45 protein-coding genes, 1 tRNA gene and 2 pseudogenes (2 of these 48 cut by a window edge) are annotated in these 57494 nt (G+C 72.2%); 22 read left to right on the top strand and 26 right to left on the bottom strand.

The genetic code is table 11. The features are described from left to right. A protein-coding gene (locus IE145_RS11495) for a sigma-70 family RNA polymerase sigma factor (RefSeq protein WP_189520811.1) crosses the window boundary here: on the bottom strand, window positions 1-471 show its start. It extends 531 nt beyond the left edge of the window; only the first 471 of its 1002 coding nucleotides appear in the window; its start codon is at window positions 469-471; its stop codon lies beyond the left edge, outside the window. A 422-nt stretch (window positions 472-893) separates the two neighbouring features. Between IE145_RS11495 and IE145_RS11490 the strand changes: the two genes are divergently transcribed. Next, window positions 894-1046, top strand: a complete 153-nt coding sequence (locus tag IE145_RS11490) for a hypothetical protein (RefSeq protein WP_189520886.1) — start codon at window positions 894-896, stop codon at window positions 1044-1046. Window positions 1047-1161: 115 nt separating this feature from the next. On the opposite strand, the gene IE145_RS11485 is transcribed toward IE145_RS11490, so the two are convergent. Next, window positions 1162-1944, bottom strand: a complete 783-nt coding sequence (locus IE145_RS11485) for a dioxygenase family protein (RefSeq protein ID WP_189520810.1) — start codon at window positions 1942-1944, stop codon at window positions 1162-1164. Window positions 1945-2212: 268 nt separating this feature from the next. On the opposite strand from IE145_RS11485, the gene IE145_RS11480 reads away from it, so the two are divergent. Next, window positions 2213-2725, top strand: coding sequence for a MarR family winged helix-turn-helix transcriptional regulator (locus IE145_RS11480; protein ID WP_069737145.1), 513 nt, complete (start codon window positions 2213-2215; stop codon window positions 2723-2725). Window positions 2726-2800: 75 nt separating this feature from the next. On the opposite strand, the gene IE145_RS11475 is transcribed toward IE145_RS11480, so the two are convergent. Together IE145_RS11475 and IE145_RS11470 are read right to left on the bottom strand one after the other, a co-directional pair. After that, window positions 2801-4351, bottom strand: a complete 1551-nt coding sequence (locus tag IE145_RS11475) for an MFS transporter (RefSeq protein WP_189520809.1) — start codon at window positions 4349-4351, stop codon at window positions 2801-2803. Window positions 4352-4561: 210 nt separating this feature from the next. After that, the gene (locus IE145_RS11470; RefSeq protein ID WP_189520808.1) at window positions 4562-5248 is read right to left on the bottom strand and encodes a TetR/AcrR family transcriptional regulator; all 687 of its coding nucleotides are present in this window, start codon (window positions 5246-5248) and stop codon (window positions 4562-4564) included. 284 nt (window positions 5249-5532) lie between these two features. On the opposite strand from IE145_RS11470, the gene IE145_RS11465 reads away from it, so the two are divergent. Beyond that, window positions 5533-6810 (top strand): M6 family metalloprotease domain-containing protein, encoded by a 1278-nt coding sequence (locus IE145_RS11465; protein ID WP_189520807.1) that lies wholly within the window; start codon window positions 5533-5535, stop codon window positions 6808-6810. On the opposite strand, the gene IE145_RS11460 is transcribed toward IE145_RS11465, so the two are convergent. Continuing rightward, complete coding sequence (locus tag IE145_RS11460; RefSeq protein ID WP_189520806.1) at window positions 6797-8596, bottom strand: class I adenylate-forming enzyme family protein; 1800 nt, start codon at window positions 8594-8596, stop codon at window positions 6797-6799. The genes IE145_RS11465 and IE145_RS11460 overlap by 14 nt on opposite strands. A gap of 214 nt (window positions 8597-8810) precedes the next feature. On the opposite strand from IE145_RS11460, the gene IE145_RS11455 reads away from it, so the two are divergent. Continuing rightward, a complete protein-coding gene (locus IE145_RS11455; protein ID WP_189520805.1) occupies window positions 8811-9014 on the top strand; it encodes a hypothetical protein in 204 nt (67 codons plus the stop codon). Window positions 9015-9049: 35 nt separating this feature from the next. Here the strand turns inward: IE145_RS11455 and IE145_RS11450 are convergent, their stop codons facing one another. After that, window positions 9050-12496 carry an AAA family ATPase gene (locus tag IE145_RS11450; protein WP_189520804.1) on the bottom strand — a complete coding sequence of 1149 codons (3447 nt, stop codon included), beginning with the start codon at window positions 12494-12496 and terminating at the stop codon, window positions 9050-9052. Between the two features lie 919 nt (window positions 12497-13415). Here IE145_RS11450 and IE145_RS11445 point away from each other — a divergent pair. Next, the gene (locus IE145_RS11445) at window positions 13416-14864 is read left to right on the top strand and encodes an alanine/glycine:cation symporter family protein (protein ID WP_189520803.1); all 1449 of its coding nucleotides are present in this window, start codon (window positions 13416-13418) and stop codon (window positions 14862-14864) included. A gap of 333 nt (window positions 14865-15197) precedes the next feature. Further along, a tRNA-Arg gene (locus IE145_RS11440) sits at window positions 15198-15270 on the top strand. 317 nt (window positions 15271-15587) lie between these two features. On the opposite strand, the gene IE145_RS11435 is transcribed toward IE145_RS11440, so the two are convergent. Then, the gene (locus tag IE145_RS11435; RefSeq protein WP_229825507.1) at window positions 15588-17186 is read right to left on the bottom strand and encodes an SNIPE associated domain-containing protein; all 1599 of its coding nucleotides are present in this window, start codon (window positions 17184-17186) and stop codon (window positions 15588-15590) included. Between the two features lie 1231 nt (window positions 17187-18417). Here IE145_RS11435 and IE145_RS11430 point away from each other — a divergent pair. After that, on the top strand, window positions 18418-18885 hold the full coding sequence (locus IE145_RS11430; protein ID WP_189520802.1) for a DUF5959 family protein: 468 nt from the start codon (window positions 18418-18420) through the stop codon (window positions 18883-18885). An 88-nt stretch (window positions 18886-18973) separates the two neighbouring features. Here the strand turns inward: IE145_RS11430 and IE145_RS11425 are convergent, their stop codons facing one another. After that, the gene (locus IE145_RS11425) at window positions 18974-19840 is read right to left on the bottom strand and encodes an aminoglycoside phosphotransferase family protein (protein WP_189520801.1); all 867 of its coding nucleotides are present in this window, start codon (window positions 19838-19840) and stop codon (window positions 18974-18976) included. 149 nt (window positions 19841-19989) lie between these two features. Between IE145_RS11425 and IE145_RS11420 the strand changes: the two genes are divergently transcribed. Continuing rightward, window positions 19990-20787, top strand: a complete 798-nt coding sequence (locus tag IE145_RS11420; RefSeq protein WP_189520800.1) for an ATP-grasp domain-containing protein — start codon at window positions 19990-19992, stop codon at window positions 20785-20787. A gap of 103 nt (window positions 20788-20890) precedes the next feature. Here IE145_RS11420 and IE145_RS11415 read toward each other — a convergent pair whose 3' ends face one another. The 3 genes from IE145_RS11415 to IE145_RS11405 form a co-directional block, all read right to left on the bottom strand. After that, window positions 20891-21742: an adhesin gene (locus IE145_RS11415; RefSeq protein WP_189520879.1), complete on the bottom strand. Its 852-nt coding sequence runs from the start codon at window positions 21740-21742 to the stop codon at window positions 20891-20893. A 183-nt stretch (window positions 21743-21925) separates the two neighbouring features. Beyond that, entirely contained in the window at window positions 21926-23854 is a 1929-nt protein-coding gene (locus tag IE145_RS11410; RefSeq protein WP_189520799.1) for a DUF8823 domain-containing protein, read from the bottom strand. A 191-nt stretch (window positions 23855-24045) separates the two neighbouring features. Further along, entirely contained in the window at window positions 24046-26589 is a 2544-nt protein-coding gene (locus IE145_RS11405; protein ID WP_189520798.1) for a serine hydrolase, read from the bottom strand. A 192-nt stretch (window positions 26590-26781) separates the two neighbouring features. On the opposite strand from IE145_RS11405, the gene IE145_RS11400 reads away from it, so the two are divergent. The 3 genes from IE145_RS11400 to IE145_RS11390 all read left to right on the top strand — a co-directional run bounded on the left by IE145_RS11400 (window position 26782) and on the right by IE145_RS11390 (window position 28995). Further along, window positions 26782-27501: a GOLPH3/VPS74 family protein gene (locus IE145_RS11400; RefSeq protein WP_006125323.1), complete on the top strand. Its 720-nt coding sequence runs from the start codon at window positions 26782-26784 to the stop codon at window positions 27499-27501. A gap of 240 nt (window positions 27502-27741) precedes the next feature. After that, the gene (locus tag IE145_RS11395) at window positions 27742-28599 is read left to right on the top strand and encodes a helix-turn-helix domain-containing protein (protein ID WP_065487167.1); all 858 of its coding nucleotides are present in this window, start codon (window positions 27742-27744) and stop codon (window positions 28597-28599) included. Window positions 28600-28788: 189 nt separating this feature from the next. Further along, the gene (locus tag IE145_RS11390) at window positions 28789-28995 is read left to right on the top strand and encodes a DUF397 domain-containing protein (protein WP_006125325.1); all 207 of its coding nucleotides are present in this window, start codon (window positions 28789-28791) and stop codon (window positions 28993-28995) included. A 119-nt stretch (window positions 28996-29114) separates the two neighbouring features. Here IE145_RS11390 and IE145_RS11385 read toward each other — a convergent pair whose 3' ends face one another. Further along, window positions 29115-30002, bottom strand: a complete 888-nt coding sequence (locus IE145_RS11385; RefSeq protein WP_189520797.1) for a hypothetical protein — start codon at window positions 30000-30002, stop codon at window positions 29115-29117. An 85-nt stretch (window positions 30003-30087) separates the two neighbouring features. On the opposite strand from IE145_RS11385, the gene IE145_RS11380 reads away from it, so the two are divergent. Both IE145_RS11380 and IE145_RS11375 read left to right on the top strand, forming a co-directional pair. Continuing rightward, window positions 30088-30870, top strand: coding sequence for an SDR family oxidoreductase (locus tag IE145_RS11380; protein WP_189520796.1), 783 nt, complete (start codon window positions 30088-30090; stop codon window positions 30868-30870). A gap of 440 nt (window positions 30871-31310) precedes the next feature. Further along, the gene (locus IE145_RS11375) at window positions 31311-32927 is read left to right on the top strand and encodes a sodium:solute symporter family protein (protein ID WP_189520795.1); all 1617 of its coding nucleotides are present in this window, start codon (window positions 31311-31313) and stop codon (window positions 32925-32927) included. 47 nt (window positions 32928-32974) lie between these two features. Here the strand turns inward: IE145_RS11375 and IE145_RS11370 are convergent, their stop codons facing one another. From IE145_RS11370 to IE145_RS11355, 4 genes are all read right to left on the bottom strand, one after another. Then, window positions 32975-34090 carry an ADP-ribosylglycohydrolase family protein gene (locus IE145_RS11370; protein WP_189520794.1) on the bottom strand — a complete coding sequence of 372 codons (1116 nt, stop codon included), beginning with the start codon at window positions 34088-34090 and terminating at the stop codon, window positions 32975-32977. Between the two features lie 181 nt (window positions 34091-34271). Further along, window positions 34272-35009: an AAA family ATPase gene (locus tag IE145_RS11365; protein ID WP_189520793.1), complete on the bottom strand. Its 738-nt coding sequence runs from the start codon at window positions 35007-35009 to the stop codon at window positions 34272-34274. A gap of 41 nt (window positions 35010-35050) precedes the next feature. Continuing rightward, window positions 35051-37453, bottom strand: a complete 2403-nt coding sequence (locus IE145_RS11360) for a tetratricopeptide repeat protein (protein ID WP_189520792.1) — start codon at window positions 37451-37453, stop codon at window positions 35051-35053. A gap of 441 nt (window positions 37454-37894) precedes the next feature. Then, window positions 37895-38293: a hypothetical protein gene (locus IE145_RS11355; protein WP_189520791.1), complete on the bottom strand. Its 399-nt coding sequence runs from the start codon at window positions 38291-38293 to the stop codon at window positions 37895-37897. Between the two features lie 72 nt (window positions 38294-38365). On the opposite strand from IE145_RS11355, the gene IE145_RS11350 reads away from it, so the two are divergent. Further along, on the top strand, window positions 38366-38992 hold the full coding sequence (locus IE145_RS11350) for a TetR/AcrR family transcriptional regulator (protein ID WP_229825505.1): 627 nt from the start codon (window positions 38366-38368) through the stop codon (window positions 38990-38992). A 170-nt stretch (window positions 38993-39162) separates the two neighbouring features. Here the strand turns inward: IE145_RS11350 and IE145_RS11345 are convergent, their stop codons facing one another. After that, window positions 39163-40020 carry an NPP1 family protein gene (locus IE145_RS11345; protein ID WP_189520790.1) on the bottom strand — a complete coding sequence of 286 codons (858 nt, stop codon included), beginning with the start codon at window positions 40018-40020 and terminating at the stop codon, window positions 39163-39165. A gap of 282 nt (window positions 40021-40302) precedes the next feature. Between IE145_RS11345 and IE145_RS11340 the strand changes: the two genes are divergently transcribed. After that, complete coding sequence (locus IE145_RS11340; protein ID WP_189520789.1) at window positions 40303-41352, top strand: aldo/keto reductase; 1050 nt, start codon at window positions 40303-40305, stop codon at window positions 41350-41352. 12 nt (window positions 41353-41364) lie between these two features. Here the strand turns inward: IE145_RS11340 and IE145_RS11335 are convergent, their stop codons facing one another. Together IE145_RS11335 and IE145_RS11330 are read right to left on the bottom strand one after the other, a co-directional pair. Continuing rightward, window positions 41365-41754, bottom strand: a complete 390-nt coding sequence (locus tag IE145_RS11335) for a class I SAM-dependent methyltransferase (protein ID WP_268246814.1) — start codon at window positions 41752-41754, stop codon at window positions 41365-41367. Between the two features lie 68 nt (window positions 41755-41822). Then, window positions 41823-44417 carry a bifunctional FO biosynthesis protein CofGH gene (locus IE145_RS11330; RefSeq protein ID WP_189520788.1) on the bottom strand — a complete coding sequence of 865 codons (2595 nt, stop codon included), beginning with the start codon at window positions 44415-44417 and terminating at the stop codon, window positions 41823-41825. Window positions 44418-44567: 150 nt separating this feature from the next. Between IE145_RS11330 and IE145_RS11325 the strand changes: the two genes are divergently transcribed. The 3 genes and pseudogenes from IE145_RS11325 to IE145_RS11315 form a co-directional block, all read left to right on the top strand. After that, window positions 44568-45356 carry an HAD family hydrolase gene (locus IE145_RS11325; RefSeq protein ID WP_189520878.1) on the top strand — a complete coding sequence of 263 codons (789 nt, stop codon included), beginning with the start codon at window positions 44568-44570 and terminating at the stop codon, window positions 45354-45356. A gap of 107 nt (window positions 45357-45463) precedes the next feature. After that, entirely contained in the window at window positions 45464-45841 is a 378-nt protein-coding gene (locus IE145_RS11320) for a nuclear transport factor 2 family protein (protein WP_189520787.1), read from the top strand. Between the two features lie 123 nt (window positions 45842-45964). Continuing rightward, window positions 45965-46087: pseudogene (locus IE145_RS11315) on the top strand (DUF397 domain-containing protein); the annotation flags it as partial. A 79-nt stretch (window positions 46088-46166) separates the two neighbouring features. On the opposite strand, the gene IE145_RS11310 reads toward IE145_RS11315, so the two are convergent. Together IE145_RS11310 and IE145_RS11305 are read right to left on the bottom strand one after the other, a co-directional pair. Beyond that, window positions 46167-46628 carry an LIC_13387 family protein gene (locus tag IE145_RS11310; RefSeq protein ID WP_189520785.1) on the bottom strand — a complete coding sequence of 154 codons (462 nt, stop codon included), beginning with the start codon at window positions 46626-46628 and terminating at the stop codon, window positions 46167-46169. Then, window positions 46625-47860 carry an FAD-dependent monooxygenase gene (locus IE145_RS11305; protein ID WP_189520784.1) on the bottom strand — a complete coding sequence of 412 codons (1236 nt, stop codon included), beginning with the start codon at window positions 47858-47860 and terminating at the stop codon, window positions 46625-46627. The genes IE145_RS11310 and IE145_RS11305 overlap by 4 nt, the downstream gene beginning before the upstream one ends. A gap of 78 nt (window positions 47861-47938) precedes the next feature. On the opposite strand from IE145_RS11305, the gene IE145_RS11300 reads away from it, so the two are divergent. Continuing rightward, window positions 47939-48529, top strand: coding sequence for a TetR/AcrR family transcriptional regulator (locus IE145_RS11300; protein ID WP_229825501.1), 591 nt, complete (start codon window positions 47939-47941; stop codon window positions 48527-48529). A 299-nt stretch (window positions 48530-48828) separates the two neighbouring features. On the opposite strand, the gene IE145_RS11295 is transcribed toward IE145_RS11300, so the two are convergent. Both IE145_RS11295 and IE145_RS11290 read right to left on the bottom strand, forming a co-directional pair. Next, on the bottom strand, window positions 48829-50313 hold the full coding sequence (locus IE145_RS11295; RefSeq protein WP_189520782.1) for a peptidoglycan D,D-transpeptidase FtsI family protein: 1485 nt from the start codon (window positions 50311-50313) through the stop codon (window positions 48829-48831). Between the two features lie 115 nt (window positions 50314-50428). Next, window positions 50429-51274 carry an LLM class F420-dependent oxidoreductase gene (locus tag IE145_RS11290; protein ID WP_189520781.1) on the bottom strand — a complete coding sequence of 282 codons (846 nt, stop codon included), beginning with the start codon at window positions 51272-51274 and terminating at the stop codon, window positions 50429-50431. 249 nt (window positions 51275-51523) lie between these two features. Between IE145_RS11290 and IE145_RS11285 the strand changes: the two are divergent. Continuing rightward, window positions 51524-51730 (top strand): annotated as a pseudogene (locus IE145_RS11285) (CehA/McbA family metallohydrolase); the annotation flags it as partial. A 74-nt stretch (window positions 51731-51804) separates the two neighbouring features. Then, window positions 51805-52299, top strand: a complete 495-nt coding sequence (locus IE145_RS11280; protein ID WP_189520780.1) for an SEL1-like repeat protein — start codon at window positions 51805-51807, stop codon at window positions 52297-52299. Window positions 52300-52347: 48 nt separating this feature from the next. Here IE145_RS11280 and IE145_RS11275 read toward each other — a convergent pair whose 3' ends face one another. Next, window positions 52348-55254 (bottom strand): GNAT family N-acetyltransferase, encoded by a 2907-nt coding sequence (locus tag IE145_RS11275; RefSeq protein ID WP_189520779.1) that lies wholly within the window; start codon window positions 55252-55254, stop codon window positions 52348-52350. Between the two features lie 126 nt (window positions 55255-55380). On the opposite strand from IE145_RS11275, the gene IE145_RS11270 reads away from it, so the two are divergent. Continuing rightward, window positions 55381-56109, top strand: coding sequence for a siderophore-interacting protein (locus tag IE145_RS11270; RefSeq protein ID WP_189520778.1), 729 nt, complete (start codon window positions 55381-55383; stop codon window positions 56107-56109). Between the two features lie 93 nt (window positions 56110-56202). On the opposite strand, the gene IE145_RS11265 is transcribed toward IE145_RS11270, so the two are convergent. Beyond that, entirely contained in the window at window positions 56203-56571 is a 369-nt protein-coding gene (locus IE145_RS11265) for a DUF6463 family protein (protein WP_189520777.1), read from the bottom strand. An 82-nt stretch (window positions 56572-56653) separates the two neighbouring features. Beyond that, window positions 56654-57494 carry the 3' portion of an APC family permease gene (locus IE145_RS11260; RefSeq protein WP_189520776.1) on the bottom strand. 746 nt of this gene lie beyond the right edge of the window, so only the last 841 of its 1587 coding nucleotides appear in the window; its start codon lies beyond the right edge, outside the window; its stop codon occupies window positions 56654-56656.

Here is a 57494-nt window from a genome sequence, read left to right as displayed (position 1 = left end):
GATCCACCAGGTCGCGTACGTGGAGAACTTGAAGCCCTTGGCGTAGTCGAACTTCTCGACCGCGCGCACCAGGCCGGCGTTGCCCTCCTGGATCAGGTCGAGCAGAGGGAGTCCCGCGCGCGGGTAGCGGCGGGCCACGGCGACGACGAGCCGGAGGTTGGAACGGATGAATATGTCCTTCGCGCGCTCGCCCTCGGCGACCAGCGCCTCCAGCTCCTCACGCTTCGCGTCACCGGCATCGCTCTCCACCTCGCCGTCGAGGATCTGCTGGGCGTAGACGCCCGCCTCGATGGTCTGGGAGAGGTCGACTTCCTTGGCGGCGTCGAGCAGCGGTGTGCGGGCGATCTCGTCCAGGTACATGCCGACCAGGTCGCGATCGGCGATCTCCCCGCCCACGGCGCGAACACTGCTTGCCCGGTCGGTCTCACCGGAGGCGGCGGACGTACGACGGGCGACGGCACGGGTTGCCATGCGTGCTCCCTTGCTGAGTAGGTCGCGACACCCTTCCGGGTGCCCTGCATCCGATGGAAACAACGACTGGAATCCGGACAGAATTCCCATGCGGCACATTCATTTTCGTGATCATGCAGTACCCTGTCCGGCTCCGACCACCGGACACCGCTTGCGGATCCCGTCGGAATCGCAGGTCAGAGCCGGTGCGGAAGGTGTTCCGGCCCCCTTGCCGGCCCCTTCTCCGCCCCTTGTCGGCTCTCCGGCCGGGTACCCGGAATCGGCGCGTCCACCCGAAGCGCCGTACTCCCGCCCGAAACGCCGTGCTCCACCCCGAGAGACGGCTGCGGTGGCGTTCGGGTTGCTCACGACGTCCGCGACGGGCGTCGCACGGCAGACGGCAGCCTGACGCCAGGGCCCAGGCCCACCGGCCGATCCGGCCGGTGACCACGGACGCCGGGGAGCTGTTCGCGCGGGCGGCGGCGCACGGCGACGACCACACCCACAAGGTCACCGACACGGCCCTGGAGGTGGGCGACGCGCTCGCGTTCTTGACCGCCCGGCGCGCGATCGAGCCGACCCCGCCGACGTTCTGAACCTGCCGGTGTTCCGAACCCGCCGATCTCCTGGAGCTGCCGGTGCTCTGAACCCGCCGATCTCAGGGACCCGCCGGTGTTCTGAACCCGTCGGCGCAGCAGGCGGCTTCGCCCCTCAGCCGAACTGCACCGAGCGCTTCGCCAGCCCCATCCAGAAGCCGTCGATGACGCTCCGGCCCCGGTCCAGTTCGCCCTCGGCCGCGCCCAGCGTCACGAACAGCGGAGCGAAGTGCTCGGTGCGCGGGTGGGCGAGCTTTCCGGCCGGGGACGTGTGCTCGAAGTCGATCAGCGCGTCGATGTCCTGGGCCCGCAGCGCGCGGTCACCCCAGTCGTCGAACTCCGCCGACCAGCCGGGCACCCCGCCGCCCTGGTGCCGCAGAGCCGCCAGGTTGTGGGTGAAGAAGCCGCTGCCGACGATCAGCACGCCCTCGTCGCGCAGGGGCGCGAGCCTGCGCCCGACGTTCATCAGCTTCTGCGGATCGAGGGTCGGCAGGGAGATCTGGAGTACGGGAATGCCGGCGTCCGGGAACATCTCCACCAGCGGGACGTACGCCCCGTGATCCAGCCCCCGGTCCGGGATGTCCTGGACCGGCGTACCGGCGCCGCGCAGCAGCTTGCGGACGCTGTCGGCGAGAGCGGGCGCGCCCGGGGCCGCGTACCGCACCCCGTAGTAGTGCTCGGGAAAGCCCCAGAAGTCGTACACCAGCGGCACGGTCTCGGTGGCTCCCAGGGCGAGCGGGGCCTCTTCCCAGTGGGCGGAGACGATCAGGATCGCGCGGGGGCGGGGCAGGTCCGCGGACCAGGCGGCGAGTTCGCCGGGCCAGACGGGATCGTCGGCCAGGGGCGGCGCGCCGTGCGAGAGGTAGAGGGCGGGCATGCGCTCCGCGGTGGCTGTCATGGCACTCCCCATCCACTGGGCGCCGGATCCCGGGCGGCCGGGCGCCGTGCTGGGCGTCGGGTCACCGGATCCGGTCACGAGTTCGTCAGAGCGGTAGTTCCCCGAGGTCATCCGGGGGAACGTGGTCCAGGGGCCCTGCGGAATTCCGCGCGAGCCCCCCTCGGGTCCCCCGGCCGGGAGCCTCCCGGGAAGGCTTCTTGAAACTTCAAGGTCCTACCTGTGGAGACCTTAGCTCTATCTAGTTCAACTTTCAAGAAAAGGTCGTACAGTGGAGTCCATGACCACGGCATCCACCAGCGCACCGCGTTGGCTCTCCGACGAGGAGCAGCGCGTCTGGCGCGCCTATCTGCATGCCACCACGCTGCTGGAGGATCACTTCGACCGCCAGTTGCAGCGCGATGCCGGTATGCCGCACACCTATTACGGACTGCTCGTCCAGCTCTCGCAGGCCCCCCGCCGCCGGATGCGGATGACGGAGCTGGCCAGGAACGCGAAGATCACCCGTTCCCGGCTCTCGCACGCCATCGCCCGGCTGGAGAAGAACGGCTGGGTCCGCCGCGAGGACTGCCCCTCCGACAAGCGCGGCCAGAACGCGGTGCTCACCGACGACGGCCTCGACATGCTGCGCCGCTCGGCGCCGGGCCATGTCGAGGCCGTACGGCAGGCGATGTTCGACCGGCTCACGGACGAGCAGGTCAGAAGCCTCGGGGAGATCATGCGGACGCTCGCCACCGGTCTGGAACCGGAGGGCGCGGACGCGGATCTGCCCTGGCTCCGCTGAGCGGAGCCAGGGCAGATCCGGGGGCCGGCCCCCGTCAAGGGCCGGCCGCCGTCGAAGGACGGCCGGTGACGGCCGTCAGTGGGCGACCACCGGGATCTTGAACTCGGCCTCGGCGTCGTCGGCGCCTTCGCCGGAGGCGCCCTCCGCGCCGCCCGTCCCCGTTCCGGGGCGGCCGGTGTTGATGAGGCCGATCGCGATGACGGCCGCGGCGACGAGGATGCCGACCGCCCACCAGATCGCGGCGGCGAAACCACTGACCATGGCCTGGAGCTCCAGGAGCTTCGGGTCCGTGGCGCGGGCCGCGTGATCGGCGACGTACGCGGTGGTGGCGCTCGCGGCGATGGTGTTCAGCAGGGCGGTGCCGATGGCGCCGCCGACCTGCTGCGAGGTGTTGACCATCGCGGAGGCCACTCCCGCGTCACGCGGCTCGATGCCGTGCGTGGCCAGGGACATCGCCGGCATGAACGCCGTACCCATACCGAGGCCGAGCAGCAGCATGCCGGGCAGGATGACGGCCGCGTAACTGGTGTTCAGGTCCAGCTGGGTGAGCAGGAGCATGCCGACCGCGGCGACCAGGAAGCCGGGGCCCATCAGCAGACGCGGCGGGACCCGGGTCATCAGCCGGGTGCCGATCTGGGTGGAGCCGGTGATCATGCCCGCGATCATCGGGAGGAACGCGAAACCGGTCTTGACCGGGGAGTAGCCCTTCACGACCTGGAGGTAGTAGGTCAGGAAGAGGAACAGTCCGAACATCGCGATGATGGCGAGGCCCAGCGAGAGGTACACCCCGCCGCGGTTGCGTTCGGTGAGGACGCGCAGCGGCAGCAGCGGCGACTTCACGCGCGCCTCGGTCACGACGAAGGCCAGCAGCAGCACGGCGGCGGCGATGAACATCGAGACGGTCAGGCCGTCCGACCAGCCGGCCGACTCGGCGCGGGTGAAGCCGTAGACCAGGGCGACCAGGCCGAGCGTGGAGAGCACGACGCCGGGGATGTCCAGCGGTGCGCGGTTGCGGGTGCCGGAGGGCTCACGGATCACGAAGTACGCGCCCGCGGCGGCGACGACGGCGAACGGGATGTTGACGAAGAACGTCCAGCGCCAGTTCAGGTACTCGGTGAGGAAGCCGCCGAGGATCAGCCCGACCGCGCCACCGCCACCGGCGATGGCCCCGTAGATGCCGAAGGCCTTGGCGCGCTCCTTGGCGTCGGTGAACATCACGGCGAGCAGCGAGAGCGCGGCCGGGGCGAGCAGGGCGCCGAAGACACCCTGGAGGGCCCGGGAGCCGAACATCATCGCCTCGTTCTGGGCGGCCCCGCCGAGCGCGGAGGCCAGCGCGAAGCCGATCAGGCCGACGACGAAGGTGCGCTTACGGCCCCAGAGGTCGGCGATCCGGCCGCCGAAGAGGAGGAGGCCACCGAAGGCGAGGGCGTAGGCGGTGATGACCCACTGCTTGTTGCCGTCGGAGATGCCGAGGTCGGCCTGGGCGGAGGGCAGCGCGATGTTCACGATGGTCGCGTCGAGGACGACCATCAGCTGGGCGAGCGCGATGAAGGCGAGGGCTTTCCAGCGACTCGGATCGGGAAGGGCGGTGTCAGCCGTTCGGGACGGGCCGGCCGTTTTTGACATGGGTGTAGCCACCTAAGGACATATGAGGGCGCCGAGGCGTCGCCGAGTGGGCGTCGGCGGTACGCGGTGTGGCGTACGCGCGACGGTTACGTGGGCCCGCCCGCGTGTGCCCCCGTGGATGACAGGGGCGTACGGGCCGGTGTTCGGGTGGGGCGGGACTGTGAGGCCGGTGGGGTCGGCGGGTCCGGAAGGTTCAGGTCGGTGCGGCCGTCAGGAGCGCCGCAGATCCTCCAAGGTCGCCGCCGATCCGGGCAGTTCGGAGCGGGCCGGGGTCTCCAGGCCGTCCAGGAACAACTGCAGATGACGGTGGGTGAACCGGTCGATGCCCTGGCAGGCGATGCCGGGGAGCGGCCGGGTGAGTTGGGAGAGGGCGACGAGTACGTCACCGACGGCGATGTCGGTGCGCAGCCGCCCCGCGGACTGGGCGCGCGACACGAGCCCTGCGACGGCCTCTTCGAGGCGGTCGCGCTCGGCGAGCAGATCGGGGTGGTCCTTGTCGAAGACGCCGGAGATCATCGGGCACAGGGCGCCGATCCGTTCGTCGGCGGCCGCGTGCACGAAGCGGCTGAGCGCGGCGAACGGGTCGGACTCCGCGGCGACGGCCTCCTCGGCCCTCAGCGTGGTGCGGGAGGTGACGGCGAGGACGACCTCGTGGGTGAGGGCGGCGCGGTCGGGGAAGTTCCGGTAGAGCGTGGCGTTGCCGACGCCCGCGCGGCGGGCGACGTCGTCCAGAGCCACGTCCGGCCCCAGCTCGACGAACAGCTCGCGCGCGGCCGCGATGATCCGCTCGCGGTTGCGCAGCGCGTCGGCCCGCGGACGGGCGACGCGGCACGGCGGTGCCGGCGCGGCGCTCTTCCCGGCGACGGCCTGAACGGCGTCCTTGGCGACGGTCCTCACTGCGACCCTCCTCCCTTCCGTCTCTGCGGTCGGCTTTCGTTTGCGTAGCCGGCCGGACCCCCTCCGTAACCGGGGACCGTTTCCCCGTTTAGCGGGGACACGTATGCAAACGGGGAGAGGTTCCCCGCTTATTTCCCACCCACCGCGTGACCTGCATCACATCATTTCGCGGGAAACCCACCGATCGGCGCACCCAGCGAGCGGCCCCGCACCACCCGGCACAGGCTGATCGCCAGAGCGCAGTCAGGGGTCGGCCGACTGCCGCGGACCCCGAAGGCGCCTCTATGCAGCAGCCCCGCCACCGGATACGCAGACACCGCCGCCCGGTCGCCCTGGCCGGAGCGACCGCGCTGGTCATAGCCGCCATGGCCTCGGCCAGCACCACCCTCCCCTCGGCCGGCCGCGCCTCGGCGGGCCCGGCGGCCACCGCCCAGGACTCCGCGCTCGCCCCGTGCCGGATCACCGCGGCCATGGGCGTACAGATGTCCGAGGGCCTGCCGACCCCGCCCGGCTACGCCCGGTCGACCGGTGAGATCAGGGCGCTCAACCTGATGATCGACTTCCCGGACGCGGAGGGGACGGAACCCGCGACGGACCGGTTCGCGGAGTTCTTCCCGCAGACCTCCGACTGGTTCAGGACCAGCTCCTACGGCCGGCTCGTCTACCGGCCCGAGGCCCCCGTCAAGGACTGGCTGCGGATGCCGATGGCGTTCACGGAGTACGGGATAGAGCGCGGCTCACCGTTCGAGCCGGGCTACCGCCAGCTGGTGAAGGACATCGTCGCGGCCGCCGACCCCCGCGTCGACTTCTCGGAGTACGACCTGGTCAACATCCTGGTCAGCCCGAACGCCGGCCCCTCCGCGCTGGACACCGTGCTCTCGGTGACCTTCTCCGGCAACGACGAGGCCCCGGAGGCGGACGGGGCGCCGCTCGCCAACACCTCGTTCGTCTACAGCCGCCAGGACGACGGTTCGGGGTCGTACGCCGAAACCGGCTACCGCGTCCTGCCGCACGAGAACGGCCATGTCTTCGGACTGCCCGACCTCTACACGATGGAGGGCGGCGGCTCGGTCGGGCACTGGGACATCATGTCCGAGGACTGGGGCGCCAATAACGACTTCCTGGCCTGGCACAAGTGGAAGCTCGGCTGGCTCGACAACGAGCAGATCAGCTGCGCGTCGCAGCCCGGCGTCAGCGAGCACACGCTCGGCCCGCTGGCCACCGAGGGCGGCACCAAGCTCGCCTTCGTCCCGCTGAGCGCCCAGTCCGGCTACGCCGTGGAGGTCCGCACGGCGGCCGGCAACGACGAGGCGGTCTGCCGGCCCGGGGTGCTGATCTACAAGGTCAGCTCCGACGTGGACACCGGCCAGGGCCCGGTCTCCGTCGCCGACGCCACCGAGGACAGCGGCGGCTGCACCCGACGCCCCAACGTCCACGCGGAACTGTCCGACGCCCCCTTCCGGCCCGGCCAGACCTTCACCGACCGGGCCAACGGCGTACGGATATCCGTGCTGGACGAGGACGACGACGGCAACTACCGGGTGCGGGTCAGCCGCCCGTGACGGGGTGGGCCGGCGGCCCGGACCGCGTGCCCGTGAGCGGCGCGGCCGCCTCCGCCAGGGCTCGGATCCGTTGCTTGACGAGCTTCCCGGTGGCGTTGCGCGGGAGCGGCTCGTCGGTGAACAGCACCCGGGCGGGCACCTTGAACGCGGCGAGCCTCCCGCCGACGTGGTCCCGCAGCTCCCCGGCGGTGACCGTCGCCCCGGCGCGCAGCCGGACGACGGCCGCCACCTCCTCCCCCAGCACCGGATGCGGGACGCCGAGAACGGCGGCGTCGGACACGTCCGGGTGGTCGTGCAGGACGCCCTCGACCTCGACGCAGTACACGTTCTCGCCGCCCCGGATCACCATGTCCGTGCGCCGGCCGACCACGGAGACCTGCCCCTCGCGGCGTACGGCGAGGTCCCCCGTACGGAACCAGCCGCCGTCACCGAAGGCCTCCTCGGTCGCCGCCGGGTCGCGCCAGTAGCCGCGGAACAGCGACTGGCCGCGCAGCCACAGCTCACCCGTCTGCCCGTCGGGGAGCTCCTCGCCCGACGGCCCGGCGATCCGGACCTCGGTGACGGGGGTCGGGCGGCCCGAGCCGGCGGGGTCGGCGCGGTAGTCGTCCCCGAAGTGCGCGAGGACGCCGCCGCTGGTCTCGGTGAGGCCGTAGCCGTTGCGGGGCTCGACGCGCTTGCCGTACCGGGCGGTGAGACGGGACACCAGGGCCGGCGGGGGCGCGGCTCCCCCGGTGCTGAACAGGGTGAGGCTCGCCAGCCCGTCCCCGGTCTGCTCGGCGGCGTCCAGCAGTTGGAGGGCGGTCGTCGGCACCCCCGCGAAGTGCGTGACGCCATGGGCCCGGATCAGCCGCAGCGCCTCGTCCGCGTCCCACCTGCGCATGAGGACGAGGGTGCCGCCGGCCGCCATCGCACCGTAGAAGCCGGTGAACGCGGCGACGTGGAAGAACGGGAACGTCATCAGGGAGATCGGGGCGGGCCCCATCCCCGGCACGGCCCCCCGCCCCAGCGCGGAGGCCGCCGCGTGGTAGCGGGGATTGAGCGCGGCCCCGGCCTGGGCGAGATGGGTGGCCACCGCGCCCTTGGGGCGGCCGGTGGTGCCGGAGGTGTAGAGGATCGTGGCGTCGTCCTCGGGCCGGGGCTCGACGTCGGGCGGCGCGGCCAGCGGATCGGGGGCGGGGAAGTCGTCGTACCGGTCGAGGCGCAGCGCCTGCGCCCCGGACGCTTCCGCGTCGTCGGCGTGCTCGCCTCGCTCCTCGTGCTCCCCGTGGAAGAGGACGACGTACGCCCCGGTCCGCCGGGCCCAGCCGGCCACCCGGCCCAGCCGCTCCCCGTCCACGAGCAGCACGCCGGGCTCGCAGTCGTCAAGGGCGTGGACGAACTCGCCCTCGGTCCACCAGGCGTTGAGCGGTACGGCGACGAGACCGGCCAGCTGGGCCGCCCAGAAGGCGATCTGCCACTCGGGATGGTTCCGCATCGCGATCACAGCCCGGTCGCCGGAGCGCAGCCCGTACCGCTCCCGCAGGCGTACGGCGAGGGCGGCGGCCGCGGCGAAGAACTCCCCGTAGGAGTAGGTCCGTTCACCCGCGATCAGGAACGGCGTGTCCCCGTAGGCCCAGGTGGTCTCGACGAACTCGCGCAGCGTACGGGGCCCGTCGGCGTACTCCGGCGTCCCCCGCTCACCGAGGACCACGGCGAAGGGCGCGCCGGGGCCGGTGAGACGGGCGTGGATGCGCTCGGCGCGCTCGGAGTCCGGCTTCCCGCTCGGGGGCGGGTCGGTGTGCGGCACGGCGGCGGCCTTTCTTGCGCTGGCTGGGTGGGAGTGACGTTAACCGGTAGCGCGGCGCCCCGACGTTTCAGCGGCCGGCCGGGGGGCTTGGGCCAGGGCCCCCTGCGGCCGGGTCCGGGACGCAGGGGCCCTCTGCGGCCGGGTCCGGGACTCGCGCCGGGGAGGAGCCCCTTCTCCACGAGGGAGTCGCCCCCGGCGTGGCGATCCGATCCAGATGCTCCCCCGGCGCCTGCTCCCGGACACCGGCCACTACGCGCACGGTCACCTCGTGCGGCGCGTCGAGCGCGGTGGGGCGGCGGCCATCGCAGCGCTCTTGGAGGTGGCCGACTTCGCCGTCGCCGTCGCCGCGTGGGCGACACCCGTGCGCCGCCGCCTGCGCCTGCTTCGTCCGCTTCGGCAGGGTGCCGGAGCGGACTGACCGACAGCTAGGACCCCTTACCCGCCCTGCTCGCCCTACTCGCCCCCGGAGGAGCCGAATGCGGCGTCTGCGTTCTCGCCACCCCAGCCACCCGGGCTGCGCCACATGACCTTGACACCGAAGACGTCGCGAATCGTGTCAACAGACCAGTCCTCGGACGGCGGTTCGGAGAGAACGAGGTAGAGGCCGTCGGCAGGGGCGGGCAGCGTGTGGTTGATCTCCAGCAAGCGTGTCGCACCCGAGCGGAGGTCCGCGTAGGTGGAGCGTCCCGCGCCCAGGGCCTCGTAGAGGAAGAGGCCGTGTTCGGTGACGCAGCTGACGTCGACGACAGGCGAGTCGGCCGGCTGGAGGTCCGCCCAGAGGAGCGAGGACTTCAGCGCGTGGCGGACCGCCTCGTGCTTCTTGCACGTACGGTCGGCCCCGGCGGCCGCTTCCAGCGCGCGGAGGAAGCCGTCCTTCGTGGTGGCGGCCGGTGGTGCGGCGGTGGTGTCCGCGGTGGTCATCTGCACTTCTTCCTTCTGATCGGCCCCCGTCGGGGCGACGGGAACCGCGCCGTCGGGATCCGGCTTCGTCGCCGGGCCGAAGCGCGCCTGGATCTCTCTCTGCGCTTCGGACAGGGCCTCCGCCCAGCCGGAGGCCGCCAGCTCCTCCGCGAGCTGCGCCGCCTCGAGAGTGCCCTCCTTGAGCGCGCGGTTGGTCGTCGCGGCGAGGTCGCGGAGTACTCCGAGTCGCTCTCTGTCCGGATCTCCGAACAGGTGAAGCACATCGACCCAGTCGGCCTGGTCCCGCCGGAGGATGCGGTTGGCCATGCCCTGGAGTTCGGAGAGACGGCTGCGGGCGTCGGGAACTTCGCCGTCGCTCTCGGCCAGCTCTCCGAGAACATCCAGCGCCGCGACGTAGCGCCCTGCCATCCGCTCCGAAATGGGCGACCGGCCGCGCTGGTCGCCGGTGAGCACGGTCTGGGTCGTCTCGTTGGCGAAGACCCAGCAGTCCAGCTGCTCTCCCAGCAGCGGGGGAACCGATCCGTGGCGGACGGTCAGGACGAGCGGTCGGTCGATCACCGGCGACAACGACTTGACCTTGTAGCGACCACCCGGGACCCGGTCCACGACCTCGACCCGGACATCGGTGCCGATCCGGGGCAGCCTGCCGACGCCGCTGCCCTCCGGCCGGGGATCGGGCACCGCCGGCGCCTGGGCGTCCCCGGTGCCGGTGAGCGCCTCCGGCAGCGCGGCGGTGTGCAGGACGGTCAGGCTCTGGGTGCCGCGGGTGAGGGCCACGTACAACTGGCGCAGCCCGGCGGGACCGCGGTCGGCCATCGTGGCGGGCTCGACGACCAGGACGTGGTCGTACTCCATGCCCTTGACCTGGGCTGCGGCCAGCACGGAGACGGCCTCACGGTTCCGCTCGCCGATGGCGCCGTCCTCCACGATCCTGCGGCTGATGGCGTCCAGCCACTCCGAGTCGTCGGGGACGATGACGGCCACGGAGCGGGGGGTGCTGCCGTCCGTGGTGCCCGTCAGCCGGGCCACGTGGGCGACGGTGTCGTCGAGCAGCTTCGACGGCTCGGTCGCCACGGTCCGTACGGCGTCCGCTCCCGCTTCCCGGACCGCCTCCGGGTAGGGCAGGGCCGGAGCGATCGCCCGTGCGAGCGGGGCGACGAACTCCATGACCTCGGCGGGGACGCGGTAGCTGGTGGTGAGCTCGGCCACGCTCCAGTCGCCGTGGTCGGAGAGGAGGGCGCCCAGCAGGTCCCAGCTCGTCGGGGTGTGGGCGCCCGTCGCCTGCGCGAGGTCGCCCAGCACGGTCATCGAACCGCCCACGGCACAGCGCCGCCGCAGGGAGCGGGCCTGCATCGGCGTGAGGTCCTGGGCCTCGTCGACGACGATGTGGCCGTATCTCGGCGGGGTGTCGCCGCTGATCAGCATGCGGAGCTCTTCGAGGCAGACGTGGTCGTCGAGGGTCCACGGGTCGGCGTCGGCGCTGGCGGCGCGGGCTCGCATCAGGGCCGCCTGCTCGTCCCCGTCGAGGATGCCGTCGGCGCAGTCGCGCAGGAGGTCGGCCGAGTCGTAGAGGCTGCGCAGGGCCTCCCGGGGGCCGGGGGACGGCCAGACGCGTTCGACGAGGCGCTCGACCCGCCGGTTGCGCTCCAGGTCGCGGCGGATCGTGCCGGCCTGCCCGCGGCGCGGCGCGATGCCGGCGAGCTCCTGGAGGAGCCGGTCGACGAAGAGGCCCCGGAAACGGTCGCGTCGCTCCCGGAAAGGCCCGTCACCGGCATGGGCCTGGTCCAGGAGGGCGAGGACCTCGGACTTCGGAACACGAAGGGTCGTACTGCCGGCGTTGACGACGATCCCGGGTTCGTCGCCCTTGAACGAGGGAACGGCGGTGAGGGGGTCGAGCGCCTCGGGGCGGTAGTCGCTCTCGACGCGACGCCGCAGGACGGCCGCCATGCGGTCGTCCGACTTCACCAGGCGCGCCTTCGGGGGGTCGACGCCGAGGATCTCCCCCTCCCACAGGCGTTCCAGCTGGACGGCGTTGACGCCCCGGGTGCCGAGCGTGGGGAGGACCTGCCCCACATAGTCGAGGAACCGCTGGTGGGGGCCGATGACGAGGATGTCCGGGGCCTTGAAGTGCTCGTTGTTGACGAGCCAGGTCACCCGGTGCAGACCGACCGCCGACTTGCCGGTACCGGGACCGCCCTGCACGACGAGGATGTCCGACGGCGAACCGGTCACCAGCTGCATCTGGTCACGGCGGATGGTCTCGACGATGTCCCGCATCCGCCCGCCGCGCGACCGCTGGAGCTCCCGCAGCAGGAAGTCGTCCGGCTGGAGCGCCTTGCGCCGCTGCCGCCGTACGACATCGCCGGGAGTGGGGGCCGGGGTGCGCTCCGGGGCAGGGGTGCGCTCCGGGGCAGGGGTGCGCTCCAGGGCAGGGGGCGCGCCCGGCTCCTCCGGCGCGCTGTCGTCGGCGGCCTGGCGGGGCTCCGGTACGGCAACGGGTTCGGGCGCCGGCTCGACCGAGGGCGCAGGAGCGGCCTCCAGCGAGGAGATCTCGTCGAAGTAGCTCTCGACGACCTGCCGCACGCAGCGGAGCTGCCGGCGCAGGACCACCTCGCCCGGGCTCTCGCGCCGGGTCTCGATCCAGGTCTTCGCCAGGGGGCTGGTCCACAGCAGAACGACCGGGTCATTCGCGCTGTCCTTCACCCCGCGGCGCCCGATGTACCACGGCCGGGGCTCCCCTCCCGGGTCCTCCGGCGCATCGACGCGGGCGAAGACCAGCGCCTCGTCGCCCAGCCCTCCGTAGGCCTCGGCCCGCGCCTCCGCCTCGGCCCGGTTGGCGATCCCGTCCTTGCCGCTCGCCGAGGCGGTGGCGGCCGAAGTGCCGCTCATTTCGGCCAGTTTCATGGTGTAGCAGTGGTATGCGTGGTCCACCGCCCGCTGCTCGCCGGCGAGGATCTCGTCCCGAGTGGTGGTGCTCATGTGCGTCCTCCCTGCGGTGCCGGGCGACACCGCCACGGGCATGCGCCCGTACCCCACGGAAACAACTATCAGAAACCGGGTGGTGACGAACAGTCAGTGGATCAGTTCTCGGACGAGGCCGTCGGCCTCGGCCCGCCGGACCCGCACTTGGCCGTACGCGGGCCCGAGTTCGTACAGGCGGCAGCGACATCACGACCCCCGCTGACCGGGCCGTCCTGGACTCCGTCCACGCCGCCCGGCACCCTGGCCGCCGTGGCGCGGGCTCGCCCCCTCGCCCCGCAGCTTCCCGCGCAGCCGCCACGCCTCCAGGAACGTCAGCGACACGACGCCCTCGGCCGCACTCCGGTCCCCGCCGGTCCGGACGGCGCACCGGTAGGCGATCTGGGCATGATCGCGGAACACCTCCCGGAAGGCGTCGGGATCCCCCGCCCGGATTCGGGACCCCCGACCGGATTCGGGGCCCCCGCCCGGATACGCGTACGCGTCGAGTAGCTCACCCCCCGGCTCGTCCGCTCACCCGGACAGGCTCCCGTGACCTGCGTCACGGCGACCGCGCGTCGGCCGCCGCACGGTCGGCATGAGCCCCCGGGCGCGCGATCACCGGTCCGCGGAGCCGCTGCCGCGCCCAGCCCGTTCTCGTGGACAGAGCCGGCACCGGGCGACCGACGGCAGAGCGGGCGTCGGCGACCAGCCCTGACGACGGCCGCGGCCAGGGATTTCCCGCGCATATCGGTCCTCTATGAGATAGGCCACTTCGGGCGCCATAGGCAGGGGCCGTCACCCCGGCCTACAGTCCTTTCCGTTTGCGGAGTATTCGACTCCGCTCTGTCCGGCCCACCCCTCCGCTCCGTACACGACCTGTACGCGCACACGGAGACCGGGCCGATTCCCCGACTCACAAGGAACCGGGAACATCTGTATGGGCACGTTGGAAACCTGGGTCGTCGACCTTAACGACATCTTCTGGACCTATCTGCTGATTCCGCTGGTCGCCGTCGCCGGCGTCTGGTTCACGCTGCGCTCCAAGGGCGTGCAGATCCGCCTGATCCCGGAAATGTTCCGCGTCTTCAGGGACAAGCCGCAGTCCGGCGTCAGCCCCTTTGGCGCCTTCACCATCTCCGCCGCGGCGCGGATCGGCACCGGCAACATCGCCGGTGTGGCCACCGCGATCACCATGGGCGGCCCCGGCGCCGTCTTCTGGATGTGGATGATGGCCCTGATCGGCGGTGCCTCGGCGTTCGTCGAGTCGGTCCTGGCCCAGCTGTACAAGGTGCGCGACACGGAGCCCGGTACGTACCGGGGCGGCCCGGCCTACTACATGCAGAAGGCGCTCGGAATGCGCTGGCTCGGCGTGGTCTTCGCCGTTCTGATCACGCTGACGTTCGGGTTCGTGCTGACCGCGGTGCAGTCCAACACGATCACGGTGGCCACGAAGGGCTCCTTCGGCTCGGACGCCTCCTGGTTCAACCCCGTCCTGGGCGTCGCGCTCGCCGCGCTGCTCGCGCTCGCGGTGTTCTTCGGCGTGAAGCGCCTGACGGCCGTCACCAAGGTCATCATCCCGGTGATGGCCGCGCTCTACCTGCTGGTCGGCCTGGTCATCGTGCTCCTCAACCTCGGCAACGTGCCCGGCATGCTCGGCGACATCGTCGGCGGCGCCTTCGGCTTCCGCGAGGTCGCGGGCGGCGCCGTGGGTACGGCCATCCTGCAGGGCGTACGGCGCGGCATGTTCTCCAACGAGGCGGGCATGGGTTCCGCCCCGAACGCCGCCGCGGCCGCGGAGACCACGCACCCGGTCAAGCAGGGCCTGGTCCAGACCCTCGGCGTCTACTTCGACACCCTGGTCATCTGCACCATGACCGCCTTCGTGATCCTCTCCGCCAACCCGACCCTCGGTGAGCGCGGCGGCGCGGACGTCACCCAGGCCGCCTTCACCAGCGCGCTCGGCGACTGGGCCGGTCACCTGCTGACGCTGGTGGTCTTCATGGTCGCCTTCAGTTCCATGATCGGTAACTACTACTACGGCGAGTCCAACATCCAGTTCATCACCCGCAGCAAGCACGTGATGAGCACGTACCGCGTGGTGGTCATCGCCTGCGCCGTCCTCGGCGCGATCGGCTCCGTCCCCCTGGTCTGGAGCCTCGCGGACGTCACGATGGGTGCGATGGTGCTGGTCAACCTGATCGCGATCATCCCCCTCGGCGCGGTCGCCTTCCGCCTCCTCGACGACTACCTGGCCCAGCGCCGCCAGGGCCTCGACCCGGTCTTCCGCAAGGACCAGGTCCCGGGCCTGCGCGGCGAGGTGGAATGCTGGGACGCATCGGACCAGGACGCCACACCGCGGGAGCGCATTCCGGCCGGCTCGCTCTGACCCGGACGCGCCCCGTGCGACCGTACGCCCCGGCGGGCGGCATCCCGGGAGGGGTGCCGCCCGCCGGGCTTTTCGAGGCCGGGCCCGGATCCCGGGAACCGTGCCGAAGGGCGGCACGAAGGTATCGCGGCGCACAGCGGCAATGGGGGCGACCTCCGCGATCCCCATCCGCTACGCTGTCAGCGGTCAGTCGATCTACCCGTGCGCCTGCTCGTGGAAAGCGTCCTTCCGGATCTCTCCTGCGGCACCGCCACAGACTCGTATGACCAGGGCGTTTACCTCACTCCGCCTGGCATTCCCCACGGGGGTTTCCGGCAGGGTACGGCAAGCCCCGCCTTCGTAGCTCAGGGGATAGAGCACCGCTCTCCTAAAGCGGGTGTCGCAGGTTCGAATCCTGCCGGGGGCACAGTGCCTGACCAGGCACGGACCTTCGAACAGCCCCCTCGGATCGACAGAGGGGGCTGTTTTCGTGTCTGCGGGGGCGTAACGCCACGCGACGCCCTGGTTACGGAGTTTTCGACCGACCCCCCGCGGGGCGTAGGCGGCCTCCTGCTCGAACTGGGGCATCAGCGAGGTGTAGGTGGCCGTGTGGCTCGCGATCACCGAACCGGAGAAGTGACCGCTCACCTCGCGGGAGAAGTACCTCCAGGGTCACCTGGATCAGTCTGGGTGGCGCCGCCTGCCGTCTGGACGCATCCAACGAGTTTGCCCGAGTCGAGCCCGTCACCGCCCGGCAGCGGTCTGGCTGGCCCTCCACTCAGGAGCCTCGGGCGTGTCCTGGAACTCCAGGAGGTGCTGTCCGGCGAGCCGCTGCAGGGCGGCGCGTACGTCTGCCGGTGTGACGTAGAAGAACTCCCGGCGCAGGTTTACCCGGTTGACGCGGCGGGACTCGAACTCCTGGTGCAGGCGGCGTTCCAGGCCGACGGCGTCCTCACTGAAGATCAGGGCGTGCACGTCGAAGCGGAAGGGGACGGACGCGTCCCCGAGTTCGATGACGCGGTCCATGGGATCGAGGCGCCGGGTCATACCGATCTTGACCATGCGTTCGCCGAACGCTCCGACGTTGGAGATGACGTAGACGTATCCGGCCCGGATGTTGGCCTCGCGGGCCTCGACTGCATCCAGTTCGGCGCCCAAATCGGCGAGTTTTCCTTCGAGTTCCGCGATGCTGGCCTCATCGCCGGTGCCGGAGCGCAGGCGGCGCAGGGCGCCCTCGTAGTGGCTGCGTTCCTTCTCCAGCCGCTGCCGTTCGCGCTCGATCTCGCGCTGCAGGCGCTCCTCCTCGCGCTGCTGGGCTCGTAGCTCTCGCTGTTCCTCCCGCTCAGTCTCCTTCCTCACCAGGTAGTCCGCCGTGAGCTCCAACTCCTGGACCCGCAGCTGGTGGTAATCATCGCCGATGCGGATCTGCATGGTGGCGCCGAGCCGGGCGATCGACTCCCGCGTCTTGCCGAGCCGGTCGATCAGCGAGTCGAGCCTGTGCGGCTTCATGCCGCGCACCGCGTTGTCCGCCTCGGCGTTGTACGCGCGCAGCATCAGTTTGGAGAAGTCACGGACCATCTTGCGGCCCTTGGCAGCTGAGCCGTCCACCATCCAGTACTGGTTCCCGAGCACAGCCCGGTCGTCCTTCGCCAACTGCTTGTAGCGGGCCTTGAGACTGTCGAGCCGGTCCTTGTAGGCGAGCGCGTCGGCGAGCGGATGGCGGTACTCGTAGATGCCGGCCTCTTGCAGCATCCGCGTCTCATCAGTGAGCACCAGATCCCGGCGCGCGGCCGTGAGGCGCTGTTCGGCCTCCGCCGCCTGGTGAGCCATATCGTCGGCTTGGCGGCGCACGTCAACCAGGGACTGCGCGGCGCTCTCGGCAGCGTGCTCTATCTTCTCGTCGAGGAGAGCGTCGATCCGTCCGATCTCTTGGAGCTTCTCCTCATGCGCGCGGCGCAGTCGCTGCTGCTCGGCGGCTATCTGAGCGCTGTCGGATCCGATGAGACGACTCAATTGCTCCGTCAGGTGGCGGTTGTCTTCCTGCAGCCCGCGTACCTGTGTTTCCATCAGCGCCAGCTCGCCCGCCAGACGCGCCGCCTCGGACTCCGCTTGCTTACGGCGCCGGCCGAACAGACCCCCGCCTGTGGCCGGGATCGTCGCCTGGGGGCCGTAGGCCGACTGTTGAGGAACGGGTGCGCTCGGCTGCGGCACGGCCCCTTCCGGGATCCAGATCTGCCAGCCTGGGGGTGTGGGCCATGCGGGATCCGGTTCCCAGCCGGGTGGCGGGCTCCACCCCTCCGGCGGAGCGGGCCAGGTGGGCGGCGGGTTGAACCGGTAGGTCATGGGGCAACGACTCCTGTCGCGAGGGCTAGAGACGGCCGGTGTAACCCCGATGCCGTCCGGAAGCCAGCGGGCCGAGTCGAACGTACTCGGCCTTGTGGACCTTCGTCCTGCCATCTCCTGTTTTTGGCCCTCCTGGCAGCAGATCCGACGAGGCGGGTATGCCGCAGAGAGCCGTAGATTCCGGCCGCCGGCAGGACGGCCCTGCGCCGGCAGCGAAGTGCCCTTCGTCCTTGAGGGACCGGCCCGGCGCCACCGGGCACGGCCGACCGCCCCTGACGCACCGGGTGAAGGTGCAGCGAAGGGGGCCACACCTCTGTCCGCGGACAAGTTCCTGTCCGTTCTCAAGAACGCAAGACTTGGAGTTGTCGAACACGGAGCCTGGCGCACCCACAGCCGTGACCAGCACGGCAACTGAGGCCCAGTGAGCAGGGCGATGATCCACCAACACGGGCGCGTACTCCAGTGCGTCTTGTGCCTCCCCTGGCCACGCCACGCGCGCCCGCGACCGGTGGCACGAGGTCACCCCCTGCAGTCGGCCCGGAACGGATTCAGCACACATGAGGCCGGGAAACCCTGGGAACCTGCAAGAACCACCGAGACATGTTTCTCCGGGCCAAACGTGGTCATGGCGGAGTTTCCCCAGGTCACAACCTTGATCAGAGAAGACTCCATAAAGCGGGTGTCGCAGCGTCTGGCGTCAACGCGGGCGGTCGCTCACGGCCGGGCCGCCGCCTCTTGAGCGGCCGATCCGTGTGACTGGTCGCCTCCCGCTGCGCGTCCGACTATCTCGCCCGCCGCAGCCCCGGCCGCGCGCTCTTCTACGGGCTGTGACGAGCGGACGACGGTTGGAGGACGGTTGGAGGATTCCGAAGGATTCGGACGGGAGTGCGAAGCAGGCGTTAGGCTCCGGTCTCCGGCAAGATACGGGCCGCCCTTGAAGGAGACGTGAACCGTGAGTTCACGAAGTACGGTGTCGCCTTTCTGGGCATCACAGCTTGCGTGGGCCTCAGCGACACGACATCGGTACCTTCGTTGGTGATCGGCGGCCTGTGCCTCGCAGCACTCGCTTGCTGGTTCTCTCTCCGTATCCGGCAAGAGATCCGGACCATCAGGGGAGACAACAGACAAGCCCGGGAACGCCGGGAGGCACACAAGCGCGAGTCACGGGTGGGTGGCCGAGGGGCCACCTGACTTCCACGGCTGACCTCAACGGCGCCGGGCAAAGGCGCACATGAGCGCTGGACCGAACACCCAGGGGTGGGAGATGAAGGAGCCCGAGCGGTTCGTGCTGCTGCGAATCACCGGGAAGTACGGCGGCAGCGTCGCGGTCGAACTGAACGACTCCTACGCCCCGGGCATTCCGGACGTGGAGGCTCAACTCCTGGTCCACAACGACTTTGTGGCCGGTGTCCTCGACACCTCCGTGGATCCCCGGGACCTGGCCGGCTGGGCTCACGTCCTGGACGAGGTCGCTGCGGGGCGCGACGCCGTCTGGCGTGAGGCTTCGCGAGTCGCCGAGATCGGCATCCGCCTGGACCGGCGGGAGGACGACCACGACGGGATCACGGTCACCGTTGCAGACCAGCAGACGACCAGGCTGGCCCTCTCCTTCGAGGTCGACCGCGGCTGGATCGACGAGCAGCGTGCCCGGCTCCAGGCACTCCGCACCGTCTGGGCGCACCTGATACCGGCGGACTGAGGCGCGGCTCAGGGCCGGCACCCGCTCGCCCAGCGGACGGTGCCGGCGCCCGCTCGCCCAGCGGACGGTGCCGGCGCGGCGCTCCCGCTCAGCGGGGTCCGGCGTCCACGATCTCCTCGATCACCCACGCCGCGATCCGTGCCATCACCGGGTTCGACTCCCGGTAATGGGCCAGCTCCAGCAGGGCGATGGACAGCGCCCAGCCCCTCCCCCGCGCCCAGGTCGCGTCGTCGGCCGCCACCGCCGTGCGGAACGTCTGCCTGGCCCCCGCCGTCAGCAGGTACCAGGCCGCGATCAGGTCGACGGCCGGGTCGGCCAGGCCCGTGCAGCCGAAGTCGATGACCGCGGCGAGGCGGCCGTCCGCGACCAGGACGTTGCCCGGCTGCAGGTCCCCGTGGACCCAGACGGGGGCAGCCGTGAAGGGCGGGGCGGACAGGGCCTCCTTCCAAGCCGCGGCGACCGCCTCCGCGTCCACCACCCCGTCCAGGGTCGCCAGCGCCTCGCGGGTCACCGCGTCGCGGGAGGCCAAAGGCTCGCTGCGGTACGCGGGCGGGGCGCCCTGCGGGCTGATCCGGCGGAGCGCCAGCACGAATTCCGCCAGGTCCGCCGCCAGCAGGTCGGAGGACGAGGCGGCGTCGCCGGGGCGCGGGTTCGTACCCTCCAGCCAGGTGCAGACCGACCAGGGGCGGGGGAACGCCTCGTCCGGGACTCCCCGGGCGAGCGGGAGCGGTACAGGGAACGGCAGTTGCCCGGCCAGGCGTGGCAGCCAGCGGTGCTCCGTCGCCACATCCGCCGCACTGCCCTCGGTACGGGGCAGCCGTACGGCCATGTCCGTGCCCAGGCGGTAGATCGCGTTCGCCGTCCCGCTCGCGTCGACCGCCTCCACGGGCAGGTCCGCCCAGTGCGGGAACTGGGCGGCGATCAGGCCGCGTACGAGCGAGGGTTCAACCATCATGCGGTGATCGAACCAGGTGGCCCCGGGGCCGCACAACGTCTCGACCCCGGGCTCTGCCCCGTTGCCGCCTCGTCGCCCCTCCGGAGGGCGCCCCTTCTCGTTCGAAAATCGGTGCGGCGTCACGCATCCGTACGAGAGGATCTGCGCCCATGACATATGCATCGCGCACCCTCGTGCTTCCGCCCCAACTCACCGCCTCCGCAGTGAGGTTACGTACCACCGCGCTGCGGCGCGGGCTGCGGGTCGTGGAGGCGGCGGCCTCCGCCGTGTCCGACGGGCCGGGGAGACCGGAGTGGGCGGCGGGCACCGGAGGTGAGGCGCACGCCGTGCATCTGCACGCGGGGCCCTCCTTCGCCGATGTCGTGGCCCCCGCCCTCGGGATCGCCCTCCTGGAGGCCCCCGCCGACTGGCTCGCCCGGCTCCCGCGCGCGCTCACCCAGCGGGAGATCCGGGTCATGCCCATCGGCGAGGCGTACCGGCTGCGCCGCCCCGCCTTCGTCAAGTCGCCCAACGACAAAGGCATTCCGGCGCTCGTGTACGCGGACGGGTCCCGGCTGCCCGGACCGGATGCCGTGGACCCGGCCACCGTGGTGCTGGTGAGCGACGTGATGACCTTCGCCGTCGAGTACCGGCTGTTCCTCCTCGACGGGGCCGTCCACACGGCCTCGCAGTACGCCGAGGCCGGCCGGCTGCGGCTCGGGCCGCCGAACGGTGCCGCGCTCGCCTTCGGGCGCGAGGTGCTCGCGGCCGCCGGGGACGCCCTGCCCTCGGCGATCGTCGTCGACATCGGGCGGGACACCGAGGGCCGATGGGCCGTGATCGAGGCCAACGCGGCCTGGGTCAGCGGGTGTTACGAGGCCGACCCGGACCGCGCCCTCGACACCGTCCTGCGCGCCGCCGGACCCGGCACCGACCTGTTGCCGCACGACCGTGCCTTCGTACGGTAGACCGAGGGTGGCAGGGCGAGGGGTGGGCAGGGCGAGGGGGCCGGTGCGTCGAGAGGCCGGTGGGTCGGCGGGTCCACGTCCGCACGGCCGCGCCGTAGTGGGCTCAGTGGCAGGACGCCCTCATCTGCGCCGCCGCGTGATGCGCGCCGACCCGCCGTGCGTCGCCCCAGTCCCGGCCCCGGTCGATGAGCTGGACCGCGAAGACGTCCCCCTTGACCGGATAGCTGCGCACCGGGGCCTCGCTCCCCCGGTGTTCCGTCTGGAGCACCGCGAAACCCGTGTACGCGGAGTCCGCGTCGTCCGGGTCCGAGAGCACCCGGTAGACGGTCGGCTCCCCCGCCGCGTCTCCGGGGCGGCCGCTGTCGGGGACGAAGACGGTCACCGCGCACTCGCTGAAGCCCCGGCCCAGGTGCCAGGACCAGGTGGCCGTGGAGCCCCGGTCCTCCGTCGGGCTGCCCGACATCGGGACCGCGCTGAACCGGCCGTCGCACCCGTCGCCGTCGAAGCCGCCGTTCTCGACCGTGTACCAGCCGGCGTCCCCGCTCTCGAAACGGCCGCGCTCCTTGTACGTCCCCGTCGCGCAGCCGGGGCCCGCCCACTGCGTGAAGCGTGCGCCGTCCGGCGGGGGCTTCGACGAGGACCCCGAGGGCGCGGGGGCCGACGGGGCTTCCGCGCCCGGGCCGGGCACGATCCTCGTGGGGGCCGCGCCGCCGATCCGGTCGGGGACCGCGCCCGCCCGGTCCGCCGCGTCCGTACGGCTGCCGCCACCGGCCGGGACCAGCAGCGAGGCGGCGGTGACCAGGTTGCCGGCCGCCACCACGACGCCGGCCGCGAGCAGGGCCTTGCGTCGGCGGGGCAGCGTGGAGAGGCGGCCCGCCAGCGTCTCGCGCGCGACCCATGATCCGTCAGCCCCCGCCGTGCGGGACGCCCCGGCCCCGCAGCCGGGGCAGACCATTCCGGGCAGCGGTCCCCGGCGTCCGCCGCCGCAGTACTGGCACCTCGTGGCGTTCATGGCAGCACACCTTGCCAGTGCGCCGCCCGCAGAGGGAGATCCCGCACCCGATGGCCCGTACACGGGACGGGCACGCACGGACGGGGCACGCACGGACGGGCACGCACGGACGGGCGAGGGGGTCCGTCAGCTCAGTTCTTCCGGGCACGGTGTGCCCGGCTGGAGCTGGTACGGGGCCGCCAGCCGGTACGTCCCGGGCCGCGGCGCGAGCAGTTCGGTCCACTCGTCGCCGTACGGGCCCTCCTCGACCTTGTTCAGACAGCCGTGGAGGTTGAGATACGTCTTCGGCGCGGTGTCGTCCAGCTGCGACCGCTCCTTCGACTCCTCGGTCTCCAGCGGGCGTTCCACGCTCTTGCCGTCCTCGTCGACGAGCGCGAGCCAGCGCGTGTACGGGATCCGGATCAGCACCCGGCCCGCCGACTTCACCGTGATCGTCAGCTCGTCCGCGCCCGCCCGCTCCACCGTCGCCGGCGGGTCGGCCAGCGGCACCGGGTCCAGCACCCGGAAGAGCTTCCAGTTCGCGTCGCCCCAGATCTGGCGCAGGTACGGCTGCCCCTGCTCGACCAGCTCCGCCTCCTGGACCGCCCCGTTGTCCGGCCGGTCCTTGGGCAGCACCACGTAGTGCACGGCCCAGCGGTCCAGCCACTCCCGGTAGTTCACCGGGTCGAGCGTGTCGTCGTAGAAGAGCGGGTTGCGCTTCATGTCCGCCTGGCGGTTCCAGCCGCGCGCCAGGTTGACGTACGGAGCGAGCGCCGATGACTCGCGGTGACTGCTCGCGGGCACCACCTCGACCCGGCCGCGCTCCGCCCCCACCTGCTGGAGCTGGTTGATCAACGGGGCCAGTTCGCGGTTCCAGGACGCTTCGGGCGCGGTCCGGACGATGTCGTCGACGCCCTTGAAGCCGATCCAGAAGTTCAGGCCCACGAAGGCCAGGATCAGGGCGTACCAGCGGCGGCTGCGCGGCACGGTGTACGGCAGGGCGGCGAGCAGCGCCACCCCGGCGAACAGCATCGCCATGCGCGTGATGTTCGACCCGATCTGCGAGTCGATGACGTAGGTGAGGAGCGTCCCGAGTCCGTAGACGGCGGCGGCCGTCCGGACCGTGCTCCAGTCGCGGGGCACGAGGACGAAGACCAGCACCGCGAAGAGGAACGGCAGCGACAGCGTCCCGAGCGACATCGGCTGCGTACCCGAGAAGGGGAACAGCCAGGCGGAGAGCCCCACCACGGCCACCGGGGCGAGGCCGACGGCGTACGCGCCGGGGCGTCGTCTGTGCAGGAACAGCGCCGCCGCGACGACGCCCAGGAAGAGTCCGGCGACCGGGCTGGCCGCGGTCGCGAGCCCGGCGAGCGGGGCGGCGACGGCGGCCTTGGCCCACCGCTTGTACCGCCAGCGGTAGGGCCAGCAGAACACCGCGGCCACCGCCCCGACGGCGAACATCATGCCGAGCCCGAACGTCACCCGGCCCGACAGCGCGTTGCACAGGAACGCGAAGACCCCGGCGAGCGAGCAGGCCAGCGGATTGCGGACGGCCGGGACCCGCACCAGGATCAGCGCCGTCAGCCCGGAGGAGACCGTGCCGACGATCATCATCGTCGTACGGACACCGAGCAGCGACATCAGGTAGGGCGAGACCACGCTGTACGAGACGGGGTGCATGCCCCCGTACCAAGCCAGGTTGTACGCGGTGCCGGGGTGCCGGCCGACGAACTCGGCCCAGGCGTCCTGCGCGGCGATGTCCCCGCCGGTGTTGGCGAAGAAGAAGAACCAGAGGAGGTGGAGCACGGCCGCGGCCGCCGTCGCGATGGTGACGGGGTGGCGCAGCAGCCGGCGGGCCCGGGCACGCGGGGTCTCGGCGGCCACGGCTGCCTCGGCGGCTTCCTCGCCCTCGCCCTCGCGCTCGCACGCGTCCGCGTCCGCGTTCCCTGACGACGCGGTGCCCTCGGCGGGAGGCTCCGGAACGCGGGGCGACGGCACGCGCACGTGCAGGGCGTCGCCCCCGGCACCGGTGGTCCCGTCCGCCTCACGGCCGGGCTTCGGCTCCGCGGTGGTCACTACGGCTCTCCCCGTCCTCCGGCGGCCCCGTACCTCTGCGTACCTGGTGGTACGTCCTCAAGGACGCGTCCCGGCGCCCTTGAGTTGTCCGGGGACGCTAACACGTACCTCGGGCACGCTTCTCTGTCATAAACACCCACCGGAGCGGTGTGGGGCGGGGCCCGCTCCCCACCGCTCCGGTGTCCCGGCTCTCAGCCGATCCTGGTCAGCTTGTCGCCGAAGGCCGCCTCGGGCAGATCGCTCCGCAGCACCACCGGCGCCGTGACCTTTCCGGTGCCGGTGCCCACGGTCACCGAGCCGACCTCGGTCCCGGCCTTCGCGGCGTGGTCGATGCCCTCGCCGTTGTCCGTGACCTTGAGCTCGACCTCCAGACCGGACCAGCCGACCGCCTTCAGGTTCTTGGTGGCGACCACCGGGGCCTGCCCGCCGAACCCGTTGTCCACGTACCCGACGACGTCGCCCTTCTTGACGACGGTCGCCGAGGTGGCGGCCTCCTGCGCGTCCTTGATCAGCTTCAGGCTGTTCTGGAGCGACAGCTCCAGGCTGTCGTAGACCCGGCCGGTCCCCGCCTGCTGGCCCATCACCGCCCCGTAGATCCACAGCAGCTTGCCGTCGACCTTGGTGTTCGCGGACCAGAGCAGATTGCCGCCCGCCGGGGTGGAGGAACCGGTCTTGATGCCGCTCACGCCGGGCTGGAGCAGGAGATTGTTGTTGTTGTAGATGGTGCCGTCTATGCCCTCGATCTCGACCTGGGGCATGTCCACGATCTCCCGGAAGACGTCGTTGCGCATGACGGCCTGCGCCAGCTTCAGCTGGTCGGTGGCCGTGGAGACGGTGGTCTTCTTCAGTCCACTGGGGTCCGTGTACGTCGACCCGGTCATCCCGAGCTTCTCGGCCGCGTCGTTCATCTTGTCGATGAACGCCTCCTCGGTCCCGGCGTCCCAGCGGGCGAGCAGCCGCGCCGCGTTGTTCCCCGAGGGGATCATCAGCAGCTGGAGCAGCTGACGCTGGGTGAGCTCCTGCCCCTTGGTCAGCGGGGCCGTCGACTCGTCGGGCCGCTTGGACTCGTCCTCCGCCTGCTGGTCGACGGTGATCTTCTCGCCCCCCTCGTCACCCTTGAGGGGGTGTTCCTGAAGGATCACGTAGGCGGTCATGACCTTCGCGACGCTGGCGATCGGCGCTGGCTTCTGCGCACCCTCGGAACCGAGCGACCCGACGCCCTCGACCATCACGGCCGACTGTCCCTGGCCCGGCCAGGACAGCTCCGTCTCCCCGCCCGCGAAGGTGTACGTCGGCTTCGCCGTGAGCTCCAGCGAGGGCTCCGGAAGCGGACGCATCACCTGCACGATCGCAAAGACGATCAGCAGGAGGAGCACCAGCGGGGTCCAGATCTTGACCCGTCGCACGGCGGTCCGGACCGGGGTCTCCGGCGGCGGCGGGGTGTTCGTCAGCTCGGCGAGCAGGTCGAGCGGCGGCTTCGGCGGCAGCGGCTGCTGCCGGGTCCGCTCGGCCGCGGCCCAGGACGGGACTGCTGCCGGGCTCGCCTCCGGGGTGCGCACGGGCGCCTCGGGTCCGGCCGCGGCTCCGGGGGCGGGCTGGGGCTCGGGTTCCGGCTTGCGGGGCGCGGGGGCGGTGCGTACGTCGTCGGAGCGCAGCGGCACGAAGGTGCTCGTGCGCTCGGCGTCGGCCTCGGGCTCGGTCCCGGTTCCGGTCCCGGCGCCGCACTTGGGCTTGTCCTGGGACTTGTCCTGGGACTTGTCCTCGCGGGGCGGGAGCTTCAGCGCGGTCGTCGCCTGGTCGACCCGGTCGGTCGGCCTGACCGCCTTGAAGATGGCGGTGGGCTGATCGATTCCTCGCAGGTCGGAGGCGTCGGCGGCGGGCTCGGAGGCGTCGGCGGCGGCCGGCTCGGAGTCGGAGCCGGTGTCGGAGTCGGAATCCGATTCGGGCTCGGGTTCGGTCTCGGCGTCGGGCGCCTTGTACGGCTCGGCGTCGGCCCTCGGCTCGGCGTCGGCCTCGGGCTTCTCGGCCGTCTTCGGCTTCTCCGCGGCCTCCGGCTCGGGCTTCGACGCGTCGTCCTGCTCGGCCTTCGCGGCGGACTCGGGCTCGGGCGCAGCAGCCTCCGCCTTCTCGGCTTCCTCCGCCTCCTCCGCCTTCGGCTTGTCCTCGGCGGCGGCATCGACCCAGGCGGCCACGGCAGCACGCAGCCGGCCGTCCCCGTCCCCTTCACCGGTCTCCGGCTCCCCGGCCTCCGGCTCGTCCGCCGATCCTCCGGCGCGAGTCTCCGCGTCCGTCTCCGCGTCCGCCCCCTCGGCCTCGGGCTTCCCCGCGTCCGCGTCCGGGGCTCTCCGGCCCTCCGCGGCCCCCGCGCCTCCGGAGCCCTCCGAAGAGCCCTCCGAAGGCGCGTCGGCGTCTCCAGAGGCCGCAGAGGCCGTCGCGGGCGCGCTCTCGGCGTCTCCCTCGGGCTCGGAACCGGGCTCACGCCGGGCCGCGTCCTCCGGCAGCCGGGGGCGGAACACCGCGGTCGCCGTGTCCGACATGGCTCCCGAGTCCGCACCCGTGCCCGTACGGGCGTCCGCGTCCGCATCCGTACCGGAGTCCGTACCGGCGTCCACGTCCGCATCCGCGTCCGCGTCCGCGCCGGGGTCACGGAACACGGCGAAGCGCGGGTCGCGTTCCTCCGCAGCCGTCCCCGACGACTTCCGCTGCTCCGTTTTGTCGGGGGACTCGCCCGCCACCGATGCCTCCTCGTGCGCTGCGGGGCCACCCCGCGCTGTCCGAACCATCTACCAGTGTCCTGTGTGAACCCCTGGCCGAGCTGCTAGACGAGAACGACATACCTACTGGTTCCCGTACAAAGCGACCAGGCGCTCTCGACAGATGAATGTGAGAGGGGTCACCCTGTCAGACATCCACGCGGGGAGGCATGGATGGGCAGGAGCCGCAGAACAATCCCGGAGGAGCTTCTGTTGCTCGCTCTGGACCCGACCACGGGTACCACAGCGCAGCCGCAGTCGCTCGACCTCGGCCTGGCCGGGGCACAGCTAGTGGAGCTGGCTCTGGCAGGACGGATAGCCCCTGACGGGGATCGTATCGCCGTGGTGATGCCACGGCCGACAGGAGATCCGACTCTGGACTCCGCACTGGAACTGCTGCGCCGTCGCGGCAGCCCGGTCCGGGCGGTCCACTGGATCGGCGGGCCCCGGCTGGGGCTGCGCCAGATCTATCTCGCTCATCTGGAGCGGTGCGGCATGGTGCATGCCGTGGCGGGCCAGATGTGCGGGGTGCTGCCGACGACTCGCTACCAGGCGACGGAGACGGCGATCAGCCGGGACATCAGGAACCGGCTGGACAGTGCGATCCGCACCGGCGTACCGCCGGACCCGCGGACCGCGGCGCTCGCCGCACTGGCCCACGCGGTCGGACTCGGCAAGCACCTGTACCCCGGGAACGAGGGGCGCTCGTCGCGCTCCCGGCTCCGGGACCTGATCAGGCACGACCCGATGGGCGGACTCGTGGCGCACGCCGTGATGGACGTCCAGAACGGAGTGGCGGTTCAGCCACGCCGTTCGCAGCAGGCAGCGGGCGTTCCGTTGCAGCCGCAAGCACAGGCCCGGCGCGGCAGCATGGCGCACACCGCCGCGAGCTGAAAAACCGCACACCGCCGCACCGTCGTCAGTCGTCATCGACCCGGTCCGGGAGCCGCACCACGCACGGGGCAGCCGGTAGTCACCACCACCGGCTGCCCCGTGCGCTTGCGCGCCGCCGCTCGCACCGATGCGTACGCCCCCGGCTCCACGTGTGGCCATTTCCCAGCGCGGCCGGGGCAAGGGGTGGCAATCTGCTGAGCAGTAGATACGCACAGCTACATAGCCGGAGGTGCCGTTTCCGTGCCGTCCAACGTCAATCCCACTGTCAGGCGACGCAGGTTGGGCCAGGAATTGCGCCGCCTGCGCGAACTCAAAGGCATGACGGCCGAGGAAGTGGCGGAGCGGCTGCTGGTCTCGCAGTCGAAGATCAGCCGCCTGGAGAACGGCCGCCGCTCCATCAGCCAGCGCGACGTGCGCGATCTCTGCGGGGTGTACGAGGTCGAGGACCACCGCATCGTCGACTCGCTCATGCAGATGGCGAAGGACTCGCGCCAGCAGGGCTGGTGGCACGCCTTCGGCGACATCCCGTACAGCGTCTACATCGGCCTGGAGACCGACGCGGAGTCGCTGCGGGTGTACGAACCGCAGATGGTTCCGGGCCTGCTCCAGACCCGGGCCTACGCCGAGGCGCTGATCAGCGGCGCGCTGCCCGAGGCCCCGCCGTCGGACATCGAGAAGCGTGTCAACGTACGGTCGCGGCGGCAGGACCGGGTCAACGCACCGGAGAATCCGCTGCGGCTGTGGGCCGTGATCGACGAGTCGGCGCTGCGCCGGGTGGTCGGTGACAAGCAGGTGATGATCGACCAGTTGGAACACCTCGTCGAGCAGTCGCACCTTCCGCATGTCACCGTGCAGGTCCTGCCGTTCGAGATGGGCGCGCACCCGGGCATCAACGGCCAGTACGCGATCCTGGAGTTCCCGGACGCCGCGGACTCCAGCGTCGTCTACATCGAGGGCGTCACGAGCGATCTCTATCTGGAGAAGGCCAACGACGTGCAGCGCTACAGCGTGATGTACGAGCATCTGCGGGCGCAGGCGCTGAACGTGGAGCAGACCCGGGAGTTCATCAGCAAGATCGCCAAGTCGTACACCAGCTGAATCCGGACAGTGGAGTGAGCGGCGGCGGGATGGTACACCGCCGCCCACTCACAACAGAAGAGCTACCGGGGAAAGACCATCCGGTCGAGTGAACGGCCATCTCATGGACGGGGCTTGGCGAGTAGCGTCGATCACGCCAATCGGAATCAGGTTGGTGCGACTCCCCCAACTCTCTGAACCGGAGTGAACATGGCAATTCTTCAGGGTGCTACGGACCAGTGGACGAAGTCGTCGTACTCCGGCGGCAACGGCGCGTGCGTCGAGGTCAAGTCCCCGGTCGCCCTCTCCATCGCCGTACGTGACTCGAAGGCTCCCGAGGGCCCCTCGCTCACCTTCGTCCCCGGTGCGTGGAACGCGTTCGTGCGCGATGTCGCCACGGGCTCGATCAACGCCTGATCAGCCGGCGGCGTTCACACGCCACCGCACCACTCTGCACCACCTGATGGAGCCCTCTCGACCGGTTCGCCGTCCTGGCCGAGGGGGCTCGGCATGTTTCCGGCGTCCGGGGCCCGATGTCACCGCAGCCGGTCGACGTAACGGTCCGTCCCCGGCACGGTCGGCACGAACGGGGCGACCAGCTCCACCCGCCCGAGACCGACCTCCGCGACCGCCGTGTCCAGACCGGCGAAGCGCTCGGCCCAGCAGCTTCGCGGGTCCTCCTGGAGGAACCACAGCAGCGTCAGCCGGGTGTCGACCCCCTCGACCTGCTTCACATACGTCATCCGGTCCCCGGGCAGAGGCGTCGGCCGGAACACCGTGACCATCGCCGCGGGCGACCCCTTCAGCCTCTTCGGGAGATGGCGCGAACGCAGCCATTCCAGCAACTCCGCCCGCTGCCCCGGCCCTTCGGCGTCGATGACCTGGAGGACGAGGCCCGCGTACGGGTGGTCGAGGGCGTGGAAGTCCCGAGGGCCCGCCGCCCCGTCGCGGTAGACGGTGGCCTCGTGGTCCTGGAACGCGGTGAAGACGTGGGTCCGGTCCCGGTAGACCCGGCCGTCCCGGTTGAGCCGCTTGTTGATGGCGACGGTCCACTTCATGTGCTCGTCGTAGCGCCCCTCGGTCACCCAGTACGTCGACAGATAGCACCCCGCGCCGACGGGCTGGGCGACCGCCGACTCCTCCGGGTAGCGCAGCTGCTGGAGGTCCTTGGTGGCCACCCAGCGACGTCCGGCGAACATCCACGGCATGGCCGTGGCGCCCGCGTAGTAGTGGTCGTCCTCGTACCAGCGGTTGTACGCGTACTCATGGCCCGGATGCGGTTCGACCAGGGTGATCAGCGCATGCCCGGGGCGGACCCCGTACGGCCCCGTCCCCGCCAGCTCCGCGTACCGCTCACTCCCCGTTCCGGCGGGCCCCTCCCCCGTTCCGGCGGGCCCCTCCTCCGTTCCGGCGTCTTCGCTCATCGGATCCCCCCTTCCCTTCCATCGGATACCGGTCGCCTCTACCCTGACGGCCCGTCAGATGAACTGCCAGGGCCGGGAGGCACCGATGTTGCTCGCGGGGAAGACCGTCATCGTCTCGGGCGTCGGGCCGGGGCTCGGGCACCGGGTCGCGGAGGCCGTCGTCCGTGACGGCGGGCACGCGGTGCTCGGGGCGCGTACGGCGGCGCAACTCGCCGAGTCGGCGGCCGGGATCGATCCGGAAGGCGGCCGCACGGCCTTCGCACCCACCGACATCACGGACGAGGCGCAGTGCGAGGCGCTCGCCGCGCTGGCGGTGGAGCGGTTCGGGAGGATCGACGCGGTGGTGCATGTCGCCGCCCGGGACAGCCACTTCGGCGGACTCCAGGACGCGGACTTCGCCTCCTGGCAGTCGGTCATCGACGTGAACCTGCTGGGGACGCTGCGGATGACCCGCGCCTGCCTGCCCGCGCTCAAGGAGCGGGGCGGCTCGGTGGTGATGATCGGCACGCAGTCCGCGGTGGCCGCACCCTCCCAGGTGCGGCAGGCGGCGTACGCGGCGTCCAAGGGGGCTCTCACCTCGGCGATGTACTCGCTGGCGCGGGAGCTGGGCCCGGACCGCATCCGGGTCAACACGGTACTGCCGGGCTGGATGTGGGGGCCGCCGGTGCAGGCGTACGTCCGGTTCACCGCCGACTCCGAAGGCGTACCGGAGTCCGAGGTGCTGGCCCGGCTCACCGAGCGGATGGCACTGCCCGAACCGGCCACGGACGGGGACGTGGCGGAGGCGGTCGCCTTCTTGGCCTCCGACCGGGCGCGGGCCATCACCGGCCAGTCGCTGCTGGTCAACGCGGGTGAGCTGATGCGCTGATGCGCTGATGCGCTGACGCATTCGTACACACACTCGTACGCGCACACGTACCCGTACCCGTACCCGCGGCATCCTCCTCCCGACTCTCCGACTCTCCGGGCTTCGGCCGCACGGGACCCGCATCCCGTGCGGCCTTCGCGCGTCGCCGCGCGCTCCCCGACTTCTCCGAACTGCTCCGAACCTCTCTTGCACAGCCTGACGAAGTGCCCGCCCATCGTGTGGCCGCGATCACGCTCGCGACAACGCCCCACAAAGCCAAGAGCGAGTAAAACCGTTCCCCTTGATGACTTGTGTTCACATCCATGACCCGCGCCAGCCTTGACCGAGCCCCACCGAAGAGGGTTCAATCCCCGAAGTCCCCGCTCCCGCAAGGGGACGCCGCTGAACGGCCGTACCGGCGAAGTGCGCTCCCGTTCACAAGGCGGACCCCTGGAGGGGACATGAACAGTCTCGACTGGGCTGTACTCATCGGCTACTTCGGCGTCATGGTCGCGATCGGGCTCTGGTCGCACAAACGCGTGGACAACGTCAGCGACTTCTTCACGGCCGGCGGCCGGATGCCGTGGTGGCTGTCGGGCATCTCGCACCACATGTCCGGCTACAGCGCGGTGATGTTCACCGGTTACGCCGGGATCGCCTACCAGTACGGGGTCACGTCCTTCGTGACCTGGTCGCTGCCGATCGCCATCGGCATCTTCATCGGCGCGAAGCTCTTCGCGCCCCGGCTGAACCGGCTGCGCTCGCGGCTCCGGGTCGCCTCGCCGCTGGAGTACCTCAAGAACCGCTACGACCTGCGGACCCAGCAGGCGCTCGCCTGGTCGGGGCTGCTGCTGAAGATCGTGGACGTCGGCGCCAAGTGGGCGGCCATCGCCACCCTGTTGTCCGTGTTCACCGGCCTGACCATCTCCCAGGGCATCCTGATCACCGGGGTCGTCACCGGGATCTACTGCACCGTCGGCGGTCTGTGGGCGGACGCCCTCACCGAACTGGGCCAGTTCATCATCCAGTTGTTCGCCGGACTGGCGATGCTCCTCGCCGTGATGAGCGAGCTCGACGGCTTCTCCACCCTGTGGACGGTCTGGGACAAGCTGCCCGACGGGCACGCGGAGCCGACCGCCGGACCGTACACGGTGACCTTCCTGCTGGCGTTCCTCTTCATCAAGACTTTCGAGTACAACGGCGGCATGTGGAACCAGGCCCAGCGGTACATGGCCACCGACTCCGCCGCCTCCGCGACCCGTTCGGCGCGGCTCTCGGCGGTGCTGTGGTTCGTCTGGCCGCTGGTGCTGTTCTTCCCGATGTGGTGTGCGCCGCTGCTGGTCGACGCGCAGAAGCCGGACGCCTCGGACAGCTACGCCCTGATGACCGAAGAGCTCTTGCCACACGGCCTGTTGGGCCTGGTCATCGTCGGCTTCTTCTCCCACACGATGGCCATGTGCTCCTCGGACGCCAACGCGATCGCCGCCGTCTTCACCCGGGACATCGCCCCGGTCCTCTCGAAGGCGGCGCGCGGCTGGAGCGAGCGGGCCGGGCTGATCGCGGCCCGCTGGACCACGGTGGCCTTCCTGGCGCTGTCGATGGCGATCGCGACCCAGGTCAACTCGCCCACGTTCAAGGACATCATCACCGTCGTGATCAAGTGGGTCGCCGGGCTGATGGGCCCGATCGCGATCCCGTTCATGCTGGGCCTGCTGCGCCCGTTCCGGAAGTCCGGCCCGACGGCGGCACTGGTCAGCTGGGCGGCGGGCCTGATCGCGTTCTGGCTGGTCAACTACCCGGTCGACTGGGCCGTCGCGGGCGGGGTGCCGCTCCAGTACCAGGTGTCCGTACCGCTGGCGGTCTCGCTCGTGCTGTACGTCCTGATCGGCTTCGTGAAGCCGGAGGACACCCCGGAGCGGGACGCGGTCCTGGCCCGGATCAACGAGAGGGGAGAGAACGGGGACGAGGACGGCGCGGACGGCGACGAGGGCGAGGGCGAGGGCGACGGTACGGGGGCGTCCGCGGCCGTCCCCGCGCAGGACGGCGGCCCGACCCCGCGACCTCAGCCGCGCGGGTAGCCGGCGAACGTCCGCGCGGCCGGGCGGGCCTCAGCGGCTCGGGCCCCTCAGCCGCGCGGGTAGCGGGCCAGCCAGCCCGGGGCGACGGCCGCCGGGCTGTGCAGGGCGGGGCCCTGGGTCATCTCCATCGCGAAGTCGTCGGCCAGTTCGAGGAGGGTGGCCCGCCCCTCCAGCTCCGCGAGCCAGGCCGGCGGCAGCGCGGTCTCCCCGTGCAGCGCTCCCAGCAGCGCCCCGCAGACCGAACCGGTGGCGCGGGAGGGCCCGCTGTAGTTCACCGCGAGCCGCAGCCCGTGCCGGATGTCCTCGCTGACCAGCGCGCAGTACACGGCGACCGCGAGGACCTCCTCGGCGGCGTCGCTCGCGCCCAGCGCCTCGATCAGGGCCGGCCCCGGGATGCCCTGCCGCACGGAGCCGAGCGCCTGCCGCAGGGCCTCGGTCACCGGCTCGTGGCCGGGGCGTTCGGCGAGCAGGGCCAGCGTGTTCTGGACGGCGCCGTCCAGGCTCTCGCCGCGCGCGAGACCGTGTACGAGTACCGCGAAGGCTCCGGCGGACAGCTGGGCGGCGGGGTGGCCGTGGGACTGGGCCGCGCACTCGACGGCGAGCTGGAGCACGAGCCCCGGCTCCCAGCCCACGAGGAGCCCGAAGGGCGCGGACCGGGTGAGCGCGCCCGCGTCCCGGGCGGTGGGGTTCTTGGGCCGGTCCAGGGTGCCCATGACGGTGTCGCCGAAGCCGGCCAGACATTCCCGGGCGGGATCGCGGCGGGCGTAGAGCCACTCCTCTGCGGCCAGCCAGCCGTTGTCCTCGCGCCGTTCGTCGGGCCCCCAGTCGTGCTGGGTGGCGGCCCAGCGCAGATAGGCGCGGTGCACATCGGTGGGCGGGTGCCAGGCTCCGGTGTCGCGGCGGACCTGGGCCCGGATGAGACCGTCGACGGTGAACAGGGTGAGCTGGGTGAGGGCGGTGACGGCGCCGCGTCTGCCGTGCGCGGGGACGTAGTCGGCGACCCCTTCGACCCCGTGGGCGGCGCGGATCTCCTCCAGCACGAGCCCGCTGACCCCAGCCCCGAGCGCGTCCCCGACGGCCCCGCCGAGCAGGGCCCCGCGGACCCGGCTACGGAAGTCCTGCTGCTCGGCCCGGCCCCAGACCGCCGCGGTCCCTGTGCTCACCCCGCCCCCTCCCGTCACCGCTCCCGGTACCCCGTGCTCGCCTGCGCGCGGGCCCCTGCGGGCGACCGCGCAAGCACTGTAATCGAACGGGAACGGGCGGTAGAGGGGGCGACCGGGGTACGTACGGGTATGTCGACGGACGTCCCGCAGGTCGGTTTTGGGCGGTGGGGCGGACATGCCCTCAGGCCCGCTCCCCGCCCCGTGGCCCCTCGGTCATGATCCGGCGCACGTCCGCACGCGTGATGGGGCCGCCCAGGTCGTGCGTCTCCTCATCCGCGACGAAGAAGCCGCCCCCGGCACCGCCTCCACATCCCGGGCGTGACTGGCCCTCGACTGCCGCCAGCACGGCGTCGGCCAGCTCCGACACCGTACGTCCGCCGACGTCGATCCGGTCCAGACCGCGCGCCTCGACCTCGTCCGCCATCAGCGCCTGATAGCGGCCGGTGCGCGCCAGGAACCGGTCCATCAGCAGCCGCTCCCGCTCCGTCGCCTCCGCGTACCGCCCCGCCGCCCGCACCCGGTCGCGTACGACCGTGGTGTCGGCGGTCAGCCACACAGCGGCCGTACGGGGCGCCGTCAGCCGGGCGACGCGCTCGGGCCACAGCGCCGAGCCCTCCAGGACCAGACCCGGTGCCCCGTCCCGCGCGTGGTCGGTGATCAGCTCCTCGATACGCGGCCAGAGCCTTTCGTAGTGGGCGAGGACGGAGGCGACGAGCTCGTCGGTGGTCAAGGTCCCGTAGTGCTCGGCGACATGGTGCGGCACCTCGTGCTCCGGGGTCCGCCAGGGCCGCCCCGGGTGGCGGGCGAGACCGTCCGTGGAGCGGCGCTCGAACCCGAGCCGGTCCGCCACCGCCTCGGCGACGGTCGACTTCCCGGTGTTCGAGGTCCCGCCGATCAGCACCACCCGTGCATCGCGCATGCCCACGACCCTACGTCCCGTCCCGGTCCGGCCCGGGAGCTTCACCGCTCCGCCGCCCCCAGCCGCTCCCGCTGCGTCCGGGCCCACCCGTATCCCGGATCCAGCTCCAGCGCCCGGTCCAGGTCCGCCCGTGCCTCCGGCAACCGCCCCAGGGCCTCCAGGGCGAGGGCCCTGCTGCCGTGGGCCCAGGCGTACTCGGGGTCCAGGGCCAGCGCCCGTCCGTAGCAGGCGACGGCCTCCTCGTACCGGCCCGTTGCCCGGTACACCTCGCCCCGCTCCCCCTCCGTCCCGGCCCGCCCGGGGTTCAGCTCCTCGGCCCGGTCCAGGTCGGCGAGGGCGCCCACCGGGTCGCCCAGGACCGAACGGACCCGGGACCGCCGCACCAGCGCCCACGCGTACTCCGGCCACAGGGCGATCGCCCGGTCGAAGTCGTCGAGCGCCTCCTCGTGCCGGCCCAGGGCGTGGCGGACCAGGCCCCGGCTGCCCAGCGGCACGGCGTCGGACGGGTCCATCGCGTGCGCCCGGTCCAGGACGGTCAGGGCCTCCTCCAGGCGGCCCATCCGCCGGTACGTCTCGCCCCGCTCCCGCACCGCCCAGGCCCAGGCGGGGGCGATCTCCTCGGCCCGGTCCAGGTCGGCGAGGGCTTCCTCGTACCGGCCGAGCGACCGCAGGATCACCGCCCGTCCCTGGTGGGCGCGTTCGCTGCGCGGGTCCACGGCGACGGCCCGCCCGTGGTCGCAGAGCGCGGCGTCCAGCTCCCCGGCCCGGAAGCGGTCCCAGGCCCGCGCCACGAGGGCGGCCGCCCGATCCCGGTCGGTCAGCTCGGCCCGGGTCAGCAGGAGCCCGAGGGCGGCGGTGGGGCGGGGGCCGTGGTCGGTTATGGCGGCGAGCAGGTCCCGGCCCCACTCCCGCAGTACGGCGTTGTCGGCGTCCTCGCCCGCGTCCACCAGGGTCCGGGCCCAGTGCCGGGCGCGGGACGGCCGCTGGGCGAGCAGCTCGATCCCGGCGCGCAGGGCCTCGGGCAGTGCGGTGCGCGGGCGGGCGCACAGCCGGTGGTAGAGCACGTCCAGGGCCGCCCGGCGCCAGGGCTGCTCGGCCCAGAGCCGTTCCGGGTCGACACCCTCGGCCGCCGCGTCCCGGCGGGCCGCGAAGGCCTCGGCCAGCCGGTCGTGCGCCGCCTTCCACCGCCGGGGGGATCCGGTGCGCTGGAGGCGCAGCATGGGGGCCCGGACGACGGCGTGATAGCGGGAGCGTCCGCTGTACGGCTCGGCGACGAAGGGCAGTCCGAGCAGCCAGTCGTAGAGCCCCGGCACGGTGTGCGGCCCGTCCTGCGGTACGGCGACGGCGACCAGGTCCTCGTCGAACCGGCGGGGCAGCGCGCAGGCGAGAGCGGCCGCCCGGCGGGCCGGGTCGCTCTCCCCGGCCAGGAAGCGTTCGACGGCGGTCGCGTTGGCCTCACCGGCCGCGCCGGGGTTGGCGGCGAGCGTCGACACCAGGACCGGCAGCCCGCCGGAGAGCCGGAGCACTTCCCGTACGACGGGCTCGGCCACCACGCCGCGTTCATGGAGGAGTTGACGCGCCTCCTCCTCCGTGAACGGCCCCAGCGGCACATCGGCGACGAGCCGGCCCCGGTCGCCCCAGTGCGCGGGGTCGAGGCGGCGCTGTCCGGCCAGGGTGAGGACGAGGTTGGCGGGCAGTTCGCCGTACCGCCCGGGGGTGAACAGGTCCGCGAGCCACCGGTCCAGTTGGGGTGCGGTGCGCTCGTAGGTGTCCAGGAACAGGGCGATCCAGGGCACGGCGTCCGCGACCCGGTCGAGTTCGGCGACGAACACCGGGGGGAGGACCTGGACCGGTTCCGCCAGCAGCCGGGCCTCCTCCTGCTGCCGGGCCCGCCCGCCGAACACCGCCCGCAGTCCGCCCGCGCCGCGCGCCACGACCGCCGGGTCGATGCCCCCGGCCAGCGCCCCGACGACCGGTATCGCCCCGGCCGCGAGCAGCCCGGCCTGCGCGGCGGCGAGCGCCCCGGGCGAAGGGGCCCCGGCCGATGCCTCGTTGTCCGCCGCGAGCCGCCCCGCCGCCTCGTGGAGCGCGCGCCGGTAGGTGGCGAGCAGCCGGTCGAGCGCCTTGAGAGGATGCCCCTGCTCGGCGAACTGCGCGGCGAACGCGGCGAGTACGTCCGGTACGGAGTCGGCACTCTCGTCGGCCGACGCGGTCAGCGCCCCGAACTCCCCTGCGGCTTGGCGCCATTCCCGCAACAGCGAGGTCTTGCCGACCCCGGCGTTCCCTCGCACGTGAAAGACGAACCGGTGCCGGGGGTCCTCGGGCGGCAGGGTGAAGTTGCCTCGGAACAGTGCCAGTTCGGCCTCTCGCCCGACGAATGCGGCGCGGCGCTGGCCTTCGACGATCTGCTGGAGGGAGAGGCGGCGGGGACTGGACGGCGACATGGGGTCAGTCTGTCAGCGGCCAAGGCCCCACGGGAGCCGCCGCCGTCCCTCATGGATCGCCGGCGTCCGGCAGCCGCAGCCCCCGGCTGGGCGCGACGAGCAGCACGTCCCGCGGGAAGAGGACGGCCGGCGTCAGCGCGAACCGTACGGCGGCCCCCGTACACCGCAGGGCCCGCGCCCACGTCCTCACCGGACAGTGCGCGGACCCTCGTGCCTACTCGACCGCCCGTGAGTTCCGGCGCTCATGGCCACCATGTGAGCCGGCTGAACCGGGACGAGGTCGCCTCCGCCCTCGCGCCGCCGATCCCCTAGGGCGCGGAACGCACCGTCCCGGTCCGCCTGAAGCCGACCCGGAAGGGCGCCCCGGTCACGCTGGAGGCCCCCCTCCGCGCCCCGGCTACCGAAAGACGGCCTACTTCCAGCCCACTCCGGGCTGAGCTCTCAGGCCCTGATACGCGCCTCGGCCCAGGCATGGGCGGCCGTCACGTCCTGCGTGGCCGTCGTCGGGCAGCCCCAGAGCTGCTCACCGCTGTGGATCGCCGCCGCGCGCTCCGCCGGGATGTCCCCCGGCGCGACGAAGGCGAGCCCGCGGCAGAACTCCGCGAGGCCGGGCCGGATCGACTTGAGGGTCCGGACGCGGTCGGCGGCGGAGGGCACGTCGCCGGAGGCCGACGGGGTACGCCCCTCCGGCGGTGCGGGCATCCGGAGGACCGCCGCGAACGGCTCCTCGCGCTCCGTCAGGGCGCGCAACTCGTCGAGGATCACCGCCTGGGCGTGCTCCATGGGCAGTCCCGAGGCGTCGATCTCCCGTGGTTCCTGTACCACTCTCCGTACGTCCATCGGGCGACGGTAGCAGCATTAGCGACCAACGGTCACTAATAGGCGCGCGCCTTCTCTGCGTACGCTGCCCCGATGAACAGCACCGGAGGGAAAACGCGGCCCGGACGGCCACCCCGGCTGAGCCGGGAGCGGATCGCCGAGGCCGCCCTCCAGGGGGACGTCGCGACGCTCACCATGCGGGAGCTCGCGACGAGGCTCGGGGTCTCGCACTCGTCGCTGTACCGGTGGGTGCCCGACCGCGACGGTGTGCTGGACCTCGTCAGCGAGGTCATGGTCGAGCGGGTGCTCCCCGAGGACGAGCCCGATGACGAGAACTGGCTCGACTGGCTGACGCGACTGGCGTGGGCGATGCACGACGAGTTCCTGGCGGTGCCGGGATACGCCGCGCATGTGGCCCGGCCGCACCGCCACCACCCCGAGTCCTTCGGGCGGCTGCGCGACCGGGCCGTCGCCGCGTTCCGGGCCGGCGGCGCCGACGTACGGCAGGCCGAGGAGAACTGGGCCCTCTTCGGCCTCGGCGTCGTCCGGTGGCTGGCCGCCACGGGCAACGCCCCCAAGGAGCCGCCGTTCGCCCGCTACCTGGACTTGCTGCTGCGCGGCCTGGCCTGCCGGGACGGGGATCACGGTCCGCTCCGGCACCAGGACCACGACCAGGACCAGGGCCAGGACCAGCGGACGTCGGGCACCCGGGCGACCTGACCACGGGGGGCGGCGCCCGTACTGGGCTGGGCCCGGGCGCACCTCGACCGCCCGCCGACGGTCGAGGCCCCCCGATCGGAGCCTCACCGAGCGACTACCGACGCGCCTCTCCTCCGGCGTAACGGCGCAACGGCGCAACGGCGCAACGACTCATCGGGCCCCGGTGGCCTTCACGCCCAGGGATCGAAGGGGATCCCGGCGGGCTTGGAGTTGTTGAGGAGATGGCGGAAGCGGTCGTCCTTGTCGGTGACCTTGATGGTCGCGGCCCCGAAGTCGGCGTTCATGAGCTTGTCGCGCAACTCCGCGCTGGGAAAGCCGTTCCAGTCGACGATCGGGGGGTAGCGCCAGTTGCCGTAGTGGTTCTCCGGCGGCTCGTCGTTGCCGTTGGCGAGACGGAAGAAGTGCGTGCTCGGACCGTCCTTGTGGTAGACGGCCTTGGGGTGCGAACCGTCGAACCGTACCTGTGAGCGCGGGTAGGTCTTGACGGTGCTGTGCTGGGTGGTCGAGACGTAATCCACCTGGTTCGACGCCTGGTTGACCCAGGAGATGACGTGCTCGAAGTCGTGCCGGTGCCCGCCGAGCCCACTGCCGTGGACGGCCTGGTCCTTCTCGAAGTAGCTCGCGTAGACGATGCCGCACCAACCGTTGTTGCACTTCGAGCGGGCGTACGTCTGGGAGTTGTCCAGGTCCCACCGGTCCCGGCAACTGCCGTTGATCGCACCGGTCGTCCTGAGCCCCGGAGCGAGGGTGCCGTCCGGACCGATGGCGGGAGTGGCGTAACAGCCGTCGCCGTCGTAGTCGTAGGCGGGCGAGAAGGTCTGCTCGTAACCACCGGCGTTCTGGGGGAGGCTGCGCGGCGGGTCGGCGTGGGCGGCGGAGGCGGTACCCAGCACGAGGAGGCCTGCGGCGGCGAGGGTGGTGGCGGTGCGGCCGACTTTTCGGTTGCGGAAGGGACGTGATCCGGCTGCGGCCGGGGGTGCCTTCCTGCGGACCTTGCGGAGGAAATCCGGCATCGACGAAGTTCGCATGACCTCTATCGCTCCTGACTCGGCAGCACGTCACGGCTGGTGTGACTCCCGCAAGACTTGCCCGGGTCATGACAGAAAGAAACGGAAGGCCGCCCCCCACCTGCCGGGCGTCATCCAGCAGTGGCCCACCCAGCAAACGATCAAGGGGCAAAGCCAACGTGAGGGAAGAGGCAGCCGCAGGGCTGGCGGCGCGCTTGCCATCGAGTCCACTCGAAGTCCTACAGTGCGCGCACGGACCCGGATCCGGCCCCAGCAACCCCGCACCCACCAGGGAGCTCGACCATGCTCTACCGCACACTCGGCGGCACCGGCATCGAGGTCAGCGCGCACTGTCTCGGCACGATGATGTTCGGCTCGGTCGGCAACCCCGACCACACCGACTCCGTACGCGTCATCCACGCCGCCCTCGACGCGGGCATCAACTTCGTCGACACCGCGGACATGTACTCCGCCGGTGAGTCCGAGACCATCGTCGGCAAGGCGCTGAAGGGACGGCGCGACGACGTCGTCCTCGCCACCAAGGTCCACTTCCCGATGGGCGAAGGGCCCAACCGGGGCGGGAACTCGCGGCGTTGGATCGTCAAGGCGGTCGAGGAGAGCCTGCGCCGCCTGGGCACCGACTGGATCGACCTCTACCAGGTGCACCGCCCCGACCACACCACGGACATCGAGGAGACCCTCTCCGCGCTGACCGACCTCGTGCGGGCGGGGAAGATCCGCGCCTTCGGCTGCTCGACGTTCCCGGCCGAGGAGATCGTGGAGGCGCACGTCGTCGCCGAACGGCGCGGGCTCGGGCGGTTCCGGACCGAGCAGCCGCCGTACTCGATCCTCGCGCGCGGCATCGAGCGGGCCGTCCTGCCGACCTGCCGGCGGTACGGGATGGGCGTGCTGACCTGGTCCCCGCTGGCCTCCGGCTTCCTGACCGGTAAGTACCGCAAGGGCGGGGCCATCGACCTGACCAGCGGGCGGGCGGCGCTGCATCCGCACCGGTTCGACCCGGACGCCCCGCTGACCGCCACCAAGCTGGACGTCGTCGAGCAGCTCGTCGCCGTGGCCGACAGCATCGGGACGACCCTGCCCGAGCTGGCGGTCGCCTTCCCCCTCGCCCACCCCGCCGTCACTTCGGTCATCATCGGCCCGCGCACGATGGAGCAGTTGGAGGGGCTGCTGAAGGGCGCCTCGCTCACGCTGGACGACGAGACGCTCGACCGGATCGACGCAATCGTCGCCCCCGGCACCGACGTCTACCCGCCGGACTGCGTGTGGACTCCGCCCTCCCTGACCGACGTGGCCCAGCGCAGGCGGCCGGTGGGCGAACGCGCAGCTGCGTAAGCCCAGGCGTTTCTACGGTGCTTCGACCGTGGTCGGCCTTCTCGCCAGGAAACTGACCACCGGCCGCTTCGCGCCCTCCTCCGGCGCTTGCAGCGTCTGCGCCGTGATCGCGAAGCCCGCGCGCTCCAGCAGCCCGGCGATCCGGTCCGCGGGCAGCCGGTAGCTGTCGAAGGGGGCGGGGTCGCCGTCACCGCAGCCGTACGTACGCCGCTGGTGCTCCTCCTCGCCGACCCGGGTGACGAGGAGGAGGCGCCCGCCGGGGGCCAGGACGCGGTAGAACTCCCCGTACACCTGCGGCAGTTCAGCCGGAGGCAGGTGGTGGGTGGAGTAGAACGCCAGGATGCCGCCGAGTTCGCCGTCGCCGGCCGCCAGTGTGGACATCGGACCGACGTCGAAGCGCAGGCCCGGGTGGGCTGCGCGGGCTAGAGGGAGGGGGAACCAAGCCCCCTCCCTCCCCGCCCCCAGTTCCCTCAGTTCGGCAGCACCGGCAGCAGCTCCGGCAGGTGCCCGTCCGACGCCGTGGCCGCCGCGACACGCTCGGCCGGGACCTCGCCGTAGAGCGTCGTACGGGGACGGGACGGGCGGCCCGCCAGGTCGGCGATGGCCTTCAGGTCCTGGATGGAGCGGTACGAGCCGTAACTCGACCCGGCCATACGGGAGATGGTCTCCTCCATCAGCGTGCCACCCAGGTCGTTCGCGCCCGAGCGGAGCATCTCCGCCGCACCCTCCGTGCCGAGCTTCACCCAGCTCGTCTGGATGTTCGTGATGTGCGGGTGGAGGAGGAGTCGCGCCATCGCGGTGACGGCGCGGTTGTCGCGGTCCGTCGGGCCCGGGCGGGCGATGCCGGCCAGGTAGACCGGGGCGTTGGTGTGGATGAAGGGGAGCGTCACGAACTCCGTCAGGCCGCCTGTCTCCTGCTGGAGCCGGGCCAGCGTGCGGAAGTGGCCCAGCCAGTGGCGGGGCTGGTCCACATGGCCGTACATCATCGTCGAGGACGAGCGCAGGCCCACCTCGTGCGCGGTTCTGATGACCTCCAGCCAGGTGGCCGTGGGCAGTTTGCCCTTGGTGAGCACCCAGCGGACCTCGTCGTCCAGGATCTCCGCCGCCGTACCGGGGATCGAGTCGAGCCCGGCCTCCTTGGCGGCCGTCAGCCAGTCGCGGATCGACATCCCGGTGCGGGTGGCCCCGTTGACGACCTCCATGGGCGAGAACGCGTGGACGTGCATGCCGGGGACGCGTTCCTTCACCGCCCGCGCGATGTCGAAGTACGCCGTGCCGGGCAGGTCCGGGTGGATACCGCCCTGCATGCAGACCTCGACCGCGCCGACGTCCCACGCCTGCGCCGCCCGGTCCGCGACCTGGTCCAGGGAGAGGGTGTACGCGTCGGCGTCGGTGCGGCGCTGGGCGAAGGCGCAGAAACGGCAGCCGGTGTAGCAGACGTTGGTGAAGTTGATGTTCCGCGTGACGATGTACGTGACGTCGTCGCCGACCACGTCCCGGCGCAGCGCGTCCGCGATCCGGCACAGCTCGTCCAGCGCCGGGCCGTCCGCGTGCAGCAGGGCGAGGGCCTGGTCGTCGGTGAGCTTCGTCGGGTCGTCGGCGGCCTGGCTCAGCGCCTGGCGCACGTCGGCGTCGATGCGGGACGGGACCATGCCGGGGGCCGCCGCCTCGCGGAGCGCCTCCCAGTCCCCGTACACCTCGTCGAAGTCATCGCGGCGGTCGCCCGTGCGGCCCTCGGTGTCGATGGTGGCGTGCAGGTCGGTGCGGCCGGAGGAGGTGAAGCCCTCGTCCGGCTCCTGCCAGGGCAGGCCTTCCGGGATCGCCCCCTCACGGGCGAGGCCCGTCTCCGGGTCGGCCAGGGCGCGGACGTGCGGGAGGAGCCGGGGGTCGAGCCAGGGCTCGCCGCGCTGGATGAACTCGGGGTAGATGGTGAGGCGCTCGCGGAGCTGGAAGCCCGAGTCCGCCGTCTTCTCCGCCAGTTCGTCGATGTGCGGCCAGGGACGTTCCGGGTTCACGTGGTCGGGGGTCAGCGGCGAGACCCCGCCCCAGTCGTCGATGCCCGCGCCGATGAGGAGCGCGTACTCGGCGTCCACCAGGTTCGGCGGCGCCTGGATCCGGGCGGAGGGGCCGAGGATGTGCCGGGCCACGGCGATCGCGGCGGCCAGCTCCTCCAGTTCCGCGTCGGGCATCCCGCGCATCGCCGTGTCCGGCTTGGCGCGGAAGTTCTGCACGATGACTTCCTGGATGCCGTGGTAGGCGCGGGCCGTCTTCCGCAGCTCGAAGAGGGAGTCGGCGCGCTCCTCGTAGGACTCGCCGATCCCGATGAGGATGCCGGTGGTGAAGGGGACGTTGGAGCGCCCCGCGTCCTCCAGCACCCGCAACCGTACGGCCGGTTCCTTGTCCGGGGAGCCATGGTGCGGGCCACCCGGCTCGGACCACAGCCGGGTCGCCGTCGTCTCCAGCATCATCCCCATCGAGGGGGCCACGGGCTTCAGCCGCTGGAGGTCGGTCCAGGTCAGGACGCCCGGGTTGAGGTGGGGCAGCAGGCCCGTCTCCTCCAGCACCCGGATCGCCATGGCGCGTACGTACGCGAGGGTGTCGTCGTACCCCTCCGCCTCCAGCCACTCCCGCGCCTCGGGCCACCGGTCCTCGGGGCGGTCGCCGAGCGTGAACAGCGCTTCCTTGCAGCCCATCGCCGCACCCTCGCGGGCGATCTTCAGCACCTCGTCGGGGGACAGGAACATCCCGTGGCCCGCGCGGCGCAGTTTGCCGGGGACGGTGACGAAGGTGCAGTAGTGGCACCGGTCGCGGCAGAGGCGGGTGAGCGGAATGAAGACCTTGCGGGAGTACGTGATCACGCCCGGCCGGCCCGCGGCCTCCAGGCCCGCGTTCCGGACGCGGGCGGCGGACGCGGCCAGATCCTTCAGGTCGTCGCCGCGCGCCTGGAGCAGGACGGCGGCCTCGGTCACATCGAGGGCGACACCGTCGCGGGCTCGTTTGAGCGCACGCCGCATGGCGTTGGAGGTGGGACGTCCGCTCTGAGGATCGGGATCGGGATCGGTCATGAACCGAGCATACGAGCGAGGCGCGCGCCCCGGACCAGGGCCTGGGACCTGTATGCGCAGGCCGCCGGGTGCTCCCGGTCACTCGTGCGGGCCGACTCACCCGGATGAGCGCCGGTCGACGGCGTCCTCACGCCTAAGGTCGGAACGGTGATGGAAACGATCGTCCTCGACATCGGTGAAACCCTCGTACGCGACGACCGGCACTGGGCGTCCTGGGCCGACTGGCTCGGTGTACCGCCGCACACGCTCGGTGCGTTGGTGGGCGCGGCCGTCTCGCAGGGCCGCGAGGCCACGGACGCGCTGCGGATCCTGCGGCCCGGCATGGACGTCGAGGAGGCATGTCGCGCGCGGGCCGCCGCCGGGCGCGGCGAACACCTCGACGAATCGGACCTCTACCAGGACGTCCGGCCCGCTCTGGGCGAACTGCGGGCCGCGGGCGTGCGGGTCGTGGTGGCGGGGGACGGCACGGTCCGGGCCGGGGAGCTGCTGCGGGCGCTGGACCTGCCCGCCGACCTGGTGGTCACCTCGGACGAGTGGGGCGTACGGAAGCCCGATCCGGAGTTCTTCGCGCGGGTGGCCGAGGCGTCGGGCGCGGCCCCGGAGGCGACGCTGTACGTGGGCGACCACCCGGCCGACGACCTGTTCCCGGCCGCCGCGGCGGGGCTGCGGACGGCGCATCTGCGGCGGGGGCCGTACGGGCACTGGTGGGCGGACCACCCGGACGTGGTGGAGACGGCGGACTTCCGTATCGACGCGTTGACGGAGTTGGTGGGGTTGGTGGGGGCGAAGGAGGCCACTGGCTCGACGACGTCGGAGGGATCGCCTGCATCGGACGGATCGCCTGCGTCGGACGGATCGCCTGCGTCGGATGCCTCCCCCGAGGGCACGACGAAGGTGGTACGACGCGGGGCGTTGCGGTCGGTGCGTCAGGTGTACTGAACGGCGGGGCCGGGGCGCCCCCTTCGTGCCGCGACGGCGTTGATCCGGCGTGACCGGAAAGCGGCTTGCGGGACGACCGCACGCGAATCGGCTGGTATTACTGGGGCATGCAGGAAAAGACCGCCCGCTCCGCGATCGACACGTTCATTTCCGCGTTCAACGCCTCGGACGACAGCTATGTGACGGCCCTGCTCGCCCAGGCTCTGACCTCGGACGTGGTCTTCTGGGGGCCGCTGGGCCGCAGCGAGGGAATCGCCGCAGTCGAACGGTTCGTGCTGGACATCCGGCGCCACCCGGCGGGGACCGGCACCATGGTGCGTTGCTCGGCGGTGGACATGCCTGACGAGTGGGCGCGGTACCAGTGGGTCTTCACCACGCCGGACGGCGGCCCCCGCCTGACCGGAACCGACATCGTTCATCTGCGGCGCAGCCTCATCGACCAGATCATCGTTTTCGCGGGAGAGGTCGGGCCGCCCACCTCCTGAGGCGCCCTTCTGTCGCTGCTCTTCCCTGCGGGCTGTTCGAACCCTTTCGGTTCCGCATCGCCGACGAGGCGAGCCGTGCTCCGCGAGTCGGCTCACGCTTCACGCGCGATGCCCAGGCCAGGGGCTTCCTACGGCGGAGCGCCACGTGACTCCAGTGTCGTGGACGGGCCCGTGGTCGCCGTCCCCCTCACCGCGTTCTCGGCGTTCGTCGCGGGCGTCCGCAGCGGGACGTTCGACACCGTCTGAGGAACCGAGCAGCAGGATGCCCCGCCGCGCGCGGCACGGCGGGGCATCGCGCCCTGGACGCGGAGGCCGCGTCCGTACGTCAGGCCTTGGCTCCTCTCCTCAGCGACAGGGCGAACGCGTAGCTGGTGACGGGCAGGATGACGATCGGCGGGGCGGGCAGCAGGAGCAGCGCGAGGCCGAGGGCGGCCAGGGAGGCCGCCAGGGACACCCGGCCGAAGGCGGTCCGCCGCCGGACGAGGTCAGGGGCGTGGCGGACGGCGGCGAGCATCAGCAGGCCGCAGGCGATGACGAAGAGGGCCATGGCGATGCTCATGCCGTGGGTGACGTCGAGGGCGGTGCGTTCCAGGCCGAGCAGGGTGAACGTGGACTCCCGCATCGCCGTGTCGGCCGTACGTTGCTCGGGGGTCGGGGTGGCCGAGGCTCTCGCGGCGGTGAAGGCGAGGTGACCGGCCCCGAGGACGACGAATCCGTACGCGCCGATCCTGAAAGGCCGTACGGGGTCGGATCCGGTGGAAGTCCGGGCGGCGGTCGCGGTGTTCATCGCTGCTGCTCCTCCCCCTTGATGTCGACGGACCGGCTTGAGGACTGGGCCGAACCGAGCGCCGGGGCCGGGCCGGGCGGGGGCTGCCAGCCGAGGAGCGTGTCCAGCCCTCGGGTCGTGACTGCCGACGGCGTGGCCCGTACGGCGAAGTTGCGGACGGAGACCGCCAGGGGATGGGAGAGCCGGGCGAAGTCCCCCATGCGCCGGGAACGGCGGCTGATCCGCGTCGTGCGCCCGAGCCGGGCCTCCGTGTAGGCGGCGAGCGCGGCCGGTACACCAGTGTCGCCCGCGAGGAGGTGCGCCAGGACCACCGCGTCCTCGATGGCCTGGCAGCCGCCCTGGCCCAGGTTGGGTGTCATCGCATGGGCGGCGTCACCGAGCAGGGCCACCCGGCCGGAGTGGAACCGGGGCAGGGGCACGGCGAGTTCGTGGAAGTCGTGGTGGAGGATGGTCACGGGGTCGGGCTCACGCCGGTCCAGCCGGTCCAGGAGTGCCGGGATCGGATCGTGCCAGCCGCCGAAGCGGCGGACCAGCTCCGCACGGTGGTCGGCCGGCCGCGTACCGGGGCCAGCGACAGCGGTCGCGTACACATAGACCCGGCCGTCGGCGAGGGGGACGATCCCGAACCGCTCCCCTTTCCCCCAGGTCTCGGCGGCCGGGAGCGCGGGCAGGCCGGCGCCGGACAGCACCGCCCGCCAGCCGGTCTCACCGGCGTGGCGCGGACCGGGGTGCCGGGGAAAGAGCTGCCCCCGGAGCGCGCTGCGCAGTCCGTCGGCCGCCACGACGGCATCGGCCCGCAGCTCCCCCGCCGACGTACGCACCACGACCGCACCCTCGGCGGCCTCGTCCACCCCGCCCACCGAGACGCCGAGGCGCAGCGCGCCGGGCGGCAGGGCGGCGGCGAGGGCGTCGATCAGGAAGCCGCGGTGGACGGCGCGGGCGGGAAGCCCGTAGCGGGAGGCCGCGGCGCCGGTCCGGCTCAGCCACGCCCCGTCGGAGGTACGGAGTCCGAGCACACCGGCCAGGGACTCGCCCACCGACACCGCGGGCCCCAGGCCGATCGACTCCAGGGCACGCAGGGCGTTGGGGGCGAGCACGATCCCCGCGCCGATCCCCGTGAGGGCCAAGGCCCGTTCGCACACGGTCACCCGCCATCCGCGACGGCTCAGCGCCACCGCGGCGGTCAGGCCACCGATCCCGCCCCCGGCCACGACAGCATGACGAACACCCACAAGGATCGCCTCCCCACGCGCACCCTCTACGCCTGTAGAGGCTCATGGGCCGCACTCTACACCTATAGAGTGCGGACCATGCCTGCTCACCTCCCCGACCGCCGGGACCTGATCGCCGACACCGCCATCGCCACCGTGGCCGCCGCAGGTCTGCGCGGCCTGACCCACCGCGCGGTCGACACGGCGGCGGAGCTGCCCGCCGGCAGTACGTCGTACTACTTCCGCACGCGATCCGCCCTGATCAGCGCCTGCTACCTCCGCCTGGCCACGCTGACGGTCGCCGACGTGGACCGCTGGGAGGCCCGGCACGGCGTCCCGGACCCGGACTCCGCCGCCGAGGCCCTGGCCGCGCTGCTGCACCACTGGCTGACCGCGGGACGGGACCGCCAGCTGGCCCGCTTCGAGCTGAGCCTGGAGGCGACCCGCCGCCCTGAACTCCGCGCCGGCCTGGAGACCGCCGGCCGCGCCGCCCGCGCCAGGGCCGCCACCCTGCTGGCGTCGCTCGGCGCCCCCGATCCGGAACAGGCGGCGGACCTGCTCGTCGCCTGGACCGACGGCCTGCTGTACGACCGCATCGCCGGCGCCCCGGCCGCGAGCCGCCCGGCACCGGACCCGGCCGAACTGACCCTGGTCGTACGGCGGATGCTCACCGCCCTGCTCGCCCCCTGAGGGTTTCGGGGCCTCGGGCCCGGCACCCCGTTGCGTGCCCCAGGCGCACCTGCACGGTTCCGTCCTCAAACGCCGGACGGGCTGGGACCGCGGGCCCACGCCGGACGGGCTGGGGTGGACCGGCCCTAGGTCCTGTCGTCAAACTGCCGTCGTCGCCCGGAGGGCGGCCGCGCGGCGTCCGGTGCGTGCGATCGCAAGGCGCCTGAATGGTCTTGTAGCGGAGCTACCAGGGCATTCAGGCAACGCCGCGAGCGTGCGTGCCGGGCGTCGCACGGCAGACGGCAGTTTGACGACAGGACCTAGTCCCCCAGCACCGCCTGCATCACGCTCTTCGCGATCGGGGCGCCCAGCCGGCCGCCCGAGATGTCCGAGCGGGAGATGTCCATGTCCGTCGGGTCGATGAACACCGCGACCGCCACCGAACGCCCGTCGTCCTTCTTGCCGTAGCTGACGAACCAGCCGTACGGGACCTCGTCGCGGACGTCCACACCGCGCTGGGCGGTGCCCGTCTTGCCGCCGACCGTGACACCGTCGATCAGGGCGCGCTGGGCGCTGCCCTCCTTCGCGGTGTGCTCCATCATCTCCTGGACCTTCTTCGCGGTCTCCGGCGAGACGGCCTGGCTCATCTCCATCGGCTCGTTCTTCTCCAGCGTGGAGAGGTCCGGGCCGCGCAACTCGTCGACGATGTAGGGCTGCATCAGCTTGCCGTCGTTGGCGAGGGCCGCCGTGACCATCGCCATCTGCATCGGGGTGCTGGTCAGGCTGCCCTGGCCCATGCCGGTGAGGGCCGTGCCGGGCTTGTCGAGCTTCGGCGGGTAGAGGCTCTTCGTGGCGAGCATGTCGCCGAACTCCTCCGCGTACACGTCCTCGTTGAAGCCGAACTTCTCCGCCGTCTCCCGCATCCGGTCCTCGCCCAGCTCGGCGGCGGCGTCGAGGAAGACGTTGTTGCAGGAGTACTGCATGGCGGTCTTCATGGACGCCTTGCTGCACACGGCGTCGCCCGCCTCGCTGCCGATCTTGTTGGAGGAGAGCGGCAGCGGATACGGCGAGACCGCGTCCGTCCGGGCGTCCACGTCGGTGACCACGCCGTGCTCCAGCGCCGCCGCGGCCGTGAGGATCTTGAAGGTGGAGCCAGGGGGGTACGTCTCGCGCAGCGGGCGGTTGGCCAGCGGCTTGCCCTTCTTCTTCTCCAGCGCGGTGAAGCGCTCGCTCTCCTTGAACGTGATGCCGGCGAAGACCTCGGGGTTGTACGAGGGGGTGGAGACCAGCGACAGCACCTTCCCGGTGCGCGGGTCCAGGGCGACCACCGCGCCCCGGGCGCCCAGGTCCGTCAGCCCCTTGTAGGCGGCCTTCTGCGCCTTGGCGTCGATCGTGGTGATCACATCGCCGCCGCGCCGGGGCTGTCCCGTCAGGACGTCCTTGGCGTGCCGGAAGGCGAACCGGTCGTCCTGGCCGCTGAGGATGCTGTCGTAGGTCCGCTCCAGCAGCGAGGTGCCCCGGGCCTGGGAGGCGTAGCCGGTGACGGGCGCGTACATCGGACCGTTCTTGTAGGTCCGGCGGAACGCGTAGTCCCGGCTCCCGGTCTCCTTCGACCCGGTGATCGCCTTGCCGCCGACGATGATGTCGCCGCGCGGGGTGGCGAACCGCTCGAACCGCACCCGGGCGTTGTGCTCGTGCTGGGCCAGCTCCTGGCGGTCGACGTGCTGGAGCCAGTTCGCCCGCAGCAGCAGGCCCAGCACCAGCAGCCCGCAGAAGATGGCTATGTGCCGCAACGGCCTGTTCATTCCGCTCCCCACCCCGGGCGGGCCTCCGGCCCGCGTGTGCGTTCCCCGGTGAGTAAGGATGCCTTGTCGGCCGGCCCGGTTGCACCGGCGGCCCCGGAGAGCCCGTGCTCGGAGGTCAGAGGAACGCGGCGTAGGCGTCCAGGGTCCGCAGCACCTCCGGTTCGTCCGCCGGGGGCAGCTGGAGCACGACCTCCTCGATGCCCAGCTCCGCGTAGTGGGCGAGCTTCCCGGGGCTCGGCCGGACCGCGTACGGCACCACCTGGAGGCTCTTGGGGTCCCGCCCGGCCTCCTCCCAGGCCGCCCGCAGCTTCGGCAGGGACTCCGTGAGCCCCCCGCCGCCGATGGGCAGCCAGCCGTCGGCGTACTCCGCGATGTGCGCGAACAGCTTCGGGCCCGCGCCGCCGCCGATCAGGGTGCGCGGGCCGTTGACCGGGCCGCGGGGCCGCTGGAAGGGCTTGGGGTGCGCCTCGCTCGCCTGCACCGATCCGGACGCGCCCGCGTACCCGGTCGGCTCGTCCGCCCACAGGGCCCGCATCAGCGCCATCCGGTCCCGGACCCGGTCCCGGCGCGTCGCCCACTCCACCCCGTGGTCGGCGGCCTCCTCCACGTTCCAGCCGTAGCCGACGCCGAGCGTGAACCGGCCGCCGGAGAGATGGTCCAGGGTGGCCGCCTGCTTGGCCAGGTCGATCGGGTCGTGCTGGGCGACCAGCGTGATGCCGGTGCCGAGGGTGAGGCGCTCGGTGACGGCGGCGGCCTGGCCGAGGGCGACGAACGGGTCCAGGGTGCGGCCGTACTCGCGGGGCAGCTCACCGCCCATCGGGTACGGCGTACGGCGGCTGACCGGGATGTGCGTGTGCTCGGGCAGATACAGTCCGCCGAACCCCCGCTGCTCCAGTTCGCGGGCGAGCCGGACCGGGGTCACCGTCTCGTCGGTGAGGAAGATCGTGGTGGAAATCCGCATCGAAGCCACCTCCATGGCCGTTGTCGTTCCGCACGTCGTCTTGTTACGTCGGCTGTTGCTTCGTCCTTCTGTACGTCGTCCGCGCGAAGCGCCAACGTAAGCCGTATGCCGGTGAAATCCGAGACCGTGACCGCCATGGACTCCGCCCCGGACTCCGCCGTGAACCGGCGCGGCCTCCTCGCCGCGACCGCCGCCACCGCCGCCACCGGCCTGACCTTGGCCAGGCGTTGGCCAGGCGTTGGCCAGGCGGCCGCCGACTGCACGGTGCGCCTGGTCACCGATCAGGGGGGTCCTGCTGACGACCCCGCTGCCCACGGCGGGAGCGGGCGTGGTGGAGTGGCGTACGACCCCGCCCACGCCGCGTACGTGCGCGCCGAGATCCGGCACGCACCGGCCCCTCCCGGGCTGCCGGGCGCGTTCGCGGCGCTCACCAATCCGGTCTTCCTCGACGCGAGGGCCGGTACGGCGGGCCGCGAAGCGGGAAGGGACGAGGCACGCACGGCGGAGAGGCCGGGCCGAGAGGAGCGGGCATGGGACCGGGAGTGGGGCGGGGCGCGGGGCCAGGGCCGGGGCTGGGGTACTTCCTGCTGCCGGCGGGCGGCGCGCTGAGCCTGACCGGGGTGATCACCGGCAACGGCACGCTGATCAGTCTGAGCTGGATCATGTGGGTGCTCGGGATCCTGCTGGTCCTGGGCAACCGGTACCGCCGCCCCGCCGACCCGCGCGCGCTGGCGGCCGCGGCCGCCGCCGGGGACGCCCGGGCGGTGCGGGGGCTGCGGACGCTCGCTCTCACCGCGCGGGCCGAGGGGCGCCCCGACACGGCCGAGCGGCTGCTGCGGCAGGCGGTGAAGGCCGGTGACGTGGAGTCGATGTGGGAGCTGGGCCGCCTGGTCGAGCAGCGCGAAGGACTGGTGGCGGCGGAGCCGTGGTTCCGGATGGCGGCGGAACGCGGGCACGCGGTGGCCAAGCGGCTGTTCCGCCCGGGCGGCGCGCTGCACCCGGACGGGGCGGACCCGGCTCCGTAACTCCGTGGCGCCGGAACTCCGTCACGCCGGCCCCAGCGCCGCCCTCGTCTACGCCAGTCCCAGCGCCGCCCTCGTCAGGAACGCGAGCCGGGCCGTCTTCTCCGGCTTCCGGATCTCCGGGCCCAGCTCGAACCCGATCCGGACCATCCGGGCGATCGCCCTCTCGTTGCGGGCGTCCGGCTCCACGACGACCCGCAGGCGGGCCGGGTCGCTGAAGACGTAGGCGATGAACACGGTGAGCAGGGCATCCGTGTACCCCTTCACCGCTCCTTCGTCCTCGGCGGGTGCGATCAGCAGGTGGATGCCGAAGTCTCCGGGCTGGACGTCGTAGCACTCGCCGACCGGGTCGGCGTCCGGCTCGTACGTCTGGAAGAGCGCGGCCGGGACCCCGTCGCGCAGGACGAGGTAGGCGTGGTGCGTGGGGAGCGAGTCGACGAACTCGTAGATCTCCCGGACCTGTTCGCGGGTGTGGCCGAGCATGCCCCAGAAGCGGGCCCGCTCCTCGGAGACCCAGCCGTGCAGCAGCTCGGCGTCGGCCGCCGGGTCGACCGGGACGAGACGGACGGTGCCGAAGCCCTCGACCTTCTGCTCGTGGACGGCCGGGCGGAGGGCGGGGGCGACGGGTTCGGCAACGGTCACGGCGGGGTTCTCCTCGGGATGGCGCGTCGTGCGGTGGGACGTCGTCGTGCGGTGGTGCGTCGTGCGGTGCAGCAGGTTCCAGTCCGTGACGACCGGGGCGAGCTCGCCCCGTACCCACAGGGGCGTCTGGTCGCGGTTATGGGCGGATCCGGGGGCTCCGGACGCGCCGAACGGGACCGCCCACCGGCTGTCCTCGCGGCGGGCCAGGTCCCAGACGTACCGGGCGGCCGGGCCCCGGGCGAACAGATCGGTGACGCCGGGGACGCTGGAGGTCGACAGCACACAGTCGTGGTCGCCCGCGACCCCCGGCCGGATCGCCTCCGCGCCGGAGTCGCCGGAGTCGCCGGAGTCGGCGGAGCCGGCGGGCGGGCGGTCCGGGAGGGCCTGCCAGGGGGAGAGCCGGTGCAGCTCGCCCCACGGGCCGGGCGGGGTCTCCTCGGCCGCCGCCGCGACGGCCTCGGCCGAGGCGGCGACGAGCGCCAACCGGTCCTCGTACGGCAGGAGTCCGACGGTGAGCAGGCTCTCCAGGGCGTAGCCGATCCGGGGTACGGCGGCGAGCCAGGGGCGGAAGAGCGCGGGGTAGGCGGCCGAGCGCCAGGGATCGTCCTCGCCCGTGATGCTCTCCAGGGCGGGGTGGGCGGCCAGCCGGTGGACGACGTCGCTGCGCAGGCGGGCGTAGAGACTCGCGTCGGTGCTGTCCGCTTCCATGTGGCGGTCCCAGCGCAGCAGCCGGTCCCGGAGGCGTTCGGCGGAGGGGCCGAGGTCCGGGGCGCAGGCGAGCAGCGACAACAGTGGGCGGGAGGAGGCGAGGAGGGTGTCGGTGTGGACGGCGGCCTGGGCTGCGGAGGTCCAGTCGGTGTCCGCGCCGAGCAACTCCGCAATCCGGCGGGCCCGGTGCGGGGGTGCGAACTCGACGCCGAGCGGGGCGGCGAGGCCGCGTTCGTTCGCCATCACCGCGATCCCGCCGCAGTCGCCGGAGCCGTCGGAAGCGCCGGAGCGGTCCGAGCCGTCGACCTCGGTACGGGGCAGGGGGGCGGCCTCGCCCTCGCGCCAGGCGTACGCCGGGTCATCGGCGGGAACGACCCGCAGCCGGTTGGCGTACGGGCGCACCGGCACATGCCCGGCGACGCGGTGCAGGGTGCCTCCGGCGGTGTCGGCGGCGAGGACCACGTTGACGGGTTCGACCCAGCGGTCGAGGGCGGTGTCGACGTCGGCGACCGTACGGGCCCGGAGCAGCGCGGGGAGCGCGTCGAAGCCGAGCTCGCCGGTGACGCGGGGCGGGTAGCGCAGGCTGATGCCCTCCCCGGGCCCGGGGGCGGTGGACTCGGGGCCGCCTCCGATGATCACCGGCCCCCGGTCCGTCTCGATCACCTCGACCCGCTCGGGGTCCGCCCCCGCCACCTCGATCGTCTCGGTGTGGGCGTGGGCCCGGTACCAGCTGTCCGGGCCGAGCGCCTCCACCCCGCCGTCCGGGGTGCGGCGCAACCGCTCCCGGTAGAGGTCCTGGTAGTCGGCCATGGCGTTGGTGATCGCCCAGGCGACGTGGCCGGTGTGGCCGAAGTGGGCGATGCCGGGGATGCCGGGGACCGCGAGGCCGACGACGTCGAACTCGGGGCAGGCGAGCCGGATCTGCTGGTAGACGCCGGGGTCCTCGATGAAGCGGTGCGGGTCGCCCGCGACGATCGGGGCGCCGGTGGCGGTGCGGGCGCCGGTGAGCAGCCAGCCGTTGCTGCCCGCGGTGCCGGGGCCGTCGGTGGCGAAGAGGGTCATCCGGTCCTCGCCGAGCCGGCGGGCCACCTCTTCGCGCCAGAGTTTGGTCGGGAACCCCGCGAACAGGATGTGGGTGGAGAGCCAGACGCCGAGCGGGGTCCAGGGCTCCCAGCGGCCGGGCGTGAGGCCCACGGCGGCGAACTCGGGTGCCTGCTCGGCCCCTTCGGCGAGGCCGTCGTTGACGCCGTCGACGTACGCCGACACCCAGGCGGCGGTCCGCGGTGCGAGGCGGTCGAAGCAGCGGCGGGCGGTGTCGGCGATCCGGGCCCGCCGGACGAACCGGTCCCAGTCGACGGCGTCCGCGCCGAGGTGGGAGGCGCTGGTGCCGAGCACCCGGTGGCGCTCGGTCTCCAGCTGCCACGCCCGGTCGAGGGCGGTGGCGTGGCCCTGCGCACGGGCCAGCGCGAGGGCGTCGGCGGCCCGCAGATGAGGTATCCCCCAGTCGTCCCGGAAGAGCTCGTGGTCCCCGGACCCCTCCCCCCGCGCCCGGTCCGGTCTCTCGCCCGGTCCGTCGCCCGCTCGCTCGCTGTCGACGTCAGCGGTCATTGCTCTGCCCATCCCCTGCTCCCGGTGGTTTTCAGCCACTCCCCAGCCCCCGAGATTTAGGTTAGCCTAACCTAAAGCGCCCTTTCAGGCAGTGGGCCGGGGCGACAGGAGAGGGTGGGGAGCACCGTGGGGCATGGCTGGGAAGGCGTCGTTCTCAAACTGTTGCGGGGGCGGGATTTCACGTTCACCGTGACCGGCGCCGAGCAAGTCACCGACCGCTACCGCCGGGTGCACCTGACCGACGGCGGGCTGCTCGCCGCGACCGGCGGGGCGCACCCCACGATGTGGGTGCGGCTCTGGTTCGAGAAGGCCGGCAAGCCGCATCAGCGCGCCTACACGCTGGTCGACCCGGACCCCGAGGCCGGGACCTTCAGCCTGGAGTTCGCCCTCCACGAGGGCCCCGCCTGCGACTGGGCGCGAGCGGCCGAGCCCGGCGACACGATCGACGCGACGCTCCAGGGCACCGGTTTCACGCTGCCCGACCCGGCGCCGGAGCGGCTCTTCGTGATCGGCGACGCGGCAGCGCTGCCCGCGATCAACTCCCTGCTGGACGCGGTCCCGTCGACCCCGGCGACCCTCTGGTTCGAGACCGCGCACGAGGACGACCGCAAGCTGCCGTTCCGCCTCGACGAGGCCCACCACACCCTGCACCACGTGGAGCGCCGCGAGGCGGGCGCCCACCTGGTCGCCGAGGTGAAGGCGGCCCTGCCGGAGGCGCTGGGCGCGGACCACTCGGACGCGTACGTCTGGGTCGCCTGCGACACGTCGACGACCCGGACCCTGTCGACGTACCTCCGCAAGGAGCTGGGCCTGCCCAAGGAGCGGGTGAACGCGCTGGGTTACTGGCGCCCGTAGGGCCCGAGAAGGCCACGGGCCCCGGCGAGCGGGCGCGCCGGGGCCTTCGCGCACCCGCCAACCGCGGCAACCACCCACCTGGGGACGCGGCGACTACGCGCCCGTGGACCGCAGCGACCTGCGCAGCAGCACCCCGCCGATCCCCACCAGGCTCGGGAAGCCGCTCTTCGGCATGGCCGCCGTGCCCACCGCACCGACGGCGGCCAGGACGACGCCCGCCGCGCGCTGGGCCGGCAGGTCCCCGTGCTCCTCGGCCGAGCGCAGCAGCCGGCCGCCCAGCCACAGCGTGGGGGCGGCGGCCATGAACCAGAAGGCGGCGGCCCGGTCGCCCCGGTCGGGGACGGAGCCGACGACGGGCCCCCGCCCGATATCGGCGAACACATCGCGGTAAATCACCGCACCGATGGCGCCATGAGCGATTCCGACCACCTGGAGCAGGCGTCCCGCCGAAGCTCGTGTCATGGCCCCATCGTACGAGCGGAGCCCCCACGGCCGAGGCCCCGCCCCGCCGCGCCCGTCGCCCCCTCGGCCGCGCCCCTGGACCTCAGTCCTCGACCACCAGCGCCGGGGTCTCCTTCGTCAGCACCTCGCCCCGGAAGAACGCCGGGCTGCGGCGCTCCATCGCGACCATCAGCACCACACCGAGGAGCAGCAGCCCCACCCCGATGACGAACACCGAGCCGACGCCGAACACCGAGGAGCCGGAGCCGTACGCCGGGTCCCACATGTCGTAGAGGGTCTTGGCGAAGACGGCGGCGAGCAGGATGCCGCCGAGCAGCGGGCAGAGGCCCTTGAAGACCAGGTCCCGGGCGGAGCGGGTCAGTTCGGCCCGGAAGTACCAGGCGCAGGCGAAGGCGGTCAGCGCGTAGTAGAAACAGATCATGAGGCCGAGCGCGTAGATGGTGTCGACCAGGACGTGCTCGCTGACCAGCGTCATCACGGTGTAGAAGACGCCGGTGCCGATGCCCGCCGTGATCGTGGCCCGACCGGGCGTCCTGAAGCGGGGGTGGACCTCGGCGTACGAGGCCGGCATCGCCTCGTACGCGGACATCGCGAGCACCGTGCGGGCGACCGGGATGAACGTGGTCTGGAGGCTGGCGGCGGCCGAGGCGAGGACCGCGAGGAAGAGCAGGACCCCGAGGCCGGGGCCCATCACCGGTCCGGCGAGGGCGGCGAAGACGTTGTCGGAGGTGTCCGGGTTGGCGAGGCCGAGCCCCGAGGTGCCGGAGCCGACGGCCATCTGGGCGGCGACACCGGTGGCGAGGTAGGAGCCGACCAGGACGACCATGGCGATGAGGGCCGCGCGGCCGGGGGTCTTCTCGCTGCCGGTGGTCTCCTCGTTGGCGGTCAGACAGGCGTCCCAGCCCCAGAACATGAAGATGGAG

Origin of the sequence: Streptomyces sindenensis, from assembly GCF_014649035.1 — a bacterium.
Taxonomy (GTDB): domain Bacteria; phylum Actinomycetota; class Actinomycetes; order Streptomycetales; family Streptomycetaceae; genus Streptomyces; species Streptomyces sindenensis.
This window is presented reverse-complemented; position numbering and strand designations above follow the sequence as displayed.

Bases quoted from the DNA above. Each gene is read 5' to 3' on its own strand.
- IE145_RS11485 (WP_189520810.1), bottom strand. From the start codon at position 1,944: ATGACAGCCACCGCGGAGCGCATGCCCGCCCTCTACCTCTCGCACGGC.
- IE145_RS11475 (WP_189520809.1), bottom strand. From the start codon at position 4,351: ATGTCAAAAACGGCCGGCCCGTCCCGAACGGCTGACACCGCCCTTCCC.
- IE145_RS11465 (WP_189520807.1), top strand. From the start codon at position 5,533: ATGCAGCAGCCCCGCCACCGGATACGCAGACACCGCCGCCCGGTCGCC.
- IE145_RS11455 (WP_189520805.1), top strand. From the start codon at position 8,811: ATGCTCCCCCGGCGCCTGCTCCCGGACACCGGCCACTACGCGCACGGT.
- IE145_RS11450 (WP_189520804.1), bottom strand. From the start codon at position 12,496: ATGAGCACCACCACTCGGGACGAGATCCTCGCCGGCGAGCAGCGGGCG.
- IE145_RS11445 (WP_189520803.1), top strand. From the start codon at position 13,416: ATGGGCACGTTGGAAACCTGGGTCGTCGACCTTAACGACATCTTCTGG.
- IE145_RS11435 (WP_229825507.1), bottom strand. From the start codon at position 17,186: ATGACCTACCGGTTCAACCCGCCGCCCACCTGGCCCGCTCCGCCGGAG.
- IE145_RS11430 (WP_189520802.1), top strand. From the start codon at position 18,418: ATGAGCGCTGGACCGAACACCCAGGGGTGGGAGATGAAGGAGCCCGAG.
- IE145_RS11425 (WP_189520801.1), bottom strand. From the start codon at position 19,840: ATGATGGTTGAACCCTCGCTCGTACGCGGCCTGATCGCCGCCCAGTTC.
- IE145_RS11420 (WP_189520800.1), top strand. From the start codon at position 19,990: ATGACATATGCATCGCGCACCCTCGTGCTTCCGCCCCAACTCACCGCC.
- IE145_RS11415 (WP_189520879.1), bottom strand. From the start codon at position 21,742: ATGGTCTGCCCCGGCTGCGGGGCCGGGGCGTCCCGCACGGCGGGGGCT.
- IE145_RS11400 (WP_006125323.1), top strand. From the start codon at position 26,782: ATGGGCAGGAGCCGCAGAACAATCCCGGAGGAGCTTCTGTTGCTCGCT.
- IE145_RS11390 (WP_006125325.1), top strand. From the start codon at position 28,789: ATGGCAATTCTTCAGGGTGCTACGGACCAGTGGACGAAGTCGTCGTAC.
- IE145_RS11385 (WP_189520797.1), bottom strand. From the start codon at position 30,002: ATGAGCGAAGACGCCGGAACGGAGGAGGGGCCCGCCGGAACGGGGGAG.
- IE145_RS11380 (WP_189520796.1), top strand. From the start codon at position 30,088: ATGTTGCTCGCGGGGAAGACCGTCATCGTCTCGGGCGTCGGGCCGGGG.
- IE145_RS11375 (WP_189520795.1), top strand. From the start codon at position 31,311: ATGAACAGTCTCGACTGGGCTGTACTCATCGGCTACTTCGGCGTCATG.
- IE145_RS11365 (WP_189520793.1), bottom strand. From the start codon at position 35,009: ATGCGCGATGCACGGGTGGTGCTGATCGGCGGGACCTCGAACACCGGG.
- IE145_RS11360 (WP_189520792.1), bottom strand. From the start codon at position 37,453: ATGTCGCCGTCCAGTCCCCGCCGCCTCTCCCTCCAGCAGATCGTCGAA.
- IE145_RS11355 (WP_189520791.1), bottom strand. From the start codon at position 38,293: ATGGACGTACGGAGAGTGGTACAGGAACCACGGGAGATCGACGCCTCG.
- IE145_RS11350 (WP_229825505.1), top strand. From the start codon at position 38,366: ATGAACAGCACCGGAGGGAAAACGCGGCCCGGACGGCCACCCCGGCTG.
- IE145_RS11345 (WP_189520790.1), bottom strand. From the start codon at position 40,020: ATGCGAACTTCGTCGATGCCGGATTTCCTCCGCAAGGTCCGCAGGAAG.
- IE145_RS11340 (WP_189520789.1), top strand. From the start codon at position 40,303: ATGCTCTACCGCACACTCGGCGGCACCGGCATCGAGGTCAGCGCGCAC.
- IE145_RS11330 (WP_189520788.1), bottom strand. From the start codon at position 44,417: ATGACCGATCCCGATCCCGATCCTCAGAGCGGACGTCCCACCTCCAAC.
- IE145_RS11325 (WP_189520878.1), top strand. From the start codon at position 44,568: ATGGAAACGATCGTCCTCGACATCGGTGAAACCCTCGTACGCGACGAC.
- IE145_RS11320 (WP_189520787.1), top strand. From the start codon at position 45,464: ATGCAGGAAAAGACCGCCCGCTCCGCGATCGACACGTTCATTTCCGCG.
- IE145_RS11310 (WP_189520785.1), bottom strand. From the start codon at position 46,628: ATGAACACCGCGACCGCCGCCCGGACTTCCACCGGATCCGACCCCGTA.
- IE145_RS11300 (WP_229825501.1), top strand. From the start codon at position 47,939: ATGCCTGCTCACCTCCCCGACCGCCGGGACCTGATCGCCGACACCGCC.
- IE145_RS11295 (WP_189520782.1), bottom strand. From the start codon at position 50,313: ATGAACAGGCCGTTGCGGCACATAGCCATCTTCTGCGGGCTGCTGGTG.
- IE145_RS11290 (WP_189520781.1), bottom strand. From the start codon at position 51,274: ATGCGGATTTCCACCACGATCTTCCTCACCGACGAGACGGTGACCCCG.
- IE145_RS11280 (WP_189520780.1), top strand. From the start codon at position 51,805: ATGGGACCGGGAGTGGGGCGGGGCGCGGGGCCAGGGCCGGGGCTGGGG.
- IE145_RS11275 (WP_189520779.1), bottom strand. From the start codon at position 55,254: ATGACCGCTGACGTCGACAGCGAGCGAGCGGGCGACGGACCGGGCGAG.
- IE145_RS11265 (WP_189520777.1), bottom strand. From the start codon at position 56,571: ATGACACGAGCTTCGGCGGGACGCCTGCTCCAGGTGGTCGGAATCGCT.